Here is a 55,382-nt window from a genome sequence, read left to right as displayed (position 1 = left end):
CGTTCGAATCGTTCCGGGCGCACCATTTCTCCTTCAAAGGCCGTTGGCCGATGGGGGTACAGACATAGATACTGCAATATGCGCCCGTAGCTCAGCTGGATAGAGCATCAGACTACGAATCTGAGGGTCGGACGTTCGAATCGTTCCGGGCGCACCATTGCAGCACACACGAAAAACCCCGCAGGGCTTTGGCTCGGGCGGGGTTTTTCGCGTCTGCCGCTCTGAGATTCGCGCTTCATGCGCACCGGTCCCGAAGAATGCGCTCCGGGCGCGTCACGGCGAAAAAAAGCCGGGAACACTGGCGTGTCCCCGGCCCCTTATTTTGATCCGCGTCGAGGCGGAAGCGTTACTGGCCGGTGGGCGTCGCAGCCGCGCCTGCCGCACCCGAGGGTGCTGCCTGGGCATCGGCTCCGGGCTGACCGCCCGAGCTGGACTGAAGCTGCGAGTTGAAGGAGGCGGCCGTCATGCCCAGCGCCAGCGACTTGTCCGCGCCCAGACCGAAGTAGGACTTCTTGAGCTGGGCCACGGAGCCGTTGCTGAGGTTGACGAACACGTCGTCGCCTTCAGCCTTGCCGATGGTGCCAAGGACGACGCCGTCGCTGCTCTTTACCGGGGCATCGGCAACGAAGGCGCTGGCAAGCTCGGCGCTGCTTTCGGCCTTGGCGCCGCTGACGGCGGCTTCGAGCTGCGCCTTGTTCATCCCGATCGTCAGGCCCTTTTCGCGCATGGCGAAGGAAGCGACCGGGAGGCCGGCGCGCGCAGTGCCGGTGTTGACGGTCACAACACCGCTCTGCACCGCTTCAACGGAGCCAACTTCGGTGCCGTCGGGGCCATAGACCTTGGCGCCCACCGTCGGTGCGACAGCGGTTGCGGCCGCGCCCTGCGCCATCACGGCGACCGGAGACAGGGTCGCTGCGGCGATCGCGGCGGCGATGAGAGTTTTCTTCATGGCGTACTCCTTCTCGATGCGGGAACCGACCCAACGGTCCCGGCTCGGCTTCTGCACAGTCGCAGCGCAGAAGCGTGAATGGTGGTCCGGAAAACACGACCCGGACGGTTGGTTTCGGCTTGAAGCCGAAAGTCCGTTCCGCGTGCATTTGTCACGTGGGAAGGAACGGACGAGAACGATGCATGTTGCATCCGCGAAACGGAATGGCGGCTGAACTGTGCCGGATCAACCGCTCAGTTGACGTATTTTCGCGGCGAAATGGCGGAAATCCGCCATACGGAGATTCCCGGGGCGACAGGCTGTGCCATCTGTCGGACAAATGGGGCAGGGAACATCCTGTGGGCTGGACGCTTGATCGCGGATGGTGGGTGGTTCAGCAAGGCAAGCGATGGATCGGGATTCTGAGAACGGAGGCGAGGGCGATGGCCCTGCGTCGCCGACGGTCTGGCGTTATGCCATGGCGAAGCGCGCTTACGTCGTTATCGACGCGGCGGACTATTTCGAATTGATGCGCGGGGTGATGGAGGAGGCACGCCAGCGCATCTTCATGATCGGCTGGGACTTCGATTCGCGCATATTGCTCTCTTCGGGAAGGCGATGGTGGCAGCGAGGGCGGCACGAGAAGTTTCCGGCGCGGCTCGGGTCGTTCATCATCTGGCTGGTGAAGAGCAATCCTCGTCTGGAAATCCTGCTCCTGAAGTGGAATTTCTCGCTGGTGAAGTCGCTGTTTCGCGGCACCATGATCGTTGACCTGATCCGCTGGGCCTTGCGCGATCGAATCGATTTCAAGTTCGACGGCGCCCATCCCATCGGATGCAGCCATCACCAGAAGATCGTGGTGGTGGACGATGTTTTCGCGGCCTGCGGCGGGATCGACATGACGTCCGACCGCTGGGACACGCCCGAGCACTTGCCCAGGGACAAGCGGCGGCGGAAGCCGACCGGAAAGCTCTATGGTCCGTGGCACGACGTTACCATGGTGATGGAAGGCGAGGTGGCAGGCGCGTTGGGCGATCTGGGGCGGGAACGCTGGAAGGTGGCGGGCGGCGCCGAACTGGTGCCTTGCGCGCCGCAGGATTTCAGCCCGTGGCCCGAGGAACTGCGCGCCGAATTCGAGAACGTGGAGATAGGTATCGCCCGCACCCGCGCCGAATATGGCGATTGCCCGCAAGTGAGCGAGATCGAGGCGCTGTTCGTGGAGCAGATCCGCCGGGCGAAGCGCTTCGTTTATGCCGAGACCCAGTACTTCGCATCGCGCGCCATTGCCGAGGCCATCTGCGAGCGGCTTCTGGAGGACGATCCGCCCGAGTTTCTCATCATCAATCCCTGCACCGCCGACGGCTGGCTGGAGCAGATCGCGATGGATACCGCGCGCGTCGAACTCGTCCGCACGCTGCGCAATGCCGATCATGCCGGGCGGTTCCGCATATTCTATCCGGTCGCCTCCGACGGCACGCCCATCTACGTTCATGCCAAGCTGATGATCGTCGACGACGAGATACTGCGGGTGGGTTCCGCGAACATGAACAACCGCTCGATGGGCCTCGATTCGGAATGCGACGTGTTCATCGATGCCGCGCGGCCCGCCAATGCCCATGTGTCTTCCGCCATCACGGGCCTGCGCCATCGCCTGCTCTCCGAGCATTGCGGCGTGACCGAGGAGACCATCGCCGAGGCGCTCGATCGCCACGGTTCGATGGCGGCCATGATCGAAAGCCTTGTGCCCTTGGGCAAACATCTGGAACCCTTGCCCTTGAAACATCTCACCGAAGCTGAAAGAGCGCTCGGTGAAAGTGCTCTGCTCGACCCGGAACGTCCCGGGGAGATGTTCGAGCCGATCGAGCGGCGCGGTCTCTTCCGCCGCAAGGGGCAGCTCATGCGGCTGCACCTTATGGATAGATTGCGAAGGAGTAAGAAGGGATGAGCAGCCTCGACGGTCCCGACGAGGACAACCCGCTGGGCAAGCCCGCCGTCCCCGAGCACGTGCAGCAGGCGATCCGCACCCTCATCGAATGGGCGGGCGACGATCCCTCGCGCGAAGGCCTGCTGGACACGCCGAAGCGCGTGGCACGCGCCTGGCGGGAATATTGCCAGGGCTATGGAGAAGACCCGGCAGTTCACCTCAGCCGTGTGTTCGAGGAAGTGGGCGGCTATGACGAAGTCGTGCTGCTGAAGGATATTCCGTTCCAGTCGCACTGCGAACATCACATGGCGCCCATCATCGGCAAGGCGGCGATCGCCTATCTGCCCAAGGATCATGTCGTGGGCATCTCGAAGCTCGCCCGCGTGCTTCACGGATTCGCGCGGCGCCTCCAGATCCAGGAGCGCCTCACTGCCGAAGTGGCCCAGTGCATCTGGGAACACCTCAAGCCGCAGGGCGTCGCCGTTGTGATCGAGGCCAGCCATGCCTGCATGACCGCGCGGGGCGTGCGCACGCCGGGCGTGAGCATGATCACCAGCCGCATGATGGGGACATTCCTCGACGATGAGCGCAGCCGCAAGGAAGTGCTCAGCCTGATGGGCTACTGATCGCGGAAACCATCCCCAATCCGGGAAACCGGCGCGCTTATCCCCGCTTCCGCAGGCAAGGGGCTTGAAACCGTCCCCGGCCTGCGGCGAAGGAAGCGGCTTGCCATGCGGCGGGGGATAAGGTGAGCGGTCGGATCGAAAGCATCGAAGGGCGGAGCAAGGTTCGCCTGCAGCATGGGATGATCGCGCTCGTCCCGGCTGCCATGCTGCTCGTCCTGCTGCTGCGCAGCGTCTGGGATGTGGACATCTTCTGGCAGCTCAAGCTGGGCGAGATCATCCTCGATCATGGCGGCCCGATCGCGCGGGAACCCTTCGCCGCGCTCCATCTGGGCGAGCCGCTTCCGGCGGTCGGCTGGCTGGCGCAGGCGAGCATGGCCCTCATCAGGTCTCTGGGCGGCTGGGGCGCGCTTCGCGCCTTCGATGCGCTCTGTTGGCTTGGCGGGTTCTGGGCCGTTGCCGCCGCATGTCGGAGCCGAGGGGCAGCCGCTCATGCTGTTGCGCTGGCGCTTGTCCTTGCATTCCTGGCCGCATTGCCCACGGCCAGCATTCGCCCGCAAAGCTTCGCCGCGCTGGGCTTTGGGCTATTGCTCGCAATGCTGCGGCTTCGGCCGAAGCCGCTGGTGATGATCGGGCTGGGGCTGCCGTTGCTGGTGCTCTGGCAGAACTTTCACCCTTCGGTGAGCGTCGGCGTGCTGGCGCTTGGCGTTCACACCGCCGTTGACGCACTGGCCTGGCTGCGCGGCCGGACCCGGCGTATCCCGATTGCTTCGGCCATCCTCACCGTGGCGGCGATCGCCGCGATGTTCGCGACACCCGATGGTTTCTCGATTCTGGCGATATCGGCGACCAATGCCGAGATGAGCCTTGCCATCGGTGCGAGCGAATGGCGCCCGCTATGGATATCGGCGAACTGGGAGAATGCGATTCCGGTTCTCCTGACCTTGCTGGTGACCTGTTGGCTATTGCTGCGCCAGAAAGAACGCCGCTTCGACTGGAGCGAACTGCTGGTGGCGCTGGCGCTTCTCGTCATGACCGTGACGGCCTATCGTTTCGTGCTGTTCTGGGCGCTGGCGATGGTGCCGGTGATCGCCCGCGCGGCGACCGCGACAGGAACGGCATCGCCGGATGAGGTCCGAGCGGTTCCGCGCTGGCTGCCCGTTGCCGCCGTTCTGGCGGTGGTGCTGGTCGTCCCGTTTGCCGCTCCTACCCGATTCGGTCCCAACCTGCCGCTGCAGGCGATCGCGCATCTCAAGCAGCAGGACGTGCGCGGCACGATCTATGCCGATTTTCCTTATGGTGGGCCTGTCATCGATGCAGGCTGGCCGGCCTGGCGCGTTGCCTACGACGGCCGGTACTACCGCTACGGCCATGACGAGTGGCAATACAACGGCGGCATCGAGAACGGGTACGTTCCTCTGGTCGACGTCATTGCCAAATGGCATCCGGCCGCGTTTCTCATTCAGGAAGACCACAATGCGCCGCTCGCGCGTGAACTGGCCCGCTCGCCAAAATGGCGGCGGGTGTTCAGGGGGCAGGACGGAATGCAGGTCTATGTTCCGAAAAAGCGCTGACCGGGCCTGAAAGCGGCGCCGGGCAAGCCTGCGGGCTCACCCTCCCCGTGTGACGGGGATCAGGGCGCCGGTGATCGAGCGTCCTGCATCCGAGGCAAGGAATCCGATGACTTCGGCGATGGCCGAGGGCTGCACCCAGGTGGAGTAATCGGCGTCAGGCATGTCAGCACGATTGGCCGGGGTGTCGATGATGCTGGGCAGCACGGCATTCACGGTGACGCTGGTGCCCGTAAGCTCTTCCGCAAGCGCTTCCGTCAGGCGGTGGACGCCCGACTTGGAGGCGGCATAGGCGCCCATGCCCGCGCCGGCCTTGAGGGCGGCCCCGGCGCCGATGTTGACGATGCGGCCGGCCGCTGACTTTCGCAGTTCGGGCAGTGCGAGCTGGGAGATGGTGGCGGCGGTTGTCAGGTTCATGGCCTGCATCTTCGCCCAGGCAGCGATCGATCCGCCTTCCAGCGTTTCCCAGGTGAAGCCGCCAGCAACGTTGACCAGCACGTCTATCCCGCCGTGCGCCGCAACGATCTGGGCCAGCGCTTCGCCGGTGCGCCGGCGTCGGCCAGGTCCACGCCGCCAACATCCAGTGCGCCTGCGAGCGGCCCTCTGGCCGCAGGGGCGAAGTCGATGCGGGCGACCTTGTTGCCGGCTTGCGCGAATGCGGCGGCGACAGCGGCGCCGAGAATGCCGAAACCACCGGTGACGATAACCGAACGTGCCATGAAAACTCCTCGCTTTGTGGCGACGCTAAACGTCCCCCGGCAGCCGGGCAAGGCGATCAGGACAGGAGAGGGCAAGCCAACGCCCCGTCGATGGAATGGACATGAAAAAGGCGGCCTTCCCACAGGAAGGCGCCTTTCTTCCGGTTTTCGCAGGGCGCTTAGAGCTGGCCGAGCATATAGTCTGCCGAGCTGACCTCGAACGCACCCGGCGCCTCGACGTTGAGCTGTTCGACCACGCCGTCGTTGACGACCATCGAGAAGCGCTTGCCGCGATGGCCCATGCCGAAGCCGGTGCCATCCATGACGAGGTCGATCGCCTTCACGAAATCGCCGTTGCCGTCGGACAGCATGGTCACATCACTCGATCCCGAAGCCTTGCCCCACGCACCCATGACGAAAGCGTCGTTGACGGCGGTGCAGGCGATTTGTCGATGCCGCTGGCCTTCAGATCGGCCGCCTTGTCGACGAAGCCGGGCAGGTGCTTGGCGGAGCAGGTCGGCGTGAAGGCGCCGGGGACCGAAAACAGCGCCACTTTCCGGCCTGCGAAGAAGTCGGCGCTCTGTACCGGTTCAGGGCCGCTCTCGGTGGCCTTGATGAGCTTTACGTCGGGCAGCTTGTCACCAATGGCGATGGTCATGGTGTGAATCCTTCTCATGCAAATGAACCGTAAGGACCGCAGATATAGACGTCGAAAGTCTTCCGGCAATGAGGCTCGCGGGCGGGGGTGTCTGTTTAGGTGATGTTAACTACGTTATGGGAATTTTCCTAACGAGACGGGAGCCAATTCCCGCCAAGGAGGAGGAGCACCATCATGAGCACCTGCCTTGCGAAACGCCGGGTTCGAGCCGGATCGCTGATCGCCGCCGTCTGCGTTGCCACGTTGGGATTGGCACCGCCGGCCGCCGCCCTGCATGCTGACGCCAGCGCGGAACGCCTGCAACGCCTCGATGCGATGCTGAAAGTTACAGCCATGCGCTGTGAAAACACCGGCGACGATTTTCAGGCCGACTATCGGACATTCAGCCGCGTGCATCGTGGCGATCTCGATCTCGCCGCGCGCCGCGTTAGGGCTGATTACGTTCACCTTTATGGCGTGAAGAACGGTGTACGGGCGCTGGACCGGCTGTATGGTGTCATGGTCAATCAGTATGGCGCGGGCCATCCCTGGCTGAACTGCGCGCAGTTGCGACAGGTGACTCAGGGCCTTGCCATCGCCGTCGGGAGAGAGCCGCTGGTGGAAGCGGCAGGGCAACTTCTTCCCTACAGGCAGCCGGCATCCGCGTTCGCGGCGCACTGACGCCGTAAACAGCAATATCGAAAGCGGCGTGTTTCCAGGGCGATAGCTCTGGCGGCACGCCGCTTTTCTCATGTCCCGCAGATTGGGACGCTCGCCGCTTGACGGGGCGCGATTCGCGTCATAATTAGAATAGGTATTCCGGTTTTATAAAAGGTGCGCCGAATTGAAGGTAGCGCCGACATGGGAGAGTTTGATGAGACTGGCATTCGTGCTTCTTTCGACGTCCGCGCTGGCCGTTCCTGTCATGGCCCACGCGCAGACTGCCACTCAGGCAAGCGATGATACGGCCGCGCAGAGCCAGGGTCTGGGCGATATCATCGTTACGGCAAACCGCACCGCCTCCGACGCGCAGGACACCCCGATCGCGCTCAACGTCTACTCCGGCGATGCACTGCGCGATGCCGGCGTCGTGTCGGTCCGGGACCTCGCCCTGATCGACCCCAGCGTGAACATCTCGCCTTCGGCGGGCGCAGCATTCGTTGCAGTGCGCGGCGTTGCCTCCACCGACGTGACGGAGATCGGCGATCCTTCCGTGCCGATTGCACGCGACGGATTCTACACCAACCGACCGTTCTCGATAAACGCCTCGATGTACGATCTCGCGCGTATCGAGGTGCTCAAAGGGCCGCAGGGCACGCTCAACGGGCGCAACTCCACCGGCGGTCTCGTCAGCATCATTACCAACCGGCCGCAGTTCTCCAACGGGGGCTACAGTTCGGTCGAAGTGGGCAACTTCGGTACCTTCAACGGGGAGATGGGCGCCAATCTCGCGGTGAGCGACAACTTCGCGATCCGCGCTTCGGGCACTTTCATGACCCATGACGGCTACCGCAAGCTGGACGCGCCGACGAAGGATGCCGACGACGAGAATTTTGCATCGGGTCGGCTTCAGGCGCTTTATCAGTCGGGTGGCTTCTCGGCATGGGTTTCCTACCAGCACGACTCCCGCAAGGTCCATGGCGATGCCGTGCTGCGGGGGACGCTCGGCGGCCCTCAGCCTGACCTCGACGATATCGGAGACTTCGTGGGTACCACGCCGATTTCCACGCGGCTCGAAGGGGACCGCGTTCGCTGGGAACTGGCCTACAACACCAGCGGCAACCTGAACTTCATCTATTCGGGCGGCTACGACGAACAGCACTGGAAAAACGTGGTCGATGCCACCGGGCCATCCTACCCGGCGAACCGCCAGTTCCGTCAGAGCGAGACCCCCAAGACCTGGAACCACGAATTCCGCGTCAGCAATGACTCCGCTTCGCGTCTGTTCTTCCAGGCGGGCTATTTCCGGTTCCAGGAGAACAACACCGTCGATTCCGGGCTCTACAACCGTGACATGACCGGCGACTTTGCGATCGGCGGCCCGCTGGCGGCACTGGGGCAGCCCGATCAATACGGCATCAAGTTCGATTACAGGATCAAGACCCGCTCGCAGGCGGTCTTCGGGCAGGTCGATTTCGACCTCACCGATCAACTCGAACTGAGCGTGGGCGGCCGCTACACTTGGGACAAGAAGAGCCGCACAGGTCAGGCCGTGCTGGATCTTGCAGCTTTGGCCAGCCCGTTCATCTCTGCGGACCCGATCGTTACGCCGGGTGAAGGCAAGCTCAGCGAGAGCCAGCCGACCTGGCACGCAGGGCTGAACTACCATCCCACCCCCGATACGCTGATCTATGCGAAGTACGACCGCGGCTACAAGTCGGGCGGCTTCAATTCCAACGGCAGCGCGGCCTCGATACCCTACGGTCCGGAAAAGCTGGACGCCTTCGAACTGGGTACGAAGAATTCGTTCCTGGGCAACTCGCTCCAGATCAACGCTGACGTCTTCTACTCGAACTATCGCGGTTATCAGGCCTCGCAGACATCCAGCGTGATCGACGGCGGCAGCGGCATCTTCAATGTCGGCAATGCCAAGATCTTCGGTGCCGAGGCGGAAGTGAAGGCGCTGGTGGCGGAGCACACGCGGATCGGCGTCAACGGCACTTACCTGCACACCAAGTTCGGCAACGGTATCGAGGTCAACGATGGCGACAACAGCCCCGTGGATATCAGCGGCAACCGTCTGCCCAATGCCCCGACGTTCACCGTGACCGGCTCACTGGATCAGGACTTCCTCTTCGCCGGTGGAAAGGTCACGGCTCATCTCGACGGGAAGTATTCTTCGAAATATTACTTCTCCGTCTTCAATCTGGATGATGTCGCTACGGAAGACTTCTTCATGGCGAATGCGTCTCTGGCCTACCAGCCTGACGTTGGAGGCTGGAAGATCCAGGCTTTCGTACGCAACATCTTCGACAAGAATGTGCTGGCCTATGCGCAGCAGAACTTCGTGTCGTTCACCAACAATTACCAGTTCCAGCCGCCGCGCACTTACGGCGTCCGGGCGAGCGTGAATTTCTGATGTCTCGGTGATCCTCCGCGGGCGGGCGCGCTTCTCCTCCTGCAAGCGTCCGCGAAGGCACCATATCGCCGGGCAACGATCGGGGGCGCAGCTACTGGCTGCGCCCCTCTTTTCATTCCCGCGCTGGAGAAGGCAATGCGCCTAGAGGTCAGTCGTGAGGTAAGCCAGGCACATCCGGCCCAGTTCTATCTTCAGTTCCTTCCAGTCCTGAGGATGAACGGACTCCCCGGTCGAGCCGAGGCTCAACTGGCGGGCAAGGGTGGCGAAGATGATCTGATAGGCGGCATTCGCCTTGCGCTCCTGATCGGTGCCCCCGAACTGGTCGCGATATTCCAGCATGGCGCCGATGCCGAGCGCCGCGGCGCGATTGGCGCTCTGCCGGCCGGGTTCGGCGACCAGTGGATCGAAGGCGGCGCGGGCCATGCTCTGGCGGAGCAGGGGGGCCTCTTCCCGCAGCAGCTCGGCGTAGTTTTCGACGAAGGCGGGAACGACGGTCTTCAGCGAGCTGGATACTCCACGCACCCGCTCCATCATCTCATTCTCGCGCTCTTCCATGCGTTTGAGGTGATCGCCGATAACCGCGCGGACGAGGTTCTCCTTACTCTCGAACCGCAGGTAGATCGAGCCGATCGAGACATTGCCGGTCTGGCTGACTTCCTGAAGCGTGAATTCCTCGCTTCCGCGTTCCAGCATGAGCTTCTTGGCGGCACTGACCATCCTTTCGAGCGAAGCCTTGCTGCGCCCCTGCTGGGGCTTTCGGCTGACGGAATCGACGGCCAGTTTCTTTTCGGCCTTTTTTTCGCCGGGGCGGGGCTTTGCGCTTGTTGACATGACCGCAACAAACAGCCTATCGAAATAAGAACGTCAATTCTAATTCAGTTTTATTTCACACTGAACCGCACGCCATCGCGGCGGCGGCTATGGCCCCAAGGGAGGGGAAGATGCGCTTTTCCGTTTTTCTGAACGCCCGTTCGCTTGGTCCGGATCAGGACCGGAAGCTGATGAAGGACCTTGAGGGTCACGCAAAACTTGCCGCCGAGCTCGATTACGACGCGATCTTCCTGCCGGACCACCACTTCAACGGTTACATGCCGGTGGCGAGCGACAGCTTCATTTTCGCAGGCTACCTTGCCGCGCAGATGCCGAAGATGCATTTCGGCTTCTCCGTGGTCTCGGTGCCGTTGCACCACCCGGTGCGCCTTGCCGAGCGGATCAACATTCTCGACCAGTTGACTGACGGCAAGCTGCTGGTCGGCGTTGGTTCAGGCACGACGCCGGAAGAGATGATCGGCTTTGCGGTCGACTACAAGGACGCGGGCGCGATCGCGGAGAACAACCTTGCGCTGGCAGAACAGCTCTGGGCCAAGCAGATGGAAGATCCGGCGGTGGTGATCGACAACGGACCTTACAAGGGCCGCGTGCTACAGCGCATCACGCCTTCGCCCTATACGCCGGGCCATGCGCGGTTGATGCCTGTGGCGATGAAGGAGGCCAGTTCGCGCCGCGCGGCCGAGAACGGCTGGCCGGCCTTCATTCCCGCTTTCACCCCGCCCAAGATCGGCGGCACCGAGCCTTTCGCGCACGTCAAGAAGTGGTTCGATATCTACAAGGGTTTCCTGCTTGAAGCCGGGCATTCGGACGAAGTGGTGAAGGCCGCGCTCGACTGGACGACACATACCTATCAGGTGGTCCATGTTGCAGAGAGCGACGACCAGGCGCGCGAGGAACTGGAAGCGATCCTGCGCAGCTACCAGGACGCGATCGAGCGCGAGGCCGAGTTCAATGCGCGTGCCGAAAGCGACGATGCCAACAAGAAGACCGACCGCACGCCGGACGCTTTGTCCGACGACTGGATCGGCACCTGGTGCCTCTACGGCTCGCCGGAAACGGTGGCGGAGCATCTGGCGCCTTACGCCGAACTCGGCATCGGCAATGTGCTGTGCGGCACCACTACGGGACCGTTGACCGAGCAACGCCTTGCTTATGGCGACCAGACCCTGCGCCTGATGGCCGAAAAGGTGATGCCGGCGTTCAAGGCCGCCGTTCCGGCTTGATGGCAAATAGAATGGCGCGGCCCGCAAGAAGGCCGCGCCGCTTGAGGAGAATGCGATGACCGTGATTTCGTCCGTCGCGCCCCGGCGGGTCGTGGGGCTTGGCGGCACGTTCCGCCAGGCCTCGTCCAGTGAGCGGATCGTGCGTGCCGTGCTTGTCGAATGCGCGGCACTGGGCGCGGAAACCGTGATGTTCGATGGGGCGGCGCTTGCCGCCTTGCCGCATTTCAACCCTGAAGGCCCGGACCGCACGCCCGAAGAGCAGGCGCTCGTCGAGGCCGTCCGCAGCGCGGATGGGATCGTTATCGGCAGCCCCGGCTATCACGGGGGCTATTCCGGCCTCGTGAAGAACGCCATCGACCTGCTTGAAGACTTGCGCGGCGATCCAAGGGTCTATTTCGATGGGCGTCCGGTCGGCCTCGTGGTGACAGCGGCGGGTTGGCAGGCTTGCGGTACCACGCTTTCGGCGATGCGCGACGTGGTTCACGCGATGCGCGGCTGGCCGACACCGGTCGGCGTTGCGGTCAACTCGGTGGAGCAGAAGCCTTTCGCGCCCGACGGTACGCTGGCGGATGAAGGCATCGCCCGCGCCGTGCGTGCGCAGGCGGAGCAGATCATGGGTTTTCGGACGGAGGCAGTGGCATGAGCGACGTGACCCTTTCACAAGCATGCGCGCTCACCGCGGGCGGCGCGATGTGGGCCACTTTCGCGGTGCCCGATGCCGGCATTCCTGCCTTCACCATGTCCGATGGACCGCTCGGTATCGCCAGCGGCAAAGTGGATGAGCGCGACATCGCCTTGTTAAGCCCATGCTCGACCCTGCTCGGCGCGACCTGGGATCGCGACCTGACCCGCCGCGTCGGCGCACTGGTCGGCAGCGAGGCCGTCTTGCGCGGGGTGGATGCGGTGCTGGCGCCCAACCTCAACCTCGCACGCAGTCCGCTGGCAGGCCGGGCTTTCGAGTATTTCTCGGAAGACCCGGTGCTGACCGGTGTGCTCGGGGCGGAATGGGTGAAGGGCCTGCAATCGACCGGCACCGGCTCGGTCGCCAAGCATCTGGTCTGCAACGATAGCGAGACCTCGCGTGACGAAGTCGACGTGCGCGTGGACGAGAGGACCTTGCGGGAAGTCTATCTGCTGCCATTCCAATATGCTGCAGACGCGGGCTGCGTCGGGTTGATGGCCGCCTATAACCGCGTCAACGGGTCGTGGTGCTCGGAGCAGGCCCATGTTCTTACGCAAGTCGTCAAGCAGGACTGGGGCTTCGAAGGCCTCATCATGAGCGATTGGTTCGGCACGCATTCCAGCGAAGGCACGATCAATGCCGGCCTCGATCTGGAAATGCCCGGACCTTCGCGGTTCATGGGGGGCAAGCTGGAAGCGGCTGTCGCGGCAGGGGCGGTCGATCCGGCGCGGGTGGAGGATGCTGCATCACGCATTGCTGCGGTCGCGCGCCGGATCACCGGCGACAAGGCGCCGCCGATACCTGCTGCCGAAGCCGAGGCCCTGCTGGTAGAGGCTGCCGCGGCCGGATTTACCCTGCTGCGCAACGAAGGCGATATGCTGCCGCTCGTGCCCGGAACGGTGAAGACGCTGGCGGTGATCGGCCCCAATGCCTGGGCGCCATGCTTCCAGGGCGGCACTTTCGCCAAGATTTCGATTTCGCCCGATGCGCCGACGCCGGTGGAGACCTTGCGCGCAGCCTACGGCGCTTCGTGCGAAATCCTGTTCGAACCCGGCGTCGATCCGCAACCGCGTCTGCCGAACATGAGTGTGACACCCGCGCTCGATATCGGCGACGGCTGCACGAGCGGCATGACGCTTGAATACTTCGGTGCGCCGGATTGCGTGGGCGACGTGCTCACGCGCGAGACGCGTGATACCAACTCGCTTGTCTGGTTCGTCGGCGTCCACGATCAGGCGCGCTTTACCGAACCGGGCTCGGCGCGTGCCAGCGGGCGCTACACCGCGAAGCGCGCCGGCGCGCATATGCTGCACCTCGGCTCTACCGGCGCGGCGCGCATTCTCGTCGACGGTGAGGAAGTCATGCGTGCAGGCGGGGAGATCCCGGCGGGCGACGTGATGGGCGTGCTCAAGCGCGGCGATTCCGATCATGTGAGCTTCCATCTCGCGGAGGGACAGGAAGTGACGATCGCAGTCGAATTCTCGTGGACAGGGGGCCGTGTGCAGGGCTTGTGGTATGGCCTGCGCGGCCCCGGCAGTGCCGAGGAAATGCTGCAGGCCGCGGTCGATGCAGCGCGTGCGGCGGATGCGGTCTTCCTGATCGTGGGAGAGACTTCGGACTCCAGTGTCGAGAGCAAGGACCGCGCCGACACCCTGCTGCCTGCCGAGCAAATCCACCTGATCGAAGCGGTGACGGCTGCCAATCCGCGCACGGCGGTGGTCGTCAACGTCGGCCATGCTTTTGACAGCGCGTGGGAAGACAGGACGGCGGCGCTGCTGTCGGTCTGGTATCCGGGGGAAGGCTTTGCCCGCGCTCTGGCCGACGTGCTTTCCGGCACGCGCGAGCCGGGTGGCCGTCTTCCGGTGACCATGGCTGCGGATGAGGGCGACTACCCGGCGTTCGCGCTTCAGCCTGCAAGTGACGGCACGCTGACCTATTCGGAAGGCACACTGCTGGGCTATCGCGGTCTCGCAGCGAGCGGAAAGGCTGCGCGTCATCCGTTCGGCTCGGGCATGGGCTATGCGCGCTTCGCGTGGGCGAGCGCTGCGGTCGAGGGAGGCGTGCTGCACCTCACCGTTACCAACACCTCGGACCGCAGCGGCAGCGATGTCGTGCAGGTCTATCGCGATAATCCCGAGTGCGCGCTGGTGGGCTTCGCCCGCGTCGAACTGGCTGCGGGAGAGAGCCGCCGCATTGCCGTGCCGCTCGAACCGCGCGCGCTGCAGCGTTGGGGCGAGCAGGGCTGGGAACCCGTAGCCGACCATCTCGTGCTGCGTCTTGCGCGCCATTGCGAAGATGAGGGGCTGACCTTGGAAATGGAGATTGCTGCGCTCGCCTGAAGCGCAGCAATCCCAAAGAAAAGGCCCGCCGGGATCGCTCCCGGCGGGCCTTTCTTATGCGCGGCGTTGCCGGATCACGCCATCAGCGGCGTTCGCCTGCGTGTCATGCCCATGCCGAGCGCGGCGAGGGCGACTGCCAGCGAGAGTACGCCCGCGCTGAGGAACGCGCCCTGCATCGAGCCCGTCGCACCATTCGCCTGATGAACGAGCACAGGCGAGATGAACTGTCCGAAGAAGAACGATCCGGTCCAGATGCCCATGCCCCGGCCGCGATGCTCGAAGGGGAACTTGGTCTGGGCCCAGGCGATGAGAGAGGGCACCGCCATGCCCGCGCCGGTCTGCTGGATGGCGAGGCCGACGATCATCTCGCCCGGGTTGCGGGCAAGACCGATCACGGCAAGGCCGGTGCCGAGAATCGCAAGGAAGGCGCCGAGCTGTACGCCGTTGGATCGGCCCGAGAGGATACGGAACAGCAGCGCGCCGAGAATGACGAACAGGCTGGGAAGGAAGCTCATCTTGGCGACGGCGGCGGGATCGGTGACGCCCACTTCGCCGAAGGCAATGCTGCCGTTGACGATGAAGACGTAGTACTGTGCGGCCGAGAACAGCGTCAGCGCGGCGACGCCGAGGGCGGCGCCAACCGGGAAGCGAGCCTTCTCGCCGGTCGGCTCTGCCGGAGTTTCATCATGTGCCGCGCGCCCTTGGGTTCGTAGAGGAACGCCAGCATCGCGAAATAGATCGGGAAGGCGACCAGATAGACGAGGAAGCCGCCGTTCCACCGCATCGAGGCGACAAGCCCCGACATCAGGATCACGCCCGAAGCCAGGAACGGCCCGATCACCCCTTGCAGGAACAGCCAGTTTCGGCGGCTTTCGTTATCCCAGTAATCGCCGAGCAGGGTGTTGACGATGGTGAGGATGCCCGCCTCGCAAACGCCCAGCGCCAGGCGGCTGGCGAAAATGTGGTTCAGGTCGTCGAGGAAGAACGGCAGGGTGCCGAACAGGCCGTAGAAGAACGTGCAGATCAGCAGCAGCCGGCGGCGGCCGAACTTGTCCACGAACCAGCCCGCGAACGGTGCGAGGATCGCGATGGTGAGGCCCGGCGCGGTGACCATGAGCGGCACTTTGGCCGCGGCGTCCGGGTCGGTCTGGAAGTGGGCGATCATCGATGCCACGATCGGGAACATCGAGACGATCGCGAAGATCGGAAGGAAGGCCGCGATGACGATCGTCATGCCCTGCGGCTTCATGGTGAGCTTGCTGAAGAATCGGGAAACCGGGTTCATGCCTCTCCGCCCGCGCCGCTGTCCGGCGCTATATTAGAATTTCTATTCCTGTTTGATATCGGCGTTTCTGACCGCGGTCAATGCAATCGAAGGCCTTGACCTGACCCCTCATATAAAATTAGAACCATCATTATAAATCATACGAGAGGAAGCATGACGAAAGCGCGCCTGCGGATGGGCATGGTCGGCGGAGGGCCGGGGTCGTTCATTGGCCCGGTCCACCGAATCGCTGCCGAAATGGACCGCGAGATCGAACTGGTGGCGGGCGCTTTCAGCAGCGATGCCGTGCGCTCGCAGTTGGCGGGAGAAAGCTATCGCATCGATCCGGCGCGTGCCTATGCCGATCTCGAGACGATGCTGCGCGAAGAAGCCGCGCGTGAGGACGGGATCGATTTCGTGGCGGTGACGACGCCGAACTTCCACCATCTCCCCGCCTGATCGAAATGAGACGGATCATGAAGACGATAAAGGGCCTCTCTCGGATCGCAGGCCAGGAAGCCGACCATGCGGGCAATGCGCCGAAAAGGGATATCGACGCATGAGCGCTCACACTTCCGGCTGGAACCGCCGCGAATTCACCGCGGGTGCGGCGCTGCTGGCGCTGGCTCTGGGCATTCCTGCAGCGGGCGTGAAGCTTACCGCTCTCGACGAGCGCGAACTGCCGAGCGACCGCCAGCGCAATCTGATCGCGGAGGTTTCCGATCTCGTGATCCCGCGCACCGATACGCCTGGGGCGAAGGACGTGGGGGTCGGCGATTTCGTCGTGCTGGCGCTTGCCCATGGTCTTTCCGGCACGCGCACGCCGATGGCCGCAGGCATGGTGACGGCGGCGCTTGAACCGTTCTGTCGCCGCGACGGTTCGCTGCGCCATCTCCCATGGCTGGAACACACGCTCGACCGCGCGGCGGGCGGCGATTTTCTGCGACATGACCCGGCGGAACGTGTGCGGCTACTGACGGCGCTCGATACCCAGGCTTTCGCCCAAGGCGCGCCACCATCGCCGTGGACGGCGATCAAGGGGCTGATCCTGACCGGCTACTACACCAGCGAAGCCGGCGGATCGCAGGAACTTCGTTATGAACTGGTGCCCGGAAAATGGGAGTGGGACATCCCTCTCAAGCCCGGCGACCGCGCATTCTCCAGCGACTGGACCGCAGTGGATTTCGGCTGACATGACCAACAACACGCAATTCGACGCTATTGTCGTTGGCTCCGGCATTACCGGCGGCTGGGCGGCCAAGGAACTGACCGAGGCGGGCCTTACCGTCCTGATGGTCGAGCGCGGCCGCAATATCGAGCATCAGACGGGCTACGAGACCGAACTCAAGGCCCCGTGGGAAATGCCGTTTCGAGGGCAGGGCGACGTCGAGCTTTATGCCCGCGAATATCCGGTGCAGATGCTCAACCGGCATTTCAACGAGTTCACCGAAGGCCACTTCGTCAACGATGCCGAGCAGCCCTACCAGAAGGCGAAGGGCAAGGACTTCGACTGGTTCCGCTCCTACCAGCTCGGCGGGCGTTCGCTGACATGGGGGCGGCAGTGCTACCGCTGGTCGGACTATGATTTCGGCGCCAACAAGCGGGATGGTTTCGGCACCGACTGGCCGATCCGCTATGCCGACCTTGCTCCGTGGTACGACAAGGTAGAGGAATTCGTCGGCGTATCGGGCGCGGCGGAAGGGCTGGCCCAGCTTCCGGACGGCCGTTTTCTGCCGCCGATGGAATTGAACTGTGTCGAGGCGGCCGTCCGTGAGCGGATCCGGGCGAAGTATCCGGACCGGGTGATGACAATCGGCCGCACCGCGAACCTTACAGAGGCACGTCCCGAACAGGGCCGGGCGCACTGCCAGTATCGCAGCATCTGCGCGCGCGGCTGTTCCTACGGCGCCTACTTCTCGACGCAATCGGCAACACTGCCGGCGGCGAAGAAGACCGGGCGGCTCAAGGTCGTTACCGACGCGCAGGTCCACAAGGTGGATTACGATGCGAAGACCGGCCGGGTTACCGGGGTGCGCTGGATCGACACGAAGACCGGCGAGCACAAGGTTGCCTATGCCCGCGTCGTGTTTCTGAACGCGGGGGCGTTCAACTCGGTCCACCTCATGCTCAACTCGGCTAGCGAAGCGATGCCTCGCGGCCTTGCCAATTCGAGCGGGGTGCTCGGCACGCACATCATGGACCATGCCAATACGATGGCGGCCATGGCGGTGATGCCTGGATTCGAAGGCCGGACCAGCTTCGGCAACCGGCCCACCGGCATCGTCATCCCGCGTTTCCGCAATCTCGACACGCTGGACGGGGATGGCTTCACGCGCGGCTATTCGTTCCAGGGCGGCGCGCTGCAAGGCACCTGGACGCGCGGCAAGCGGATGGGCGGCATCGGCAAGGATTACAAGGAAGAGCTGCACCAGATCGGTCCGTGGACGATGGTTCTGGTGGTCTTCGCGGATTCGATGCCACGCGCCAGCAATCGACTGACGCTGAGCAACCGCACCGACCCGCGCGCGTCCGCCAGCTTGAGATCGCCTTCGAGCACGGCAAGGAGGAAATGGCGGCGCTTGCCGATGCACATCGCGAGGCGACCGCGATGCTGACCGACGCGGGCGGCCACGTCATCATGGGCTTCGACAAGCCGGGCCATGGCGGCACTTCCATTCACGAAATGGGCGGCGCGCGGATGGGTTGGGACCCAGGGACTTCGGTGCTCAATCGCCTTAGCCAGGCTCACGACATTCCAAACCTGTTCGTCACCGATGGCGCGCAGATGAGCTCGTCGGCATGCCAGAACCCTTCGCTTACTTACATGGCGCTCACTGCGCGGGCCTGCGCGACGGCAGTTTCGATGCTGAAGGAAGGCGTGATTTGACCGCCATGGCATCGCCGTTTCCGGCGCAGGTCATGGACCTGACCGAGCGACAGAAATCGCTGGCCTACCTGACATTGATGGTGGCGCTGGTTCTTGAGATCGTGGACGTCACCATCGTCAACACCGCGCTGCCGGTGATCGAACAGGACTTCGGCGCGGCGGCGGCACAGGCGCAATGGGTCGCGGCGGGCTACTCGCTGGCATTTGCCTTGCTGTTGATGCTGGGCGGCCGGCTGGGGGATGCTTTCGGCTACAATCGCCTGTTCATTGGCGGCGTGGCGGGCTTCACGTTTGCCTCGATGCTTTGCGGGCTCTCTCGCAGCCCTGAACAACTCATCGCCGCGCGCGTGCTTCAAGGCGGAGCGGGGGCGATGATGGCGCCGCAGGTCATGGCATTGATCCAGGTCCTGTTCCAGCCACTGGAGCGCGTGGCGAAGCTGGCGTGGGTCGGCGTCATCGGCGGCCTTTCAGCCATCTGCGGGCCGATCATCGGCGGCGTGCTGATCCATGCCAATCCCTTCGGCCTGGGGTGGCGCAGTGTGTTCCTCATCAACGTGCCGGTCGGCGTGTTGGCAGTGATCGTCGCGTGGAAGTTGCTGCCTTCTGCGCGTTCGTCCCTGACGCGCGGGATCGACGGTGGTGGAACCATGCTGTTCGCCGCGTCTATGGCTGCGATGCTCTATCCGCTTGTGCGGGGGCATGACCTTGGCTGGCAACCCTGGCATCTCGCCTTGCTCTTCGCGGCTCCGATCATGCTGGCGCTGGTCTGGCGGCGGACCGAGAGACGCGCAAAAGTCGGGGCCGCGACGCTTTATGCGCCTGAACTCTTCCATCAAAGGCAGTTCGCGCTTGGCCTTGCGATCGCGCTGGCATTCGGCGCGGCGACGGGCGGCTTCCTGTTCGTCTTCGCATTCGGGGCGCAGAAATTGCTCGGTTTCTCTCCACTGGAAACCGGCCTGCTGCACATCCCGTTCAGCGCCGGGGTCATGCTCGGTATTGCCTTTCTCGGCCGCAAGCTCGTGACGAGCCACGGCAAATGGGTGCTGGTAGGCGGGATCACGCTGATGGCATTGTTTGCCGGAGGCACTCTGGCGTGGATCGAGACGGACGTGTCGTTGTGGTGGGCACTGCCATGTCTTGCTCTTGCCGGGACCGGCATGGGCATGACCAGCGGCCCGCTGACGCCGGTGGTCCTCGCGCGCGTCGACCGGAGCCATGCGGGCACGGCAAGCGGTCTCATCAAGACGGTGCAGGAACTCGGCATGGCGCTGGGCATCGCCATAGTCGGTACGGCCTTCTTCGCCGGTGCGCCGACAGGAGAGGTCGGCGCGGTCCTGCCTGCGATCGCCGCCATCGAAGGTCTGATGCTGATATGCCTGGTTCTGGCGTTAGGGCTTCCGGCGCCGTTGTTCCCCGAACATGACGCGTGACTGGAATTGTATTCCATAGCGAGGGGGAGGGCGGCTAGGCCGGCCTCCCCCTCGTAGCCGATCAGGCCAGCGCCTTGTAACGATAGTCCCTGAAATGTGCTGAACCCTTGCCGCTGGCGAAGATCGCCGGGCGCAGGCTTGCCAGGTCGTCCATGGTATTGGCGTGGTAGCCGGAGACTTCGCTGCGAACGGCGTGGCGAACCCACTCACCACCTGGCGTGCGGTGATACATGGAGACGATTTGCCGATCGTTGACGATCCGCAAGTCGATCCTGCTGCCTTTCTCCACCGGCTCCTGCCAGTAACTCGCCTTGCCGCCACGATAGCTTACCATGCGCTCGCCATCGTAAGCCATGCCGAGGAACAGCCGGTCGTTGAAGAACAGGAGCAACCCTGCAGACGCACCGTCCGTCAGCTCTACAGAGACTGAGCACTCGTAGGCGTGATCGCCGACAAGGTGGGTCAGCGGAGAGCAGTCCTGCGGTCCGGTGCCTTTCGCTGCAAGTGTCAGCGCATTGCCGCCGACGGTTGCCCGTGCACCAGCGCCCGGGGCCTGGTTGTAGAAACGCCAGCGCGAGCCGAGAGACGGGCCTGAGAAATCGTCCGACCACGCCATGCCGTGCGGCCCCGCCTCGCCCCCGGAAGGCTTGGCGAGCGGGCGTGCAAGGTCGGCGCCCATCGCGTGAGGCCAGCCCTGCTTGTCCCACCGGATCGGTTCGAGCAGGGTCTGCCGACCGAGCGTGTAGAAGCCGTTCTCATATCCGTGATAGACGGCCCACCAATCTCCCGCAGGACCTTCCACGAAGGTGGCGTGACCGCGGGACAGCCATCTGTCCGCGGGGTTCCAGGTGCGGATTACGGGATTGTGAGGGCAGTCCTCCCAAGGCCCGTGAACCGAGCGCGAACGGGCCACCGTCACCATGTGGCCGTGGGCGGCCCGGCGGTGCCGCCCACCGCCGTCACGAGATAGAACCAGTCGCCGCGCCGGAACAACTTGGGGCCTTCCAGCGAGTAGGCTTCGGTCACCCAGTCGTCAGGATATTTCCACCCGTCATAGACTTTCTCCACCGGACCGTCCGTGGCGAGGCCGTCGTCGGTTAGGCGCACGCGGTTGACACCGGACAGAAAGAGATAGCGTTTGCCGTTTTCACCCACGACATGGCCGGGGTCGATCAGGCCGCCGATGCCGAGGTCGACCGGCTCGCTCCACGGTCCACGAATATCGTCCGCGTGGATGACACAGATGTTGGCGAAGCTTTTGAGCCCTTCCGACCACGGCGCCGCCATGAACGGAATGTAGATGTAATATCGCCCTTCATGCTTCACGAGATCGACCGCGAAGACCGTGCCCAGCGGTTTTTCCAACGCGGAAGCTATCGGCGTCCAGTTCACGAGATCGCGCGAATGCCAGATCAGCAGTCCGGGCGCGGCTTCGAAAGAGGAATGTGTGAGATAGTAGTCTTCGCCATCCTTGAGGACGGTCGGATCGGGATAGTCGCCGGCGAGTATCGGATTGAGGTAGGTGTCATCCCCGCGATCGGCCCGGCGCTGGCCCTCGATCCCGTTCCTTGCGGGAGGCTTCCCGGCGGCGGCGAGCGCCGGTGCGGGAAGGCCCGTCACCAGCCCTGCCACCGCGCCTAAATGCAGCGCGTTACGCCGGTTCATCATGCCTCGAGCGTGACGCGCTTGGCATCGGTGTTGATCGACGGGAAAGGCAGGTAGGAAACACGGAGTTGCTGGAGCAGAGCGAGTTCGTGCTCGCCATCGGGGAACCCGCCCGGATGATCGACAAGGATCGTCGCGGCTGTCCCGAAGGGCCATCGCCGGTCGTAAGCGGTTTCCATCTCGTCCAGCGTGATGCGCCTTCGCCTTCATCGATGCGAACCGCCGCGCGGGGGAGTGAGGCCCCGTCGATGGACACGTCCAGCTTCTCGATCATCGAGAGGCCAAGGCCGCGATAATAGCCGAGCTTGGCCTCGAAGGAGAACCCCGTGGGCGCATCGGCCGGGCCGGTGTTGCGCAGCGAAGCGGCGTCGATAAGATACTTGTCGAACATCAGGCGGTCTCCAGTTCCGCTTCGGCCTTGGCTATCAGGCGCTCGAACATCACATGCTGGCGGCGGACCTGCTCGCGGCTGTCGACCGGCGAGACGTCCTGGATCCAGCGATTGCCTTCGTATTCGCTCGAAAGCGTGCCTTCCCAGCCGCATTTCACCAGTTCGGGTATCACTTCGTCGTAGGCGATAGTGGGGTCCGTGCAGTCTTGTGCCATGCCGTAGAACTTGGCCTGGATATGGCGGAAGTACGGTGCATAATCGCCGATCCGTTTGGGGTTGGCGTAAGGCGCGTGACGCAGTGTCTCGGCCATGGCGATCTCGGCCTTGTTGCCGCCCATCTTCACCGCGACTTCGTAGATCGTGTATTCGCACATGATCTTATGTTCGTGCTGGTCGACGATGAACTGCGCCACTTCCGGCCGCGCACCCTGCCGTTCGAAGCGGGCGCGGAATTCCGGCGGGTAGTGTTTCATGAAGATGCCCATGTCGGGCAGGATGCCTAGATGCTTCGTGCCGATCCGGTCCGCCACGTCGATGGTGCGGAGGATCCATGCATGTTCGAGATGCCACGGTGCATGGACTTCCACGCCCATGTGGACATCCAGTTCCTCCGCATGGGGCACGCATTTTTCGAGGATGTCCGGGCGCACGAAGACAAGCACACGCATGTTGCGGATGCCGAGCCGGTTGCAGAGCACGAGGTCGCGCCGGATGCTTTCGACCTGCTCTTCGTCCGAGAGGGTCTCGCCCTTGCGCAGCTTGGTGTCGAGGAACATGTCGTAACAAGTGAAATGCGCGCCGTGGCGGGCCAGCATGTCCTGCCAGCGCGCCACTTCCGCATCGTCGATGTGGGGGAAACGCGGCATGTTCTGTTCGGGCAGGATCTCGATCCCTTTCGCGCCGATTGAGGCGCCAAAGGCAATGCAGTCCTCAACCGACATCTGCCCCAGGAACATTTCTTCCTGGAAGCTGTAAAGGCTCACGCCCCGTTCTATCTTCGCCATCAACCCCTTCTCCCGGGCGTGCCCGTGCAGCGCCTCATAGTATTAGAATTACTATTCCTGTTTGTGCGAAACGCAGGGGGCTGTCAATCTGGCGGGGTCGCAATTTTTGAAAGTCCGTCAGCCGCGCCGTTCGATGGCGATGACGCGGTCGGCAAGTCGGTCCACTTCGGCACGGTCATGGCTGACATAAAGGATCGGCAGCGCCAGTTCGTCGCGTATGCGCTCGATCACGGTCAGGATTTCCTCACGCCTTTCGGCGTCAACCGAGGCGAGAGGCTCGTCCATCAGAAGGAACCGCGGACCGGAAAGCAGGGCGCGGCCGATTGCCACGCGCTGGGCTTCCCCGCCCGAAAGCGTCGCGGGCATGCGCTCCAGCAGATGGCCGATTCCGAGAAAGCCCAGCGCGGTTTCCAGATCCATCCAGCGTTGGCCAGCAGGTGCAAGGCGCCACCCGTAGAGCAGGTTGTCGCGTACGGACCGATGGGAAAAGAGCCGCAGGTCCTGGAACACGTAGCCGCAGCGGCGCTGTTCGGGCCTGAGATCTATCCGCTTCGTGCTGTCGAACAGCACGGTGTCTTCGACATGGATGCGGCCCTGGACAGGCCGGGCAAGGCCGGAAATCGCATCGAGCAGGGATGTCTTGCCTGCGCCTGACGGCCCGAACAGTGCCGTCAGCCCGCCTTTTTCCGTGCGGAAGGCATAATCGAAACGTTCCGTTCCGCGGCGGAGCGAGATGTCGATATCAAAGGGCATGATGGGCACGCCCCTGACCGCTGCGCCGCGCCAGCCACTCGGACGCCACGAGGGCGATAACGGAGACGAGGATGGACAGCACGGCAAGCCGCGTGACCTGCCACTCCGCACCGGGCATCTGCAGCGCGCTATAGATCGCGAGCGGGAGGGTCTGCGTCTCGCCGGGAATGTTGGAGGCGAAAGTGATCGTTGCGCCGAATTCGCCGATGGAGCGGGCAAGGCCCAGCACCAGGCCGGCCAGAACGCCCGGCATTGCCAGCGGGAGGGTGATCGTTCGGAACGTATGCCAGCGCCCTGCACCGAGCGTCCGGGCTGCGTCTTCAAGGCGGCGATCCACGGCTTCGATAGAAAGCCGCATCGCACGAACCATCAGGGGGAGAGCCATGACGGCAGCGGCGAGCGCGGCGCCGGTCCAGCGGAAGATGAAGGTGAGGCCCAGCCATTCGGCGAAAAAGCGGCCCAGCGGTCCGTTGGTGCCGAACGCGATCAGCAGCAACCAGCCAGTGACGACAGGGGGCAAGACCAGGGGCAGGTGAACCAGTGCGTCGATCAGCACTTTGCCCGGAAAGCGCCAGCGTGCCAGTATCCATGCCAGGGCGAAGGCAACAGGTAGCGCGGCCACCATGGCAACTCCGCTCACCTTTAGCGACAGGATCAGGACTTGCCATTCGTCGGGAGTGAGCAGCGTCACGAGCGGAAAAGGTGCGTCAGCGCGTGCCGAAGCCGAAGCGGCGGAACACGGCCTTGCCTTCGGCGGAGATCAGGAACCGGCGAAATGCCTCGGCATCGCGGTGGCGGGATGAGGCGAGAACCGCGACCGGGTAGCTGATCGGATCGTGCGAGGATGGGGGGAACGTATCGGCGACCCGCACGCCGGGTTCGGCTTTCGCATCAGTGCTGTAGACTATGCCGAGCGGCGCGGCACCCCGGCTGACCAGCGCGAGGGCGGCGCGAACGTTTTCGGCCGGCGCGAGCCTGTTCTGGACCGAGGGCCAGACCTTGAGCCGGGTCAGTGCCTGTCGGGCGTAAAGTCCTGCGGGGACCGCATTCGGGTCCGCTACGGCCAGTCGGCCGGAGCCGAGCGCGGCGGCCAGCGGAAAGCCGGGACGGATCTTGATGCGCACAGGCTTTGCGGCGGGGGCGATCAGCACCAGGTTGTTGGTGAGAAACGATACGCGGGTCTTCGGGCGCAGAAGACCCTTGGACTGCACTTCGTCCATCCAGGGCTCGTCCGCGGAGATGAACAGGTCGGCAGGGGCGCCGGCCTCGATCTGGCGGGCAAGGGCGGAAGATCCCGCGAAGGAGATTTTCGGTCGGGAATGGCCTTTGGCGACCCAGGCATCCGCGGCGGCGTTCATCGATTCCTGGAGACTGGCCGCAGCAAGTACGAGCGGACCTGACTGCTGCGCCATGGCCGAAGGCGACAGTGCCGTGAAGGCCGCAAAAAGCGAGATCAGAATGGCGAGAAGCCGGCGCATCTTCGAATGATCTCCAGGTTTGGCTGTATTCGTTCGTATATGGCCTGAGGTCGTGTTTGCAAGGCAATGATGGCTTGGAAATTCATGCGGAGGGCTGGTCTGAATCGGAACATCTTTTCCAAGCGGTCTATGCGGGAGTACTCTGTGCAAGCTCAGGGGAAGGTGTTAGCATCGTCGATGCGCGAACAGTTCCAGGCCGTCACGCCAAAAGACGGACGGGCATGGAACCGGCGGGGAAACCGCCGCGTGCTGGTTGGGATGTCTTGTGGGGATGACTTGATGAAGGTCGCTGAAGAAGGAATTATCCGTTTCGAACGCCGTCCGGACCAGCTTGCTGGCATGCAGATGGGGATCAGTTCGGGATTGGTCTATGCCGGGCAGGACGCAGGATCGCGGGATCAGGTCCATGACGCTCGCGGGTTGTTGATCGCGGTGGGCCTTTGCGCCTGTTGCTGGCTCGGGCTCGGTTACTTCCTGCTTACCTGAGCGCGAAAGCGGCCCGGCTCCGGGTGCCGCGTCAGTTCTCGCTGCTGTCCGTCACCCAGCCTCCCGCCGTGGCGACGTAGAGCCGCGCCACGTTCCGGTATTGGCGGCTGCGCGTGTCGAGCAGGGTAAGCTGCGCACGTTGATAGGCACGGTTGGCGTCGAGAACCTGCAGCACGCCGCTGTTGCCCACCTCGAAGCTGCGGCGTGAGAGGTGGAGCGAACGATCGGCCAGATCGGCTGCGGACTGTCGTTCGGCGAATTCACGGTTGTCATTGCCGAGCGCCGAAAGCAGCCCGGAAACCTGCCCGAAAGCTTCCGTCACCACTTGCTGGTACTGCGCCGATGCGCCGCGTGCTTCGGCCTCGGCGCCGCGCTTTTCCGCTTTCAGCGTGCCGCCATGGAAGATCGGGGCCGAGAGGCCCGCGAAAATATCGAAGGCATTGAAGCGACTGCTGGTGATCTGTCCGGGTTGCGAGGTCTGCTGCGTCAGCGACGCGCCGATCGTCACGTCGGGATAGAGCTGGGCCGTCGCCACGCCGACTGCGGCAATGGCGGCATGAAGCCGTGCTTCGGCTTCAAGAATGTCAGGCCGCTTGTGAACCAGCGCCGAAGGCAGGGCGACGGGTACGCGTGCGGGCAGGGTGAACTGCTGCAGGGTGAAGTGAGTAGGGCCGAGTTCGGCGGGCGATATTCCGAGCAGCACGGCCAGCATGGCGCGCCCTTCGACAAGCTGCTGTTCGAACGAGGGCATGTTCGCGCGGTCTTCGGCGAGTTGGCCCTGCGCACTCAGCACTTCCACCAGAGTGCCGTCCCCTCCCTTGCGCCTGGCCTCGGTCAGCGTAACGTTTCGTTCGTCTTCCGAGAGAAGCTGGCGCACCGTGGCGATGCGGTCGTTGAGTGCGGCGATGGCGAGGACCTGTTCGACCACCCGCCCGGCGATGAGCAGGTGCGCGGCCTGCGTGGCGCGGCCCTCGGCCTCGGCTTGCGCCTTGGCCTGTTCCAGCGCACGAGAGTTGCGACCGAACAGGTCGAGGTCGTAACTGATCCCGGCCCCCAGGGTGTAGAGGTCGAATTCGGGATTGGGAATTTCGGCGCCGCCGAAACTGTCGGACAGGCCGAAGGCGGCGAGGTTGACGCGTTGATACTCGGCGCGTCCATTGGCGTCGACTTGCGGAAGGCGGCGACCGGCAGTGGCGGCGATGCGTTCCCGCGCCTTTTCCAGCGTCGCGCGGCTTGCGGCGAGCGAATGGTTTCCGGCCAGTGCGCGTTGGACCAGGCTATCCAGTTCGGGAGATGCAAAAGCGTTCCACCAGCCCGCTTGCGGGCCATCTCCCAGCACTGCGCCGGGGTACGCGCCTTGAGCATACCCCGCCGATGCAGAAGGCGGCGGGGGAGCCGCGAAATCCGGGCCAACCTTCATGCAGGCGGCGGTCAGCAGGAGCGGTAGCAGGACGGAGGCCTTGCGGAACACGTTATTCCCCGAGTGCAAGAGTGCTGGTGTCGACATCGTTCGCCTTCTTCACGCGCATCATCAGGACGAGCGGGATGAGGCAGAGCGTCAGCACGAACACCATGTGGAAGAGTGAAATGTCGCCGACCATCGTCGCCTGCCTGACGACCTCGCCGTAGATCCGGGTCAGGGACTGGCTCGAATCGAAGTCGAAACCTGGCCGTGCGTAGTCGAACACGGGATTGTCGGGCCTTATGCCCTGCACCAGTTCGCTGCGTGATGCGGCGATATAGTGGACGAACTGATACTGTATCACCGATATGCCCACGGCATTGCCGACATTGCGCGTGAGTGCGAACATCGAAGCGCCTTCGTTGCGCAGCGCCGGATCGAGCGTGGAGAACACGATCACCGAGAGCGGCACGAAGATCATCCCGCTGCCCAGTCCCTGCACCAGTCCTGCCAGAACGAGCGTGCTCTGGTCGACGTAGAGATCGACGTGAGAATACATCAACATCCCGCAGCCCATCAGTATGAGCCCGGTGACGATGATGATGCGGGTGTCGACGAATTTCACCAGCCGGGTGACCAGCAGCATCGAGATCAGCGTGCCGATCGCGCGGGGCAGGCTGATGACCCCGGCCTGGAGCGCGGAATAGCCAAGCAACGACTGGGTCATGACCACGATCATCGGGATCGTGGCGAAGGCGACTATACCGATCATCATGCTGAAGACCGAACCGATCGCGAAATTCCGGTCGCGGAACAGCTGCGGCCGGATGAACGTGTCCCGCGAAGTCGCCATGTGAACGGCCATGAGGTAGGCCGCGAGAGCGAGGACCACGGCGTAGATGCGGATTTCGGAGGAGTCGAACCAGTCGAGATGCTCTCCCCGGTCGAGCAGGAGCTGGAGCGACGTCAACGCGACCGAGACCATGACGAAGCCGAACAGGTCGAAGCGCGTCTTCACCCGGCTCTTCCGGCGCACGAGGAAGATCGACATGCCGATGAAGGCAAGGATGCCGAAAGGCACGTTGATGAAGAACACCCAGCGCCAGGACATCGCATCGGTGAGATAGCCGCCGAGCGTGGGCCCGACGATCGGTCCCGCCATCGAACCGAGCGCGAAGATCGCCATGGCTTTGGCATGATCCTCGGGCGGGTTGATATCGAGCAGGATCGCCTGACTGAGCGGAACCAGCCCGGCTCCGCAGGCTCCCTGCAAAAACCGGGCAAGAATGATGGTCTGCAGATCCGTGGCGAGCCCGCAGAGCGCTGACGCGGCAGTGAAGCCGGCTACCGAGAACAGCATGACGTTCTTGCGGCCTACCCGCCCGGCCAGCCAGCCGCTGAGCGGCGTGGCGATGGCCCCGGCAACGAGGTAGCTCGTCAATACCCAGAGCACCTGTTCCTGCGAGGCGGAAAGGCTTGCCTGCATGTGCGGCAGCGCGACATTGGCGATGGTGATGTCCACCGCAACCATGGTCGATGCGATCATCGAAGGGATGGTTATAAGCAGACGCCGCATCGGCGTGGGATAGGGGGATGCGGGCATGGCTGGCACCGCGGAACCGCCGTTGCGGCTCAAGGTCGGCGTGCCGGCGCGGCCGGTGTATCGGCGGCGAACAAGCGACGTTCATGGCGGGTATCGACTTCGACATGGACGCTCAGGCCCGCGCCGAGCGGAAGGTCGCCTGCGGATTCGTCTATCGCGATCTGGACCGGCAGTCGCTGGACGACCTTGACCCAGTTGCCGGTTGCATTGTCCGCCGGAAGCACCGCGAAGCTCGATCCGGTCCCGGGGCTGAAACTTTCGACATGGCCCTTGAAGGCGCGGTCGGGGAAGGCGTCGAGCCTGACCGTGGCGTGCTGGCCCGCGCGCATGTAGCGCAGTTGATCTTCCTTGAAGTTCGCCTGCACCCAGAAACGTTCGCCGGTCAGCATGAAAACGGCGCGGCCCGGGGTGACGTAGTTACCGGGCTGAAGCTGGTTCACGCGCGTCACCACGCCGTCCTGCGGGGCCCGGACGACGGTGTCGGAAAGGTCTATCCGCGCCTGGTCCAGTTTTGCCGCCGCCTTGCGCACTTCGGGCAGGGTTGAGGTGTCACCCTCGATCAGGCCGGCAAGGCTGGCGCGCAGGCTTTCGGCTCGGGCCTCGGCAGCGGCGACGCCTTCGCGGGCGGTGCGCGCTTCGGTTGCAGCCTGTTCGTACTGCGCGCGAGAGGAAATTCCCTCTGCCATGAGCGATTTCTGGCGAGCGGCTTCGCTTGCCGCATAATCCTGTTTCGCCCTTGCCGCGCCGACCTGCGACAGTGCCTCGCGATAGTCTGCCCGCTGCGAACTCGCGTCTGTCCGGGACTTGGCCAGTTCGGCTTCCGCCTCCGACACCGCTGCTGCAAAACTGCCGGACTTGATGCGGAACAGCACGTCACCCTTACGGACGTGCTGATTCTCCCGCACTTCGACGGAAACGACCGTGCCGGCGATGCTGGGGCTGATCGCGACCATGCCGGTCTGAAGCGCCGCATTGTCGGTTTCTTCGTAGCGACCTCCGGCGAGGTAGAACCAGATCACACCCGTCAAGGCGACCAGCGGCCCAGCCAGCATCAGAACCCTTCGCAGACGACGCCTGGCCGGGCGGACGGGCAGGGAAATCTCGTTCTCTGCCGCGATCGTTGTTTCGGCGTTCATGCTTTTTCCAGTGCCTTTCAGGCGAGACTCGTCGTGTCGCGCAGGTACTAAGCATGGTTATTATAAGCAAGAGGAAGGTTGCAAGGGTGTCTATCTGGAATCGCGCTTGCGATGGGTTGGCGGGGCCGTGCGAACAGGGTGGGGTTCAGGGCGCGAGAAATGCTTTCACGTCAGTCATGAACCGTTCGAACTGGTCATGATGGAGCCAATGGCCTGCGTCTTCGTATTCGACCAGCCGAGCCGTTGGGAACCAGTCTATCCGCCCGTCGTCGGCCGGGCTCTGCGAGAAGCTGTTCTTGCCCCACAGCATGAGCACGGGGCAGGTGATGGCTTGCCACAAGGCAACCACATCCGAAGTCGGCAGATCCGATACGGACCAGACATTGACGTAGTTGTCGAACTTCCAGCTCCAGGTGCCGTCCTCGTTGCGGCTGGCGCCATGGATCGTCAGATGGCGTGCCTGCTCCTCGGTAAGGAAGGAGTTCTCCTCTTTCATCCGCTGGTATGCGTCCTTGCGGGTCGCGTACTTGCGCGGCATCCGTCCGGAGGCCCGGCGCTTGTCCTCGATCCATTGTTTCAGCCGGTCGCCGATCCCGCGCTCTTCCATCTGGCGGCGGATGTGCGGTGGCGGGCCAAGCCCCTCGATATTGACGAATTTCTCGACTTTTTCGGGAAACAGACCGGTGAAGCGCGTGGCGACGTTTCCGCCGAGCGAATGGGCGATGATGGTCACTTTCTCGTGCCCCAACGTATGCACGAGCTGGGCGAAATCGTAGACGAGGGCGTCCATTCCGTAGTGGCCCTCGGGAGACCATTCGGAATCGCCGTGGCCGCGCAGATCCGGACAGATCACGTGCCAGTCCTGTCGCAGTTCCTCGGCCACCCAATCCCAGCTGCGGCAATGGTCGCGCCCGCCGTGCTGGAGAATCAGCGGCGGCGCGTCCGGGTTGCCCCAGTCGACATAGTTGAGCCGCAGGCGCTGCGAGATGAAACGGTTGGAGGTCGGTCCGAGCTGGCTTTTCATGCCGAAATCGTGATCCCCGGCGGAGCGCAGGTCAATGGGGGCACCGGTATTCCGCGCCGCCGCGAGGCGGAAACCCGATCCGCCAAGTGCGGATTTGCGGGGATCAAGATATTCCTTATGCGGCCTGCCGCTTGGCAAACCGGGGTACTTGGCCCTATCTCGCGCCCCAACGATATTCGACACATTCACGCCGGAGACTTTCACATGGCGACGACGCACAAGACCCGCATGCTCATCATCGGTTCCGGCCCGGCCGGTCTCTCGGCCGCGATCTATGGCGCGCGCGCCGGGATGGAGCCGATCGTTGTGCAGGGTCTGCAGCCCGGCGGCCAGCTTACCATCACCACCGACGTCGAGAATTATCCCGGTTTCCGCGAAGTCATTCAGGGCCCCTGGCTGATGCAGGAAATGGAGGCGCAGGCTGTCCATGTCGGCACCCGCATGATGTACGACATCATCACCTCGGTTGACCTCAACGGCCCGATCTTCACGGCTGTCGGCGATTCGGGCGATATCTATGAGGGCGATACCCTCGTCATCGCCACCGGCGCACAGGCGCAGTGGCTCGGCGTCCCCGGCGAGCAGGAACTTTCGGGCAAGGGCGTCTCGGCCTGCGCCACGTGCGATGGTTTCTTCTATCGCGGCAAGAAGGTCGTGGTGATCGGCGGCGGCAATACCGCGGTCGAGGAAGCGCTCTACCTCACCAACCATTCCGACGAAGTGACCCTGATCCACCGCCGAGACAGCTTGCGCGCCGAGAAGATCCTGCAGGACCGCCTTTTCGCGAACCCGAAGATCAACGTCGTTTGGGACAAGCGCGTCGAACGCTTCATGGAAGGCGAAAATGGCGAACTGCGCGCCCTTGCGCTGATCGACACCAAGACCGGCGAGCAGAGCGAAATCCTTACGGACGGTGCTTTCGTCGCCATCGGACACGCACCGGCGACGGAACTGTTCAAGGGCAAGCTGGCCATGGACGAGACCGGCTATCTCCTCGTCCAGCCGGGCACGCCCAAGACCGATATCGCCGGCGTTTTCGCTTGCGGCGACGTGATGGATCACGTCTATCGCCAGGCCATTACCGCTGCCGGTACCGGCTGCATGGCGGCGCTCGATGCCGAGCGTTATCTTGCGGCGCGGGATTTCGCCGAAGCGGCGAAGGTCGAAGCCTGACGTTGTAGATAGGAGAGGTCCGGGGCTCAGCCCCCGGGCCTCTCTCGATAGGAACGCCTTGCGCAACTAGGCGTGCCGCAAGGCGTCCAGCACTTGCCCGATCAACCAGTCCTGCGCTTCCGGCTCGACATAGCTGTGCGTGGCCCCGGAACAGCGTTGGACGCGGGTGTCCGATTTGTCCCAATTGGCCAGAAATGCGAGACCCGTGCGGTCCCTTTCGGCGACAAGCAACCGCACCCTACCTGAAAATACGGCGAGGCCGCGCGCCATTTCCTGCGCCAGACCGGCAGGTTCCGCCACGCCCGGACGCGACGCGGCAACGAGGCTGCGGATCAGTTGGGCTATCGCAACTTTTCCCGTGAGGAGGCGCCTGATGGCGGCCGGATCGGTCATCCTGCGGCGATAGTGGCTGCGCACGACTTCGGCCGGAGCGTCCCCGGCCTCGTCCTCGATCGTCCATGGGTTGGACAGTACCAGCGCGTCGAGCCCGGCGCCTTCTGCCAGCATCAGTGCGCTGGCAGCGTCGCAGTTTCCCAGCCCGACGACACGGCGCACTTGCGGGCAAGCCGCGCGAAAGGCGCCGAGCGCTGCGCGGATATCCGGCGCGCTCGATCGGAAGCCGCGGTTCTCGCCCTCACTGTCTCCCACGCCGCGCCGGTCGAAACGGAGCACTGGAAACCCTTCGGCAGCAATTCGCGCGGCGAACCGGGCCTGCCCGTTCCATGCGCCGGCGCGCACTTCGTTGCCGCCGGACACGAGCAGCAGGCCGGTGTTTGCCGATGCCTCGTCAAGGCTCGCGGTGAGCTGCGAGCCTTCGCAGGGGAAAGTGAAGTGCCGCCGCGTCATGCTCGCAGAGCCTCGCTCAGCAATGCGGCGAGCGCATCGGCCTGCGACGCATCCTCATCCGGTTCCGCTCGCAGCCACAAGCCGCTACCTCCGATCCGCTCCTGCTCGATGATGGGTACGGAGGGATCGGGCTCCAGTGTTTCGATCTCCCGGAAAAGCGCGGCGTTCAATGGATATCCGGCGAGCGTAATGCCTTCGGTACGGGCCATGTCCGTCAAGGCTTCCCGTGTCTGTTCGCGTCCTGCCTCGCGGTCTGCAAACATGCGGGCGCGTAACATGGAGCGCAGGATCTGGGCGCCTTTTACCGGTGCGTAGTGCCATTTCGGCAGGCTCGGTGTAAACAGGCAGCCTCCGCGAATGCCGAGGACGTGCGTTGCGCCGAAATGCGCGGCAGCCGCGGCCATCGCGGTTCGCCATTGGGCCGGGCCTATCGATTCGAGAGCGAGCACGCTCTCGTTCGTTCCCGGCAGGTCCGGGGCAAGGCTGTCGATCCCGGCGCGGTCAAGGCGTCGCATGACCTCCACCGTGAGGCGGCGCATGCGATTGCCCTCGTCGAACAGGGCAGGAACGATCAGGACCCGCTGCGCCGCCCGCGATCGAACGCGAGGGCATATTCCTTTTCCATGCCGCCATCGGGCAGGGGGCAGGGCCATGTCGTGGGGGTCATCCTGCGATTCTCCCCGCGCGAATCACGCCGTGGCGCGCTTGGCTTTCGCGAATTCGAGCAGGGCGCCGAAGGTCTCCAGCATCTCGCCGTCGATCTCGTCGTCCTCGATGATGATGTCGAGCCGGTCTTCCAGCTCGGTCAGGAGGCCGGCAACCGCCATCGAGTCCAGTTCGGGCAAATGCCCGAACAGCCCGGTATCGGCATCGAACGTCTCGGCTTGTCCCTGCTTGAGGCCCAGCACATCCGTCAGGATGCGGCGCAGCAACAGGTCGGTTTCGTCTTGCATGGCCCCTCTCTTCGGGCATTTGTCGTTAACCCCGCGCCTCTAGCCGCGCTTCGCGGTTGCGGCAAGGCGCTCAAGCCCTGCCCGCAAGATATCACGCCCCAGACGAGGCCAATTCAGCGGAGACCCGGGGCGGAACATGTCGAGCCGGTATCGCGGACGCACAAATTCCATCCAGTCCCGCTTGTACGGATCGTCGCCTGTACCGAAATCCACGAGTTCGACATCGTCCGTGTCGATCACATGGCGGAAAAGCGCCGCGCTCAGGACCGAGCCGGGGGAGAGGTGCTTCGCCGCTTCCCGGTGAGCGAGTTTGTGTATCCATGCCGTGCCATGTTCGACCGTCCACATCTGCGCGGCGATGGCCTGTCCGCCGCAGCGCGCAATGCCCATCCGCAGTCGTCCCGCAGAACCTTCGGCTTGCGCGAAGGCGCGCAGGAATGCGGGGCTGCCTTCCTCGGGCTTCCAGCTTTCGGCATAGATCGCTTCGTAGGCTGCCCAGGCTGCGGCATCGAAACGGGTGAGAACTTCGACATCGAGCTTGCCCGCCTTGCGTTTCAGCGTCGTGCGCAAGTTGCCGGGGCGCGAGGCGAGATAGTGCGCGTAGCTGCGACCGGCTAACGGCAGGACATGATTGCTGTCGCAAATCTCGCGGCGGACGAGCCAGCCTGCCTTGCGGAAGGCGCGTTCGAGCAGGGCGGCGCTGCCGTCCTCGTCCGGTACGCCGCTCAGCGTGATGCGGCGGGCCTTTCCGGCAAGGTCGCCCGCCAGTACCGCCAATGGCCGTTCTGCGCCTGAACAGAGCGGGCGGAAGCGGAAGGTATACCAGTTCGACAGTGCGTGAAGGTGCCCGGATGCTCCCCGCAGGGGCAGTACCGCAAAATCCTCGCCGTCACACGCCGCGGCGATAAAGGCGTCTGGAACGCAATGCTCCGCCAGCGCCCGAAACCATTCGATACGGTCGAAAGGGGCGTGCTGGTTGCCCCCGGAAAGCCACAGCGCTAGCTGGCCGTCCGATTGCACTTGCTTAAGATCGCGGTGATAATCGACCTTTGCCACGTCCCGTTCGAACCCTTTCGGAGCCTTTCCCCGTCATGCCCGGCAGTACCGAAAAGCCGATCCTGCCGCTCGACCATCTCGCCCTTCGGGGAGAGGATTCGGCCGAGGCCCTGGTGCTGCGCGGAGAAGTGCTGGACTACAAGGCCTTAAGATCGCGTGTCTCCAGACTTGCGGCGTGGCTCGCAGTGGAAGTTCCGGCAAAAGGCGCGCGTATCGCTTCATGGGCGGCAAAGGGGGAACTGACCTGCCTGCTCCCGTTGGCGGCCGCGCGCGCGGGACTGGTGCATGTGCCGGTCAATCCGTTGCTCAAGCATGGGCAGGTCGCGCATATCCTGGCAGATAGCGGCGCGGTCATGCTGATCGGCACGCCTTCTCGGCTGGCCTCGCTTGCCGAAGCGGACGTGCCCGCCGATTGCCGTCTGGTCGATGAAGCCGCGGCGCTGGCCGATGCTGCAATGCTGGATGGAGAACTGGCGCCTTCGCAGGCCGATCCCGATGATCTGGCGGCGATCCTCTACACCAGCGGCTCCACGGGGCGGCCCAAGGGCGTGATGCTCAGCCATGCCAATATGTGGCTGGGCGCGGAAAGCGTGGCCGACTACCTTGGTCTCGCTCCCGATGACCGGACCCTGGCGGTATTGCCGCTATCGTTCGATTACGGGCAGAACCAGCTTCTTTCGACATGGTACGCCGGTGGCTGCGTGGTTCCGCTGGACTATCTGGTGCCGCGCGATGTCATGAAGGCGGTGGACCGACACGGGATCACCACGCTCGCGGCCGTGCCGCCGCTATGGGTGCAGGTCTGCGAGCTGGATTGGCCGGGTGAAACGGCCGGAAAACTGCGCCGATTGACCAACAGCGGCGGTGCGCTCACTGTCGATCTCGTCCGCAGGATGCGCAGGCTGTTCCCCGGTGCCCGCCTTTTCGCGATGTACGGCCTTACGGAGGCGTTCCGTTCCACTTACCTCGACCCTTCGTTGATCGACAGTCATCCCACTTCGATGGGGAAGGCGATCCCGCACGCGGAAGTGCTGGTCGTCAACGATGCGGGCTTTATCGCTGCCGATGACGAGGAAGGCGAACTGGTCCACTGCGGCCCATTGGTGGCGCAAGGCTACTGGCGCGATCAGGAGCGCACAGCTGAGCGCTACAAGCCGGCGCCCCTCGGCTCCCACTATGGCGGCATGGCGGTGTGGTCCGGTGACAGGGTGCGGCGCAGTGCGGATGGGCTGCTCTATTTCGTCGGTCGCCGCGACGCCATGATCAAGAGCGCCGGTAACCGCATCAGCCCGCAGGAGGTTGAGGAAGCCGCGCTTGCGACAGGTCTCGTGGTTGAAGCCGTTGCCCTGGGCATGCCGGACGCGCGCCTTGGGCAGGCGGTGCATCTGGTTGTCCGCGCTTCACCGGGCTTCGAAACAACCTCGGAATTGCCGCGTAAACTCATGCAGGAACTACCGAATTTCATGCAACCCAAAGTGATCCACTGGCGCGATTCAATGCCTGTCGGGCCGAATGGCAAGATCGACAGGAACGGTCTTGCCGCCGAACTCGCGGGGGCAGGCGCATGAAGCCGCTCGGTCCGATTCCGGCGGGCTTCGAAGCTGCGCGCGGTGTTCTGGTGGTGGGCGGCAGGCCGGTTACGGATTGGGTGGAGCAGGCAGGGGATACGCCCCTGTTTCTCTACAGCGCAAATCTCGTGCGCAGGCGCGTTGCCGATATCCGGGTGGCCATGCCGGAGCGGCTGGCGCTGCATTATGCCGTGAAGGCCAATCCTTTCCCGCCCCTGTTGTCGCTGATGGACGGGCTGGTCGACGGTTTCGACATTGCCTCCGGCGGCGAGTTGGCGATCGTGCGGGCGGCAGGCATCGATCCTGCGCAAGTCAGCTTTGCTGGCCCGGGCAAGCGTGACCGTGAACTGGACGCCGCAATCCGCGCCGGCGTGACGCTCAACCTCGAATCGGAGGCCGAGGCCCGCCGCGCCATCGGAATCGCTGAAACGCTTGGCGTTACTCCGCGCCTCGCCATTCGCGTGAACCCCGATTTCGATCTCAAGGGATCGGGCATGAAGATGGGTGGCGGCGCAAAGCCGTTCGGAATCGATGCCGCGCGAGTGCCTGAGCTCGTGCGCGAAGTGGTGTCCAGCGGGGCGGAGTGGCGCGGATTTCACATATTCGCGGGCAGCCAGGCGCTGGACGCATCAGCCATTGCGGAAACGCAGGGGCAGGCGCTCGATCTGGCCGCAAGGCTCGCGGAAGAGAGCGGCGCGGCCTTGCCGCACTGCAATCTCGGCGGGGGGCTCGGCATTCCCTACTTCCCGGGAGATACTCCGGTCGATCTGGCCCTTGTCGGCGAGCGTCTGGCCGAGCGTTTCGAGCGCTTGCCCGATGTTCTGCACGAGACCGCGTTCTGCATCGAACTTGGGCGCTATCTCGTTGGCGAATCAGGTGTTTATATTGCTCGCGTGATTGACCGGAAGGAAAGCCACGGCGAAGTTTTCCTCGTTACCGATGGCGGCCTTCACCATCAGTTGGCCGCGTCCGGAAACTTCGGAACGGTGGTGCGGCGCAACTACCCTTCGGCCATCGCCACGCGCTTCGATGCGCCGGTCGAGGAGGAAGCGTCAATTGTCGGCTGCCTCTGCACTCCGCTGGACAAGCTGGCGGACAAGGGAGGCTTTCCGCGGGCCGAAGTCGGCGATCTGGTCGCGGTGTTCTGTGCCGGCGCTTACGGCGCCTCGGCGAGCCCGGCGCAGTTCCTCGGGCAGGGGGCGGCACTGGAAATGCTGGTCTGAAGCACGGTTAGCATTCGACAGGCATGTTGTCCCAATGCGGGACCGGGTGCCAATCGGTTGGTGAAGGCTAACGCAATGTTCACCCTTTTAGGCGATAGCGCAGGCTGGATTTTGCCACGTTTGCCGCATCGTAACAGCGATCGGCAGGCCGGCGCCTGAAGGGAAGAGCTTATGCCGCACCGCCGTCCGACCCGACTCCTGGCTGCCTCTGCGCTTGCCAGCGTCGTCCTGACAGGCTGTGCGGGGCCTGCGTCCGGCCCCCAGCTTCCACCCGCGCAGTTCGTTGCGATGCAGGAGGGGCCGAGCGAGGAGTACATCATCGGTCCGCTGGACCAGCTCACCGTGTTCGTCTGGCGCAACCCCGAACTCGGCGCGAAGGTTCAGGTTCGGCCCGATGGCCGCATCACCACGCCGCTGATCGCGGACATGCCTGCGGTGGGCAAGACCCCGGCCATGCTGGCGGAGGATATCCGCCTGCAGCTCTCCCAATATATCGAGGACCCTCTGGTTTCGGTCATCGTGGACGGGTTTGCCGGCACGTACAGCCAGCAGGTCCGCGTCGTCGGCGCGACCGAGAAACCGGCTTCCATTCCCTATCGTGCAAACATGACCGTGCTGGATGCGATGATCGCGGTGGGCGGTCTGTCGGAATATGCTGCCGGCAATCGCGCACGCTTGATCCGCTTCGACAAGACGGCAGGCAAGCAGACGGAATATGCCCTGCGTCTGGGCGATCTGCTCAAGAAGGGCGACAGCAAGGCAAACGTCATGCTGAACCCCGGCGATGTTATTATCATCCCTGAAAGCATGTTCTGAGGATCGGGCGCGAGATGGGATTGGCGCGATGAACGGCCTTTACGAAGAACTGCTCGCCGCCCTCCACAGCGTCTGGCACCGGCGCTGGATCGCGCTTGCGGCGGCCTGGGCGATCTGCCTGCTGGGCTGGCTGGTCGTGGCCCTGATCCCCAATTCTTACGAATCCAAAGCCCGCATCTTCATCCAGCTCGATGACGCCCTGGCTGAGCAGGTGGGTATCGGCGTGGCCGACAAGAAGCGCGATATCGAGCGCATCCGGCAAACCCTGACCAGCGCCGTGAACCTCGAGAAGGTCGTGCGCGGCACGCGGCTGGGCGATACGATCCAGTCTCCCAAGCAGATGGAATCCACGGTTCTCGGCCTTGGCAAGAACGTGTCCGTGGTCAGCCAGCAGGACAACCTGTTCGAGATCACTGCGACCGCGAACTATTCCTCTTTCTCCGATGCCGAGAATGCCCAGCTTGCCCGTGAAGTGGCGCAGAAGCTGATCGACATTTTTCGCGAGGAAAACCTGTCGGGCGATCGCGGTGACATGGTGGAGACGCTGGAGTTCGTGAACCAGCAGCTGCGCCAGCGCGAAAAGGAACTTGAATCGGCGGAACAGCGCCGCACCACTTTCGAGGCCCAGCACCCCGAAATGGCGCTGGGCGGGGCAGCAGTGGCGCAGCGGCTGGAAAGCTCGCGCACGCAGCTTCGCGATCTCGACGCGGATCTTTCCGCTGCCCAGAGCGCGCTTGCCGCGATCGACGGCCAGCTTGCCGGTACGCCCCGCACGATCGCCGGAGGAACTGCCGGCGGGGCTTCGGGCGCATTGGCGCAGGCCCAGTCGGAACTGGCCGGAATGCGCGCGCGCGGCCTGACCGACAGCCATCCAGACGTGATCGCGGCGCGAAACCAGATTGCAGCGCTTCGCGGTCCTGCAGCGCAGGAAGCGGCCAGCGGCACGGGTACGCCGAACCCCGCCTATAGCTCACTCCAGTCGATCCGTGCCGAGCGGCAGGCCAACGTCCAGGCGCTGACGTCGCGAAAGGCGGCGCTGCAATCGGACGTAGCCTCGCTCACGGCCTCCGCGATCCAGGACCCCGAACTTGCGACCGAGGCCCAGCGCATCAATCGGGACTACGACGTCCTGCGCCAGCAATACGACAAGCTTCTCCAGGACCGGGAGGAACTGCGCCTGCGCGGCGAAGTGAAGACCGGCCGCGAGGCGGTGAAGTTTCAGGTGGTCGATCCGCCGACGACGCCGCGCAAGCCGGTGGCCCCCAATCGGCCCTTGCTGCTGTTCGGCGTGCTGATCGCCGGCGTCGTGGGCGGCTGCGCAGGTGCTTTTGCGCTCAGCAAGGTCCGTTCGGTCTTCGCGACGACGGCGAGTCTCGAACGGGCGACGGGGCTGCCGGTGCTCGGCGCAATCTCGCAAAATCTCACGGACGGCGTGCGCCAGCTTCGCAAGCGCCGCCTCAAGTACTTCATCGGCGGCGGCGCGGCTTTGTGCGGCCTGTTCGTGGTGTTGCTTGCGGTTGAGTTTATCCAGCGCGGCATGGTGGCCTGAGGAACGGTAATGACCGAACACAGCAAAATTCCCGCGCCCGGACAGACCAGAAAGCGCGGCCCCGGCGAATCGCTGATCGAACGCGCTGCCGGACATTTCGATTTCAACAGCATGATCGCTCGGCCGGTTCCGCTTCCGGCCGAGCCTGTTGTCTCCGCAAGGCCCGCTGACGATGCAGCGTCCGCTGCCGAAACACCCGCTGTGTCTTCGCCTGCTTCACCGCCGTTCGCCGCGCCAACGCCCCCTCCAGCGCCAGCGCGCGATGTAGCCGAGCCGGTTGCAGCCGCTTACCTGGCCCCCACGGCCTTCGCCGGTGAGCATCACCCGATCGATCGCGAACTGCTGCGCGAGCAAGGGCTGATCGTGCCGGAGGGCACCGTGACCGCGCTTCTGGAAGAATTCCGCATCGTCAAACGGCAGTTGCTGGTGCAGGCGGCCGATTTGCGGCGTCAGAAAGCAGGCGCCGCCGCACAGCGCGTACTGATCAGTTCGCCGCATCCGGGCGAGGGCAAGACGTACTGCGCGCTCAATCTCGCGCTGTCGATTGCGGCTGAGAAGGAAAGCGAGGTTCTCCTCGTCGATGCCGATTTCGCCAAGCCTTCGATCCTTTCCGCGCTGGGGCTTCCCGGCGGTCCGGGGTTGATGGACGCATTGATGGACGAGACGATCGATCCCGCCGAATGTGTGCTCGGCACCGATATTCCCGGGCTCTGGGTCATGCCGGCGGGCGATGCGACCATCAATGACAGCGAATATATCGCCTCATCCCGAACCGCGCGGATACTCGACAGGCTGACCGAGAACGCGCCGCATCGCATCGTGATTTTCGATTCGCCGCCCGCCCTTGCGGCATCGCCCGCGGCCGAACTGGCGAAATACGTCGGGCAGACCGTGGTCATCGTGCGCGCGGACCGGACCGGGCAGGGCGCGCTGGAAGATGCGATCTCTTTGCTGGGGGCCTGTCCCAACGTCCAGCTGCTGCTCAATGGTACGCATTTCAGCCCGAGCGGCCGCCGCTTCGGCTCCTATTACGGATACAAGGGATGAAGTCGGTGTTTTCGCCCCCGCTGGGCCTGGGCGCTCTGGCTGCTGCGCTGGCAGCGGCAGTGCCGGTGGAGGCCCAGACGATCGGCTATGACCAGGTCGGCTCCGGTTCCGATGATGTCGCCGCCTCCGCTCCGTCGTCGGGGCGGCAGGATCGTTCCGGAAAGCGCGGAGGCAAGGGCTCCCCCCGGATCGAGGTGACGCCCTATATCGAGATCGATCAGGTCGTCGATGCGCAGCTTTCTCCGGGCAACGACGTGCTCACCTATACTCAGCTGGCAGCGGGCGTCGATGCGGGGATATCCGGGCGCAACAATGCGTTGTCGGCGTCCGTCCGCTATGAACGCTACATCGGCTGGAGCAAGCGCGCAGCCGATGGCGATGCCATCAGCGGCATCGTGCGCGGCTATACCACGATCACGCCGGGCCTGACGCTGGAAGCAGGCGCGCTTGCAACCCAGGCGCGGGTTCAGAACGGCGGCTCTGCGCTTTCGCCCGGTCTGGCGAACGACGGGGGGGCAACCAACGTCTACTCGGTATACGGTGGACCTTCGTTCAGGACGCGCGCGGGCGATGTCGATTTCGCGGCCAATTACCGGGCCGGTTTCACCAAGGTCGAACAGTCGGACGCCTTCGTCGCGACACCCGGCGGCGCGGCGGCCGACGTCTTCGACAAGAGCGTGACGCAGATCGCCGACATCGAGGCGGGCGTGGCGCCTTACGTCATCGCACCGGTGGGGCTGGGCGCTGCGGGCAGCTTCTATCAGGAAGATATCTCCAACCTCGACCAGCGCGTGCGGGACATGCAGGCGCGGGCCCTGGTAACGGTGCCGGTAAGCCGCACGGTTCAGGTGGTGGGCGCCATCGGTTACGAGGACGTGGAAGTGTCCAGCCGCGATGCCCTGCGCGATGCCGATGGCAACCCTGTGATCGGCAGCGACGGTCGCTACAAGACCGACAAGAGCGTCCCGCGCGAACTTGCTTACGACGTCAGCGGCCTGACCTGGGACGTGGCCGTGATGTGGCGGCCGAGCCGCCGCACCTCGCTTTCGGCGCACTTCGGCCGGCGTTATGGATCGACCAGCTTCGGCGGCAACCTCGCCTATGCGCCGGATGATCGCAGCCAGCTCAGCGTCACGGTCTATGACAATGTCAGCGGGTTCGGCGGCCAGCTCAACCGCGCGCTCGATCAGTTGCCGGATGACTTCGTGGCCGTGCGCGATCCCGTGACAGGCGAACTGCGCGGCTGCGTCAGTTCGCTTGACGGCAGCAACTGCTTTTCGGGCGCGCTGGGCTCTGTGCGATCGGCGTGTTCCGCGGGCGCGGCGTGGCGGCGAGCTATTCGCGCAGGGTCGGCCGCCTCGATGCGGGGATCGGTGGCGGGTACGACCGCCGCGATTTCATCGCTCCGCAGAACACCGTGTTGGCTGCGGCTGACGGGGTGATCGACCAGAACTGGTGGCTCTCGGCCTATCTCAGCGGCCAACTCGGCAGAGAAGCCGGATGGTCGGCGAGCGTCTATGCGAACTGGCTTTCCAGCAACGATCCGCTGGTCGGCAATGTTAACGGTTATGGTGCCACACTCGGCTATTACCGTATGCTGGCCCGCCGCCTCAGGGCGACGGTGGCACTCGGGCTCGACGGCGTGAGCCGTGACGATGCCTTGTATGAAGAATACTGGACCGCGTCCGCCCTCGCCGGCGTGCGCTACAGCTTCTGATTTCGAAGGAGAGCAGGGATGTTCGACCAATTCTACGGGTTCGAGGGCCGGCCCTTCCAGCTTACGCCCGATCCGGCCTTCTATTTCGAGAGCGTGACGCACCGAAAGGCGCTGTCCTATCTCGGCTATGGGCTGGCCCAGGGTGAAGGGTTCGTGGTCATCACCGGTGAAGTCGGTGCAGGCAAATCGACGCTGGTCTCGCACCTCATGGCGACGATAGACCCGGCGCGCCTCACGGCTGCCTGCGTCGTCACCAGCGCGCTTGACGGTGAGGAGATCGTTCACGTCGTCGCTCAGGCGTTCGGCCTTCCGGTCGCCGGGCACGACAAGGCTTCGGCGCTGGGGGCGATCGAGGGCTTTCTCCATGCCGAGGCGCGCGCCGGTCGCCGCTGCCTGCTGATCGTGGATGAGGCCCAGAACCTCTCGGTTGACGCGATCGAGGAACTGCGCATGCTGTCGAACTTCCAGCTTGGCTCGCATCCGTTGCTGCAGACGCTCCTGCTGGGCCAGCCGGAGTTCCGCACGACCCTGCTTGAAAGCGATCAGCTCGAACAGCTTCGCCAGCGTGTGATCGCCACCCACCACCTTACCGCGATGCAGGTGCGCGAAGTGCAGCCCTATATCGAGCATCGCCTGAACTGCGTCGGCTGGAAGGGCAATCCGGGCTTCGATCATCGCGTCTTCGCGGAAATCCACGAGGCGACCGGCGGTATCCCGCGCCGGATCAACCAGATCGTCAACCGCCTGCTGCTGCTTGGTGCGGTTGAGCAGCGTTCGTTGATCGATCTCCAGATGCTGGCCGAAGTGCTGGCCGAACTCGATGAGGATGGCGCCCGCGCGCTCGTCAGCCCGCGAGAGACGGCGGCGGAAGCGGCGCCTGGCGTGCCGGCGGCGCAAGTGGCGGCAGCGCCGGTGCACCATTCCGAAGCCCTCGATGCCAAGGCGGCCATCGCCCTTATCGAGACAGCCTTGGCGGAACGCGATTCGCAGATCGACGAGCTTCAGCATGCCGTGCTGGAACTTGCCGCCCGCGCCGAGCGGGAGAAGGAGGTTCCGGCAGGTTCGGGTAATGATCCCCTCATCGCCGCGCTTCAGGAACAGCTTGAGCAGTCGGCCGCGCATGCGGCCCGTCTGGAAGCCCGTCTCGACGAGCAGGAGCGTACCTTGCGGCACACGCTTACTATGTTGATCGAATGGTTCGAGGGCGGCGAAGGCCAGCGCCAGGCGGCCTGACTGGTCCCCCGCCTTCACGAGGATGGATCCCATGAATGACACAAGACCGGTCAACGGGCTGTCCGTCGATGTGGAGGACTGGTTCCAGGTCGGCGCTTTCGAGACGGTGATCGACCGGGCGGACTGGCCCGCGATACGAACGCGTGTCGAGCGCAACTGCGACGAAATTCTCGCACTGTTCGACGCTGCGGGCGTGAAGGGTACTTTCTTCACGCTGGGCTGGGTCGCGGTGCGTCATCCTGCATTGCTGCGCCGTATCGCCGAGGCGGGGCACGAGCTGGCCAGCCACGGCTGGGACCACGAGCGGGTGTTTCGCATGAATGCCGAGACATTCGGCCGCGATCTCGACATGAGCCGCAACGCCATCGAGGACGCCGCCGGGGTCAAGGTGACCGGATACCGCGCGCCCAGCTTCTCGATAGACGCACGCACGCCCTGGGCCTTCGAAGTGCTCGCCGAGCGGGGCTACGCCTATAGCTCCAGCGTCGCGCCTATCGCTCATGACCATTACGGCTGGCGCGAGGCGCCTCGTTTCGCATTCCATCCTCTGGCGGGTAGCGATTTCGTCGAAATCCCGGTGACGACCGCAACGTTTGCCGGACGCAGGCTCGCGGCCGGTGGCGGCGGCTTCTTCCGCGTTTTGCCATACGGTTTTTCGCGCTGGGCGATCCGGCAGGTGAATGCGCAGGGGCGCCCGGCAGTGTTCTATTTCCACCCGTGGGAAATAGATCCTGGCCAGCCGCGCGTCGGCAACGCGCCGCTGCGATCGCGGCTGCGGCATTACACCAACCTGGGTGCCATGGCGGGCAAGTTGCGGCACCTGATCGAGGACTTCCGCTGGGGACGGATGGACGAACTTGCCGCGCGCGAGGCGCAGCACGCGGCGGCACTGGCGGCATGAACGCCCCGTTCGCCCCGGAACAGGGGACGATCAGGCTGGTCGATCTTGCCGATCCGGGCGAAGTGGCGCGGCTGGAGCTGTTCGCCGCCCGTCATCCGCAGGCGACCCCGTTTCACCGTCCGGCCTGGTTCCTCTCTGTCGCCCGCGCAACCGGAAATCGCGCGCTCGCGCTGGTCGAGGAGCGTTGCGGGGAGATCTCGGCCTTTCTGCCGCTCGACGCGATACACTCACCTGTTTTCGGCCGGCTGCTGGCCTCCACCGGTTTTGCGGTCGGCGGGGGGCTTCTCACGGGTGCGCGGACCGATACGGCGGCACTGTTCGCGGCGCTGGAGGAGCTTGCGCTGCGCCACTCCTGCCCGTCGATCGAACTGCGAGGGGGCGAGCTGCCCGATCCGCATGGCGGTTGGGCTATCAAGACCGAAAGCCACTGCAACTTTGCCCGCGCCCTGGCCACGGACGACGAGGCACAATTGCTCGACGTACCGCGCAAGCAGCGCGCCGAAGTCCGCAAGGCGCTGGCGAACGACCTGGAAGTGGAGATCGGCAGCAGCGAGCGCGATCGCGCCGCGCATTACAGCGTCTTTGCCGAGAGTTACCGCAATCTCGGTACACCGGTTTTCCCGCGCAAGTTGCTCGATGCCGTGCTTGATGCCTTCGGGGACGATGCGGACATCCTCACCGTGCGGCGTCGGGGGCAGGCTGTGGCGAGCGTTATCACGCTTTACCATCGAGGCGCGGCAATGCCTTATTGGGGGGGCGGCACCCGGGAAGCACGCCAGCTGCGCGCCAATGACCGGATGTATTTCGAACTGATGCTCCATGCCCGGCGGCGGGGCTGCACGACGTTCGATTTCGGCCGCTCCAAGACGGACAGCGGCGCTTATCACTTCAAGCGTAACTGGGGTTTCGAACCGGAACCGCTGACATATGCCATCTGGACCGCGCCGGGTGCGCGAAGCGGGAAGCCGATCCGACGAGCAGCAAGCTCTCGCTTCAGATCAGGCTCTGGCAACGGCTGCCGCTTGCCGTGGCCAATAGGCTGGGCCCGCTGATCGCGCGCGGTATCGGCTGATGGGCGAAATCCTGTTCCTGGCTCACCGCATCCCGTTTCCGCCGGATCGCGGAGACAAGATTCGTTCGCACAACGTGCTCAAGGCGCTGGCCCGGCTGGCTCCCGTGCACGTCGGCTGCTTTGCCGACGATGCGGCCGATCATGGCTGCGAGGCAGAGCTTGCAGCGTTATCCGCCAGTCACTTGCTGCTTGCCCGCACGAAATCGCTGCCGGTTGCAGGGCTGGAATCTCTGGCAACCGGACGTCCGCTCAGCCTGACCGCGTTTCACGACCGGCGCATGGCGAACTGGGTGGAGCAGGTGCTCCGTGCCCGCCCGATCGACACCATCTTCGTCTTTTCCGGCCAAGTGGCGCAGTATGTTCCGCAGAGCTTCCGTGGCCGCCTGATCGTCGATCTGGTTGATGTAGATTCCGCCAAGTTCGAGGCTTATGGCGCGGCGGGGCGCGGTTTTCGAAGCTGGATGGAACGGCGCGAAGGGCGGTTGCTGAGGGCGGAGGAAGCCCGGATCGCGCGCCGGGCCGACGTGACCCTGCTGGTGAGCAAGGCCGAAGCGGCGTTGTTCGCCGCACGGCTGGGCGATTCCGCCTGCGCGGTGGAGCCGATGGGCAACGGATTGGATAGCGCGCTTTTCGATCCGGCGAAGGCGGTGCCTGAGCCACGCATGGCGGCTATCGACGGCCCGCGCCTGATCTTCACCGGTCAGATGGACTATGCGCCGAATGTGGCGGCAGTCGAACGCGCGATCGCGCGAATCCTGCCGCTGGTGCGCCGCCGCCTGCCGGCTGCCAGTCTGCATGTCGTCGGGCGCAATCCGCCAGCCTCGCTCATGGCGCACCACGGGCACGGCGGCGTGCACATATGGGGACGGGTGGAGGATATCCGCCCCTGGATCGCGGCTGCCGACATGGCGTTGGTGCCGCTCGAAATCGCGCGCGGGGTGCAGAACAAGGTGCTTGAAGCCATGGCGATGGGCCTGCCCACGGTGCTGTCTCCGGGCGCGGCCACGGGGATCGAGGCTGAAGATGGCCGCGATTTTCTCGTGGCGGAAAGCGACGCGGCCCTGGCGGAGGCTGTCATCGCACTCGCCGGGGATAGCGCGCGGGCGCAGGCCATGGGCCACAACGCGCGGGAATGGATCGGCGCTCACGCAAGTTGGGGGGCAGCGCTGGCAGACCTTCCACGCCTGATTGCCCTGAAGTCGGAGAGCATGAGCGATGCCGCCTGAAACCGCCACTCTGGAGACTGCCGGCGTGCCTGCGAGACGTTGGCACTCGCTGCCAGCCCATTGGCGTGCGGCGCTGATCCGCGCCGGTGCGGTTATGCTGGCGTTGATTGCGGTGTTCCATGACGATTGGGCCGCGATGGGGCGCCAGTGGTGGGACATTTCCACGTACAATCACATCATCCTGATCCCGCCGATTCTGGGCTGGCTTGTCTGGCAGCGCCGCGCGGAACTGGTCCGGCTCATGCCGGAGGCCTGGTGGCCCGGGCTGATCCCGATGAGCGGTGCCGCGTTCCTCTGGGTGCTCGGCGCATTTTCAGGGCTCGACCTTGCGCGTCAGGCGGGGGCGGTGGCCATGCTCGGATCTGCCGTGCCGCTGTTGCTCGGCCCGCGCGTAACGGCAGGCCTGTTCTTTCCGCTCTGTTACATGGCCTTTCTCGTACCCTTCGGGGAGGAACTGGTCGAGGCGCTCCAGACGATCACGGCCGAGATCACCATCGCTCTCACGCACCTGAGCGGCATTCCCGCGACGGTGGACGGCGTCTTTATAGATACGCCTGCCGGTCTGTTCGAAGTGGCCGAGGCCTGTTCCGGGGTGAAGTTCCTGATCGCGATGATCGCGTTCGGTACGCTTGCGGCCAACGTCTGCTTCGTCAGCTGGAAGCGGCGGTCAGCGATGATGGCGGCATGCCTCGTCGTGCCCATCCTGGCCAATGGCGTGCGTGCCTGGGGCACGATCTACGCCGCGCAGATCGTCGGCGTGGAGAAGGCTGCGGGCTTCGATCATATCGTCTACGGCTGGTTCTTCTTCGCCATCGTGCTCGCGCTCGTGATCGCGGGGGCATGGCGCTTCTTCGACCGCCCGCTCGACGGACCGATGATCGATACCGATGCGATCGCCCGGTCGCGCGTGCTGGCATGGCTGGATAAGGGGCGCATCAGCGGCATCGCCGCGATCGTGGGCTTCGCTGTCGTGGTCGTCGCGGCGCAAAGCTGGGCCTTCGCGGCCGAGACTTTGGATGCGCCGCTGCCGCAGGCCATCGAAATGCCGCAGGTGGCAGGCTGGCACCGGGTCGATTACGCTCCGGCGATCTGGTGGGGGCCGCGCGCCGAAGGTGCCGATCACCGGCTGCTTGGCCGCTATGCCGACGGCGAAGGCCATAGCGTGGACGTGTTCATCGCGCTTTACGCGGGGCAGGGCGAGGGGCGCGAGGCCGGCGGTTTCGGGCAGGGGGCGCTGACCCCGTCGAGCCCGTGGTCCTGGCAGGCTCCCGGCCCCGCTTTCCGCGACGCCCGCAGTGAGCGCTTGCTTGGACACGGCAAGGTAGAGCGTCTGGCGGTAACCTGGTTCCATACAGGGGACCTGCTAACCGGCAGCAATGCCCGGCTGAAGCTGGCGATCATCGGCGATCACCTCGTATTGCGCGCAAGGCCTACGACGATGCTGATCCTTTCATCCGAGGACTATCCCGGCCACCGCGCAGCGCAATCCATTGCGCGTTTCATCGCGGCGACGGGCCCGGTGGACTCGTGGATGGACCGCATCACCGCGCTCCGCTAGGCCAGCAGATATGTGTGGCATCGCCGGTATTTACCATCTCGAGACGCCGAAGCCCGTCGATCCCCAGCGGGTGGCGGCCATGTGCGATGCCATGATCCATCGCGGGCCGGACGGGCAGGGTGTCTGGACCGCGCCCGGCGTGGCGCTGGGGCACCGGCGGCTTTCGATCATCGACCTTGCCGGATCGCCGCAGCCGATGCCCTCGCCCGACGGCCGCGCGATGCTGGTGTTCAACGGCGAAATCTACAACTACCGCGAACTGCGGCGCGAACTGCGCGAGAGCGGGGCGAATTCCGCACCGACGGCGACAGCGAGGTGATCCTTGCCGCATGGCAGCGCTGGGGCCCCGATTGCGTCTCGCGGCTACACGGCATGTTCGCTTTCGCGATCTACGATCTCGAAGCCCGCACCCTGTTCCTCGCACGGGACCGCCTGGGCGTGAAGCCGCTGTTCCTTGCGCCGCTGAGCGACGGGAGCCTCGCTTTCGGGTCCGAACTCAAGGCATTGCTCGCTCACCCGCTGCTGCGCCGCGATATCGATCCGCTCGCGATCGAGGACTATCTGGCGTGGGGTTATGTCCCCGACACCCGTTCCATTCTCAAGGGCGTGACGAAGCTTCCGGCGGGTCATTCGCTGCTGCTGCGGCACGGCGCGCCGATGCCCCGGCCCGCGCAGTGGTGGAACGTGTCTTTCGCCGAAAGGCGCAAGGGCAAGGTCGACGATCTCGAAGCGGAACTGCTCCACCTCATGCGCGAGGCCGTATCCTCTCGCATGGTGGCGGACGTGCCGCTCGGCGCGTTCCTGTCGGGCGGGGTGGATAGTTCCAGTGTCGTCGCGCTGATGGCGGAAAAGAGCACGCAGCCGGTGAAGACCTGCTCGATCGGCTTCGACGTCGCCGCACTAGACGAGACCGGTTACGCCACGCAGATCGCGCGGCAGTTCGCGACCGACCACCGGGCGCGGCAGGTGTCTCCCGACGATTTCGAAGCGATCGACCAGCTAGCGGCGATGTTCGACGAGCCCTTTGCCGATGCTTCCGCCCTGCCGACCTTGCGGGTTTGCCAACTCGCCCGCGAATCGGTGACGGTGGCCTTGTCCGGCGATGGTGCGGACGAGGCGTTCGCGGGCTATCGGCGTCACGTGTTCCAGCATGGCGAGGACCGCGTTCGCAGCCTCTTGCCGCAGGCGATCCGGGGGCCGGTGTTCGGTGCACTGGGGGCGATTTATCCCAAGGCGGATTGGGCGCCGCGTCCGTTGCGCGCCAGGTCCACGCTGCTCTCCCTCGAGGGGGACAGCGCAGAGGGATACGCCCGTTCCATCGGCTTCACCCCGCCCGAACTGAGGGATGGGCTCTACTCCGGCGATTTTCGAAAACTGCGCGGCGATTACCGTGCGGAACATGGCCTGCTGGAACTGATGCGCGGTGCACCCGCCCGTTCGGGGCTGGACCGTGCGCAGTACGCCGATCTGAAGCACTGGCTACCGGGCGACATCCTCACCAAGGTGGACCGCACCAGCATGGCGGTCAGCCTTGAAGCGCGAGAGCCGCTGCTCGATCACCGCCTGATCGAATTCGCGGCAAGCCTGCCCGAATCGATGCGCGTGCGCGGGGGGCAGGGCAAGTGGCTGATGAAGCGCACGATGCGGCGGTTCCTGCCCGACCAGATTCTCTACCGCCCCAAGCAGGGTTTCGTCACGCCGATCGCCCAGTGGTTCCGGGGACCGCTTGCGCAATCCGCGCGGGAGATCGCCTCGGGTGCGGCGCTGGCCCGCACCGGGTGGCTGGATGGAGCGCGGCTGACGGGCGTGGTGGAGGAACATATCGCCGGGAGGGCGGATCATTCTCGCCTCCTTTGGCAATTGCTCATGCTCGACAAGTCGCTCACCCGTCTGGGTATCGCCTGATTTCGCCGCTGCGCCCGGCTTGAATGCGGGCTAGCAGGTTTACGCGAATTCGATCGTGAAGCCTTGTTAACCTAACCTATTCTTAGGACCTTTGCTCTAACCCGGCATCGAAACGTCATTCGCAGGACGTGCATGAACATAGCAGGTCGCCAGTACATGATTGAAATGCGGACGCTTTCCGTGGAGGGAGGCCGTATCCTGCGAAGGGACGAAGAGGGGATGAGTTTGCGAGGCCATCATGTCTGACCTCGGCGCGCGGGCCGCTAAAGTCTGGAAAAGCGCCAGATTCAGGATCGTCTTCTGGGCGGTGCTGACCGGCGTGTTTCTGGGCGTTACCGGCGCAGGCCTCCCTCTGGAGGACATTCTGGTCAATGGCCGGACCTGGCTTCGCATGCACCCCTCCAAGGGCGAGATCGTCATGGTCCTGCAGGACGGAAAGACGCTTGAGGAACTCGAGGTCCTCGACGTTTCGCGTGCGAACGACGCCCAGGTAATCCGCAATCTGATGGATGCCGGCGCGAAGCGGGTCTTCTTCGACCGCTTCCTGAACGATCACGAGAAAACCGTCGGCCGCGACGAACTCCTTGCGACTTTCGCCAAATATCGCGGACGGGTTTTCCTGGGCGCGATGCCCAGCAAGGACGGCGCGATGGGCAATTACGCCTCGGTCATTCCTTCGCGGGGATTGAGGAAGGATGCCGGCGCGGTTTCGCTGCTGGCGCTGGACCATCCGTTCAATCTCAGCACGAGCTTCCCGTTCGCGTCCGACAGTCCGATCGGTGTCATCCCGAGCCTTTCGGCGAAGATCGCCGACGTGCAGGAAGGCACGTCCTCGGTCTACAAGCCGGACTATTCGATCGATTACAAGACGATCCCGACAGCAAGCTATGTCGATGTGCTGATGGGCCGCTTCGATCCGAAATCGGTGCGCGGCAGGGACATCATCATCGCGCCGAGCGCCGAGGTGTTCCACGACGTCCATACGCTGCCGATGCAGGGTTATGTTCCCGGCGGCTACTTCCACGCCATCGCGGCAGAGACCCTGAAGGACGGGGTGCCGTTCGTCCTGGGATGGATTCCCCCGTTCCTGCTGGCGCTGGTCGTCATCGTGACGGGTGTGGGGCGCGGGCGCGTGCTGGATATCTATCGCTTCAGCGGCCTCGTTGTCGTGCTTATCCTGTTCCCGCTGATGCTGGACCATTTCCGCGTCCAGGTGGATGTATTCCCGGCCATCGCGATGGCCACCGTAGCTGTGTTCCGCATGCGCAACCTCGACCGTGTCGAAGTCGCCGGAGAGACAAACTCGGGCTCGGGCCTTCCCAGCGTGCAGGTGCTGCGCAAGTACGACGCGGTTTCGAGCCGATCCTCGTGGCACTTCAGATCCGCAATTACGGCGCGATCATCGGCAGCTTCGCCGAACACGTGGAGGCGCAAGTCGCGAACGAGATCGTTCGTCGCATCCGCATCAGCGACAGCGAAGTCGTGGTTTACCACGAGGGCGGGATGTTCATGTGGCTCTCCACGATCCGCAGCACTTTCGATCTGTTCGAAAACCTCGAAGGCCTCCACCGGATCGTGCAGAACGGCATCCAGGTCGGCGGGCTCGACATCGATCTCTCGTTCAACTGCGGTATCGATTCGGAATTCGATCGCCCGGTATCCAGCCGCGTCGCCAGTGCGATGCAGTCAGCCGAGGAGGCCGTGCGCAACGACGAACTGGTCTACAAGTTCGACAGCCGCAAGCATGAGGCGCAGTGGGAAATCTCGCTGCTGACCCAGCTCGATCGCGCCATCGACAACGGCGAGGTCTGGGTGGCCTATCAGCCCAAGCTCGACGTGGCGAGCAACCGCGTGACCGGGGCCGAGGCGCTGGTGCGCTGGACTCACCCGGAGCGCGGTCCGATCAGTCCGGACAAGTTCATCCGCATCGCCGAGGAGTTCCACCGGATCGAGCGCATCACGCGCTTTGTCATCGACGATGCCGTGCGTTCCGCCGTCGAACTGCGGCGCAACGTTTCGACATGACCATGTCGGTCAACATTTCGGCTCAGTTGCTGCGTAATCCCGGCTTGCCCGGCCTGATCGCCGAAATCCTGGAAACTTACGGCCTGCCTGCAGACAAGCTGATCCTGGAGATCACTGAGACGGATCGTCTCGACCGCAGCTCGCGCACGTTCCAGATGCTCCAGAAGCTTGTCCAGTCCGGCGTCCAGCTGTCGATTGACGATTTCGGCACCGGGAACGCGACGATCGACTACCTGCGTTATCTGCCTGCCACCGAGGTCAAGATCGACAAGGTGTTCATCCAGGCGATGGAAGGAAACAAGGAAGACCTCCTGCTCGTCCAGTCGATCATCGAGATGGCGCATTCACAGGACCGGGTCGTCGTGGCCGAGGGTGTGGAGACTCAGGCCGCACTCGACATCCTGCGGACCATGCGGTGCGACGCCATTCAGGGGTACTATGTCAGCCGGCCCGTACCATTCCGGGATTGCTCACGCAAATCGTGGGGAGGGAGCCCAGACGAACTGGTTAAAAAAGTCTTGATGACTTCTTAACCTGTTGTTATCCATGTCGGCAGCCGCAAAATAGCGGCGGTTCACATGGGGTAATGATATGTACAGCTGGTACTGGGGCAGCTACGGCCGCTAATCACCAAATCGTATGCGCGTTTCGTGGAACTCTTCTTCGAAACGCCGCATATACTCCTTCCGAATTCTAGAAAAATTGGCGGAAATCCGCTAAAAATTGATAGATAAGGCCACTGATACGGCCGCCAGCCACGCCCTTTCCACTATTGGAAATCGGGCGTTTTTTATTGCCTTGCGAGGGCTGGGTCTGGGGCTGGGTGCTGAAGCGCAGGCGTGCAAATCCGTTAACGGAAGAGCGCCCTCAAGCACATTTCCATTAACGACTGATTCGCAAATCGTTAACTTTTCAGTCTTCGCCGTGGCCCATGGCGAGGTAATCGGCGCTCTGCATCTCGTTGAGACGGCTTACCGTGCGCTCGAATTCGAAGTGGCCATCGCCCGCTGCGTAAAGTTCCTCAGGCGAGGCATCCGCCGCCGCGATCAGCTTCACCTTGTTCTCGTAAAGCGCATCGATCAGCGTCACGAAGCGCGCGGCCTCGTTCCGGCGATCCGGCCCCATCCGGGGTATGCCCACCAGAATGACGGTGTGATAGGCGCGTGCGATTGCAAGATAGTCCGCCGCGCCGCGCGCTTCGCCGCACAGGCGCTTGAAGCTGAACACGCCAACGCCCTTGAGGCTCTTGGGTACGTGCAGCATGCGCCCGCCGCCGACGTCTAGCTCAGCCGAGGGAACGTGGTCGCTGTCCTCTGGAGGATAGTCGGTCAGGCGGTAGAATGCCTCTCGAACCTGCTCCGTCGCCGGCTCTCCCAGCGGGTAGTGCCAGGTCGCCATGCCGCCGAGGCGGTGCAGGCGGTAGTCGGTCGGGCCATTGAGTGTCAGAACGTCCAGTTCCTTCTCGATCAGCGCGATGAAGGGCAGGAAGTGCTCGCGGTTGAGGCCGTTCTTGTAGAGGTCCTTGGGGGCGCGGTTCGACGTGGTGACGATCGTCACGCCCTCGTCGAGGATGAGAAGGGTGAACAGCCGGCTCATGATCATGGCGTCGGCGGAATTGTTCACGACCATTTCGTCGAAGGCCAGGACCTTGACGTTGCGCGCGATAGTGGCGGCCACCGGCGGGATCGGATCGCCGCTTTCCTTGCGGCGTTCCTCGCGCAGCAGCGCATGGACTTCCAGCATGAAGGCATGGAAGTGGATTCTGCGCTTTTCCTCGATGTCGAGGGTCTGGTGGAACAGGTCCATCAGCATCGACTTGCCGCGCCCCACACCGCCCCACATGTAGAGACCGCGCGGGGGAGGGGCTTTCTTGCCGAGCAGCTTGCCGAGGAAGCCGGTGGATGTCTGCGCCTTGTAGACTTCGCGCTGAAGCTGGTTGAGCCGTTCCGCCGCGGCCGCCTGCTCGGGGTCGGAGCGCAGTTCGCCGGTGGCTACCAGAGCCTCGTAGCGTTCGAGCATCGCGGTCATCGCAGGCTCGGCTTGCGCAGGGTGCCGACGAAGCTCGACACGAGGTTGTCACCCTGTTCGGCGGTTCCGCGAAGGAACACGAGGCGGCCGGTTTCGCGCATGACTTCGCATACCACGTCCAGCGGCGCGCCGATGCGGCCGGCACCGATAAACTGGTTGTGGAGGTCGAGCGTAACGGAGCCCGTGACTTCGGCGCCCAGGACGCAGAACATCGTCGCGAACATGGCAACGTCGATGAAGGCAAGGGTGACGCCGCCATGCACGTTGCCGTGCATGTTGCTGTGGCGCGTTTCGAGATCGATCAGGCGGACGCGGGCACTACGCTCGCCTTCGCGCCTGATGATCATCGGGCCGAGGCCCACCGCATTGAAGCGGGTGTCGTCTTCAAGGTTCCAGGTAAGCCAGCCCGGGTTCCCCGGAGCCGGCCC

General features: G+C 64.2%; 46 protein-coding genes, 1 tRNA gene and 7 pseudogenes (1 of these 54 running past the window's edge). 30 read left to right on the top strand and 24 right to left on the bottom strand.

Features of this window, described 5'->3' with window-relative positions; genetic code table 11:
• Nucleotides 1-80 precede the first annotated feature (80 nt).
• Nucleotides 81-157: transfer RNA gene (locus ADT71_RS17410), tRNA-Arg, on the top strand.
• Nucleotides 158-346: 189 nt separating this feature from the next.
• Here ADT71_RS17410 and ADT71_RS17405 read toward each other — a convergent pair.
• Nucleotides 347-949 (bottom strand): hypothetical protein, encoded by a 603-nt coding sequence (locus tag ADT71_RS17405; RefSeq protein ID WP_054438829.1) that lies wholly within the window; start codon nt 947-949, stop codon nt 347-349.
• Between the two features lie 388 nt (nt 950-1,337).
• Here ADT71_RS17405 and ADT71_RS17400 point away from each other — a divergent pair, with 388 nt between their 5' ends.
• The 3 genes from ADT71_RS17400 to ADT71_RS17390 all read left to right on the top strand — a co-directional run bounded on the left by ADT71_RS17400 (nt 1,338) and on the right by ADT71_RS17390 (nt 5,049).
• On the top strand, nt 1,338-2,873 hold the full coding sequence (locus tag ADT71_RS17400) for a phospholipase D-like domain-containing protein (RefSeq protein ID WP_054438813.1): 1,536 nt from the start codon (nt 1,338-1,340) through the stop codon (nt 2,871-2,873).
• The gene (folE, locus tag ADT71_RS17395) at nt 2,870-3,478 is read left to right on the top strand and encodes a GTP cyclohydrolase I FolE (protein ID WP_054438811.1); all 609 of its coding nucleotides are present in this window, start codon (nt 2,870-2,872) and stop codon (nt 3,476-3,478) included. The genes ADT71_RS17400 and folE overlap by 4 nt, the downstream gene beginning before the upstream one ends.
• A 122-nt stretch (nt 3,479-3,600) precedes the next feature.
• The gene (locus tag ADT71_RS17390) at nt 3,601-5,049 is read left to right on the top strand and encodes a hypothetical protein (RefSeq protein WP_054438809.1); all 1,449 of its coding nucleotides are present in this window, start codon (nt 3,601-3,603) and stop codon (nt 5,047-5,049) included.
• 36 nt (nt 5,050-5,085) lie between these two features.
• Here the strand turns inward: ADT71_RS17390 and ADT71_RS17385 are convergent.
• Nucleotides 5,086-5,765, bottom strand: a pseudogene (locus ADT71_RS17385) (SDR family NAD(P)-dependent oxidoreductase).
• A 158-nt stretch (nt 5,766-5,923) separates the two neighbouring features.
• A pseudogene (locus tag ADT71_RS17380) lies at nt 5,924-6,402 on the bottom strand (peroxiredoxin).
• Nucleotides 6,403-6,576: 174 nt separating this feature from the next.
• Here ADT71_RS17380 and ADT71_RS17375 point away from each other — a divergent pair.
• The gene (locus tag ADT71_RS17375; RefSeq protein WP_054438807.1) at nt 6,577-7,062 is read left to right on the top strand and encodes a hypothetical protein; all 486 of its coding nucleotides are present in this window, start codon (nt 6,577-6,579) and stop codon (nt 7,060-7,062) included.
• Between the two features lie 193 nt (nt 7,063-7,255).
• A complete protein-coding gene (locus ADT71_RS17370; protein WP_054438805.1) occupies nt 7,256-9,460 on the top strand; it encodes a TonB-dependent receptor in 2,205 nt (734 codons plus the stop codon).
• A 141-nt stretch (nt 9,461-9,601) separates the two neighbouring features.
• Here ADT71_RS17370 and ADT71_RS17365 read toward each other — a convergent pair whose 3' ends face one another.
• Nucleotides 9,602-10,291, bottom strand: a complete 690-nt coding sequence (locus ADT71_RS17365; RefSeq protein WP_054438803.1) for a TetR/AcrR family transcriptional regulator — start codon at nt 10,289-10,291, stop codon at nt 9,602-9,604.
• Between the two features lie 110 nt (nt 10,292-10,401).
• Between ADT71_RS17365 and ADT71_RS17360 the strand changes: the two genes are divergently transcribed.
• From ADT71_RS17360 to ADT71_RS17350, 3 genes are read left to right on the top strand one after another with little or no spacing between them, the layout of a single operon-like run.
• Nucleotides 10,402-11,514 (top strand): LLM class flavin-dependent oxidoreductase, encoded by a 1,113-nt coding sequence (locus tag ADT71_RS17360; protein ID WP_054438801.1) that lies wholly within the window; start codon nt 10,402-10,404, stop codon nt 11,512-11,514.
• A gap of 55 nt (nt 11,515-11,569) precedes the next feature.
• Nucleotides 11,570-12,157 carry an NADPH-dependent FMN reductase gene (locus ADT71_RS17355; RefSeq protein ID WP_054438799.1) on the top strand — a complete coding sequence of 196 codons (588 nt, stop codon included), beginning with the start codon at nt 11,570-11,572 and terminating at the stop codon, nt 12,155-12,157.
• Nucleotides 12,154-14,535, top strand: coding sequence for a glycoside hydrolase family 3 protein (locus tag ADT71_RS17350; RefSeq protein WP_054438797.1), 2,382 nt, complete (start codon nt 12,154-12,156; stop codon nt 14,533-14,535). Before ADT71_RS17355 ends, ADT71_RS17350 begins: the two co-directional genes overlap by 4 nt.
• Nucleotides 14,536-14,609: 74 nt before the next feature.
• Here ADT71_RS17350 and ADT71_RS33935 read toward each other — a convergent pair whose 3' ends face one another.
• Together ADT71_RS33935 and ADT71_RS33930 are read right to left on the bottom strand one after the other, a co-directional pair.
• Complete coding sequence (locus ADT71_RS33935) at nt 14,610-15,098, bottom strand: MFS transporter (RefSeq protein WP_231635979.1); 489 nt, start codon at nt 15,096-15,098, stop codon at nt 14,610-14,612.
• Between the two features lie 47 nt (nt 15,099-15,145).
• Nucleotides 15,146-15,820 carry an MFS transporter gene (locus tag ADT71_RS33930; RefSeq protein WP_231635976.1) on the bottom strand — a complete coding sequence of 225 codons (675 nt, stop codon included), beginning with the start codon at nt 15,818-15,820 and terminating at the stop codon, nt 15,146-15,148.
• Between the two features lie 153 nt (nt 15,821-15,973).
• Here ADT71_RS33930 and ADT71_RS17340 point away from each other — a divergent pair, with 153 nt between their 5' ends.
• The 4 genes and pseudogenes from ADT71_RS17340 (at nt 15,974) to ADT71_RS17325 (ending at nt 20,116) form a co-directional block, all read left to right on the top strand.
• Nucleotides 15,974-16,258 carry a Gfo/Idh/MocA family oxidoreductase gene (locus tag ADT71_RS17340; RefSeq protein ID WP_054438795.1) on the top strand — a complete coding sequence of 95 codons (285 nt, stop codon included), beginning with the start codon at nt 15,974-15,976 and terminating at the stop codon, nt 16,256-16,258.
• Between the two features lie 100 nt (nt 16,259-16,358).
• A complete protein-coding gene (locus ADT71_RS17335; protein ID WP_054438793.1) occupies nt 16,359-16,991 on the top strand; it encodes a gluconate 2-dehydrogenase subunit 3 family protein in 633 nt (210 codons plus the stop codon).
• 1 nt (nt 16,992) lies between these two features.
• A pseudogene (locus tag ADT71_RS17330) lies at nt 16,993-18,686 on the top strand (GMC oxidoreductase).
• A gap of 5 nt (nt 18,687-18,691) precedes the next feature.
• Nucleotides 18,692-20,116, top strand: a complete 1,425-nt coding sequence (locus tag ADT71_RS17325) for an MFS transporter (protein ID WP_231635978.1) — start codon at nt 18,692-18,694, stop codon at nt 20,114-20,116.
• Between the two features lie 61 nt (nt 20,117-20,177).
• Here the strand turns inward: ADT71_RS17325 and ADT71_RS35830 are convergent, their stop codons facing one another.
• The 8 genes and pseudogenes from ADT71_RS35830 to modA form a co-directional block, all read right to left on the bottom strand.
• A complete protein-coding gene (locus ADT71_RS35830; RefSeq protein ID WP_369818295.1) occupies nt 20,178-21,038 on the bottom strand; it encodes a family 43 glycosylhydrolase in 861 nt (286 codons plus the stop codon).
• A complete protein-coding gene (locus ADT71_RS35825; protein WP_369818294.1) occupies nt 21,032-21,781 on the bottom strand; it encodes a family 43 glycosylhydrolase in 750 nt (249 codons plus the stop codon). Before ADT71_RS35825 ends, ADT71_RS35830 begins: the two co-directional genes overlap by 7 nt.
• Nucleotides 21,781-21,960, bottom strand: coding sequence for a DUF6379 domain-containing protein (locus tag ADT71_RS35080; protein ID WP_255351664.1), 180 nt, complete (start codon nt 21,958-21,960; stop codon nt 21,781-21,783). The genes ADT71_RS35825 and ADT71_RS35080 overlap by 1 nt, the downstream gene beginning before the upstream one ends.
• Nucleotides 21,961-22,046: 86 nt before the next feature.
• Nucleotides 22,047-22,172: pseudogene (locus tag ADT71_RS35075) on the bottom strand (DUF6379 domain-containing protein); the annotation flags it as partial.
• Nucleotides 22,172-23,176, bottom strand: coding sequence for a sugar phosphate isomerase/epimerase (locus ADT71_RS17310; protein WP_054438792.1), 1,005 nt, complete (start codon nt 23,174-23,176; stop codon nt 22,172-22,174). The pseudogene ADT71_RS35075 and the gene ADT71_RS17310, both read right to left, overlap by 1 nt.
• A gap of 117 nt (nt 23,177-23,293) precedes the next feature.
• Nucleotides 23,294-23,929, bottom strand: a complete 636-nt coding sequence (locus ADT71_RS17305; protein ID WP_054438790.1) for a molybdenum ABC transporter ATP-binding protein — start codon at nt 23,927-23,929, stop codon at nt 23,294-23,296.
• Nucleotides 23,919-24,620: a molybdate ABC transporter permease subunit gene (gene modB / locus ADT71_RS17300; RefSeq protein WP_054438788.1), complete on the bottom strand. Its 702-nt coding sequence runs from the start codon at nt 24,618-24,620 to the stop codon at nt 23,919-23,921. The genes ADT71_RS17305 and modB overlap by 11 nt, the downstream gene beginning before the upstream one ends.
• A gap of 16 nt (nt 24,621-24,636) precedes the next feature.
• Nucleotides 24,637-25,407, bottom strand: a complete 771-nt coding sequence (gene modA, locus ADT71_RS17295) for a molybdate ABC transporter substrate-binding protein (protein ID WP_054438787.1) — start codon at nt 25,405-25,407, stop codon at nt 24,637-24,639.
• Between the two features lie 279 nt (nt 25,408-25,686).
• Here modA and ADT71_RS17290 point away from each other — a divergent pair, with 279 nt between their 5' ends.
• Entirely contained in the window at nt 25,687-25,893 is a 207-nt protein-coding gene (locus ADT71_RS17290; protein WP_054438825.1) for a hypothetical protein, read from the top strand.
• A gap of 31 nt (nt 25,894-25,924) precedes the next feature.
• On the opposite strand, the gene ADT71_RS17285 is transcribed toward ADT71_RS17290, so the two are convergent.
• The 4 genes from ADT71_RS17285 to ADT71_RS17270 form a co-directional block, all read right to left on the bottom strand.
• Nucleotides 25,925-27,364 carry an efflux transporter outer membrane subunit gene (locus ADT71_RS17285; protein ID WP_347812934.1) on the bottom strand — a complete coding sequence of 480 codons (1,440 nt, stop codon included), beginning with the start codon at nt 27,362-27,364 and terminating at the stop codon, nt 25,925-25,927.
• Nucleotide 27,365: 1 nt separating this feature from the next.
• Entirely contained in the window at nt 27,366-28,871 is a 1,506-nt protein-coding gene (locus ADT71_RS17280; protein WP_369818296.1) for a DHA2 family efflux MFS transporter permease subunit, read from the bottom strand.
• A 56-nt stretch (nt 28,872-28,927) separates the two neighbouring features.
• Nucleotides 28,928-30,034 (bottom strand): HlyD family secretion protein, encoded by a 1,107-nt coding sequence (locus ADT71_RS17275; RefSeq protein ID WP_054438781.1) that lies wholly within the window; start codon nt 30,032-30,034, stop codon nt 28,928-28,930.
• 145 nt (nt 30,035-30,179) lie between these two features.
• Nucleotides 30,180-31,058: an alpha/beta fold hydrolase gene (locus ADT71_RS17270; RefSeq protein ID WP_054438823.1), complete on the bottom strand. Its 879-nt coding sequence runs from the start codon at nt 31,056-31,058 to the stop codon at nt 30,180-30,182.
• Nucleotides 31,059-31,262: 204 nt separating this feature from the next.
• Here ADT71_RS17270 and trxB point away from each other — a divergent pair, with 204 nt between their 5' ends.
• Nucleotides 31,263-32,231, top strand: coding sequence for a thioredoxin-disulfide reductase (trxB, locus tag ADT71_RS17265; protein WP_054438779.1), 969 nt, complete (start codon nt 31,263-31,265; stop codon nt 32,229-32,231).
• Between the two features lie 66 nt (nt 32,232-32,297).
• On the opposite strand, the gene ADT71_RS17260 is transcribed toward trxB, so the two are convergent.
• From ADT71_RS17260 to ADT71_RS17245, 4 genes are all read right to left on the bottom strand, one after another.
• Nucleotides 32,298-33,077 carry a hydrolase 1, exosortase A system-associated gene (locus tag ADT71_RS17260; protein ID WP_054438778.1) on the bottom strand — a complete coding sequence of 260 codons (780 nt, stop codon included), beginning with the start codon at nt 33,075-33,077 and terminating at the stop codon, nt 32,298-32,300.
• On the bottom strand, nt 33,074-33,616 hold the full coding sequence (locus ADT71_RS17255; protein ID WP_369818293.1) for a hypothetical protein: 543 nt from the start codon (nt 33,614-33,616) through the stop codon (nt 33,074-33,076). Before ADT71_RS17255 ends, ADT71_RS17260 begins: the two co-directional genes overlap by 4 nt.
• Nucleotides 33,617-33,766: 150 nt before the next feature.
• Nucleotides 33,767-34,030, bottom strand: a complete 264-nt coding sequence (locus tag ADT71_RS17250; RefSeq protein ID WP_054438776.1) for a phosphopantetheine-binding protein — start codon at nt 34,028-34,030, stop codon at nt 33,767-33,769.
• Between the two features lie 39 nt (nt 34,031-34,069).
• A complete protein-coding gene (locus tag ADT71_RS17245; protein ID WP_054438774.1) occupies nt 34,070-35,086 on the bottom strand; it encodes a GNAT family N-acetyltransferase in 1,017 nt (338 codons plus the stop codon).
• Between the two features lie 35 nt (nt 35,087-35,121).
• On the opposite strand from ADT71_RS17245, the gene ADT71_RS17240 reads away from it, so the two are divergent.
• The 15 genes and pseudogenes from ADT71_RS17240 to ADT71_RS35820 all read left to right on the top strand — a co-directional run bounded on the left by ADT71_RS17240 (nt 35,122) and on the right by ADT71_RS35820 (nt 53,459).
• Nucleotides 35,122-36,654 carry an acyl-CoA ligase (AMP-forming), exosortase A system-associated gene (locus tag ADT71_RS17240; RefSeq protein WP_054438772.1) on the top strand — a complete coding sequence of 511 codons (1,533 nt, stop codon included), beginning with the start codon at nt 35,122-35,124 and terminating at the stop codon, nt 36,652-36,654.
• Nucleotides 36,651-37,877, top strand: a complete 1,227-nt coding sequence (locus tag ADT71_RS17235) for a pyridoxal-dependent decarboxylase, exosortase A system-associated (protein ID WP_054438770.1) — start codon at nt 36,651-36,653, stop codon at nt 37,875-37,877. The genes ADT71_RS17240 and ADT71_RS17235 overlap by 4 nt, the downstream gene beginning before the upstream one ends.
• A gap of 171 nt (nt 37,878-38,048) precedes the next feature.
• Nucleotides 38,049-38,693: an XrtA/PEP-CTERM system exopolysaccharide export protein gene (locus ADT71_RS17230; protein WP_054438768.1), complete on the top strand. Its 645-nt coding sequence runs from the start codon at nt 38,049-38,051 to the stop codon at nt 38,691-38,693.
• Between the two features lie 28 nt (nt 38,694-38,721).
• The gene (locus ADT71_RS17225) at nt 38,722-40,242 is read left to right on the top strand and encodes an XrtA system polysaccharide chain length determinant (RefSeq protein WP_054438767.1); all 1,521 of its coding nucleotides are present in this window, start codon (nt 38,722-38,724) and stop codon (nt 40,240-40,242) included.
• 9 nt (nt 40,243-40,251) lie between these two features.
• Complete coding sequence (locus ADT71_RS17220; protein WP_054438766.1) at nt 40,252-41,289, top strand: capsular biosynthesis protein; 1,038 nt, start codon at nt 40,252-40,254, stop codon at nt 41,287-41,289.
• A complete protein-coding gene (locus ADT71_RS17215; protein WP_231635974.1) occupies nt 41,286-42,731 on the top strand; it encodes a preprotein translocase subunit YajC in 1,446 nt (481 codons plus the stop codon). The genes ADT71_RS17220 and ADT71_RS17215 overlap by 4 nt, the downstream gene beginning before the upstream one ends.
• On the top strand, nt 42,710-43,006 hold the full coding sequence (locus ADT71_RS33925; protein WP_231635973.1) for a hypothetical protein: 297 nt from the start codon (nt 42,710-42,712) through the stop codon (nt 43,004-43,006). The genes ADT71_RS17215 and ADT71_RS33925 overlap by 22 nt, the downstream gene beginning before the upstream one ends.
• 18 nt (nt 43,007-43,024) lie before the next feature.
• A complete protein-coding gene (locus tag ADT71_RS17210; protein ID WP_054438765.1) occupies nt 43,025-44,239 on the top strand; it encodes an XrtA/PEP-CTERM system-associated ATPase in 1,215 nt (404 codons plus the stop codon).
• Nucleotides 44,240-44,270: 31 nt separating this feature from the next.
• A complete protein-coding gene (locus ADT71_RS17205; protein WP_054438822.1) occupies nt 44,271-45,140 on the top strand; it encodes an XrtA system polysaccharide deacetylase in 870 nt (289 codons plus the stop codon).
• Nucleotides 45,137-46,212 (top strand): annotated as a pseudogene (locus ADT71_RS17200) (FemAB family XrtA/PEP-CTERM system-associated protein). Before ADT71_RS17205 ends, ADT71_RS17200 begins: the two are co-directional and overlap by 4 nt.
• The gene (locus tag ADT71_RS17195) at nt 46,212-47,438 is read left to right on the top strand and encodes a TIGR03087 family PEP-CTERM/XrtA system glycosyltransferase (protein WP_054438764.1); all 1,227 of its coding nucleotides are present in this window, start codon (nt 46,212-46,214) and stop codon (nt 47,436-47,438) included. The pseudogene ADT71_RS17200 and the gene ADT71_RS17195 overlap by 1 nt, the downstream one beginning before the upstream one ends.
• Nucleotides 47,428-48,996 (top strand): exosortase A, encoded by a 1,569-nt coding sequence (xrtA, locus tag ADT71_RS17190; protein WP_054438762.1) that lies wholly within the window; start codon nt 47,428-47,430, stop codon nt 48,994-48,996. The genes ADT71_RS17195 and xrtA overlap by 11 nt, the downstream gene beginning before the upstream one ends.
• Nucleotides 48,997-49,006: 10 nt before the next feature.
• A pseudogene (locus ADT71_RS17185) lies at nt 49,007-50,901 on the top strand (XrtA/PEP-CTERM system amidotransferase).
• 238 nt (nt 50,902-51,139) lie between these two features.
• Nucleotides 51,140-52,675, top strand: coding sequence for a CHASE2 domain-containing protein (locus ADT71_RS17180; RefSeq protein WP_231635972.1), 1,536 nt, complete (start codon nt 51,140-51,142; stop codon nt 52,673-52,675).
• Nucleotides 52,582-53,459, top strand: a pseudogene (locus ADT71_RS35820) (EAL domain-containing protein). The gene ADT71_RS17180 and the pseudogene ADT71_RS35820 overlap by 94 nt, the downstream one beginning before the upstream one ends.
• 379 nt (nt 53,460-53,838) lie before the next feature.
• On the opposite strand, the gene zapE reads toward ADT71_RS35820, so the two are convergent.
• Nucleotides 53,839-54,954, bottom strand: a complete 1,116-nt coding sequence (zapE, locus tag ADT71_RS17175; protein WP_054438760.1) for a cell division protein ZapE — start codon at nt 54,952-54,954, stop codon at nt 53,839-53,841.
• Nucleotides 54,951-55,382 carry the 3' portion of a PaaI family thioesterase gene (locus tag ADT71_RS17170; protein WP_054438758.1) on the bottom strand. Its footprint extends 27 nt past the window's final position, so the window shows 432 of its 459 coding nt (coding positions 28-459); its start codon lies off the right edge, out of view; it ends in the stop codon at nt 54,951-54,953. The genes zapE and ADT71_RS17170 overlap by 4 nt, the downstream gene beginning before the upstream one ends.

This window comes from Novosphingobium sp. ST904 (genome assembly GCF_001298105.1).
In the GTDB taxonomy this organism is placed as follows: Bacteria; Pseudomonadota; Alphaproteobacteria; order Sphingomonadales; family Sphingomonadaceae; genus Novosphingobium.
Note: the sequence above shows the minus strand (reverse complement) of the source record. Positions and strands in the feature narration are given on the sequence as shown.

Excerpts from the sequence above, each read along its gene's own strand:
- ADT71_RS17405 (WP_054438829.1), bottom strand. The coding sequence starts at position 949 with ATGAAGAAAACTCTCATCGCCGCCGCGATCGCCGCAGCGACCCTGTCT.
- ADT71_RS17400 (WP_054438813.1), top strand. The coding sequence starts at position 1,338 with ATGGATCGGGATTCTGAGAACGGAGGCGAGGGCGATGGCCCTGCGTCG.
- folE (WP_054438811.1), top strand. The coding sequence starts at position 2,870 with ATGAGCAGCCTCGACGGTCCCGACGAGGACAACCCGCTGGGCAAGCCC.
- ADT71_RS17375 (WP_054438807.1), top strand. The coding sequence starts at position 6,577 with ATGAGCACCTGCCTTGCGAAACGCCGGGTTCGAGCCGGATCGCTGATC.
- ADT71_RS17370 (WP_054438805.1), top strand. The coding sequence starts at position 7,256 with ATGAGACTGGCATTCGTGCTTCTTTCGACGTCCGCGCTGGCCGTTCCT.
- ADT71_RS17365 (WP_054438803.1), bottom strand. The coding sequence starts at position 10,291 with ATGTCAACAAGCGCAAAGCCCCGCCCCGGCGAAAAAAAGGCCGAAAAG.
- ADT71_RS17360 (WP_054438801.1), top strand. The coding sequence starts at position 10,402 with ATGCGCTTTTCCGTTTTTCTGAACGCCCGTTCGCTTGGTCCGGATCAG.
- ADT71_RS17355 (WP_054438799.1), top strand. The coding sequence starts at position 11,570 with ATGACCGTGATTTCGTCCGTCGCGCCCCGGCGGGTCGTGGGGCTTGGC.
- ADT71_RS17350 (WP_054438797.1), top strand. The coding sequence starts at position 12,154 with ATGAGCGACGTGACCCTTTCACAAGCATGCGCGCTCACCGCGGGCGGC.
- ADT71_RS33930 (WP_231635976.1), bottom strand. The coding sequence starts at position 15,820 with ATGAACCCGGTTTCCCGATTCTTCAGCAAGCTCACCATGAAGCCGCAG.
- ADT71_RS17340 (WP_054438795.1), top strand. The coding sequence starts at position 15,974 with ATGACGAAAGCGCGCCTGCGGATGGGCATGGTCGGCGGAGGGCCGGGG.
- ADT71_RS17335 (WP_054438793.1), top strand. The coding sequence starts at position 16,359 with ATGAGCGCTCACACTTCCGGCTGGAACCGCCGCGAATTCACCGCGGGT.
- ADT71_RS17325 (WP_231635978.1), top strand. The coding sequence starts at position 18,692 with ATGGCATCGCCGTTTCCGGCGCAGGTCATGGACCTGACCGAGCGACAG.
- ADT71_RS35830 (WP_369818295.1), bottom strand. The coding sequence starts at position 21,038 with ATGGTGACGGTGGCCCGTTCGCGCTCGGTTCACGGGCCTTGGGAGGAC.
- ADT71_RS35825 (WP_369818294.1), bottom strand. The coding sequence starts at position 21,781 with ATGAACCGGCGTAACGCGCTGCATTTAGGCGCGGTGGCAGGGCTGGTG.
- ADT71_RS35080 (WP_255351664.1), bottom strand. The coding sequence starts at position 21,960 with ATGGAAACCGCTTACGACCGGCGATGGCCCTTCGGGACAGCCGCGACG.
- ADT71_RS17310 (WP_054438792.1), bottom strand. The coding sequence starts at position 23,176 with ATGGCGAAGATAGAACGGGGCGTGAGCCTTTACAGCTTCCAGGAAGAA.
- ADT71_RS17305 (WP_054438790.1), bottom strand. The coding sequence starts at position 23,929 with ATGCCCTTTGATATCGACATCTCGCTCCGCCGCGGAACGGAACGTTTC.
- modA (WP_054438787.1), bottom strand. The coding sequence starts at position 25,407 with ATGCGCCGGCTTCTCGCCATTCTGATCTCGCTTTTTGCGGCCTTCACG.
- ADT71_RS17290 (WP_054438825.1), top strand. The coding sequence starts at position 25,687 with ATGAAGGTCGCTGAAGAAGGAATTATCCGTTTCGAACGCCGTCCGGAC.
- ADT71_RS17280 (WP_369818296.1), bottom strand. The coding sequence starts at position 28,871 with ATGCGGCGTCTGCTTATAACCATCCCTTCGATGATCGCATCGACCATG.
- ADT71_RS17275 (WP_054438781.1), bottom strand. The coding sequence starts at position 30,034 with ATGAACGCCGAAACAACGATCGCGGCAGAGAACGAGATTTCCCTGCCC.
- ADT71_RS17270 (WP_054438823.1), bottom strand. The coding sequence starts at position 31,058 with ATGAAAAGCCAGCTCGGACCGACCTCCAACCGTTTCATCTCGCAGCGC.
- trxB (WP_054438779.1), top strand. The coding sequence starts at position 31,263 with ATGGCGACGACGCACAAGACCCGCATGCTCATCATCGGTTCCGGCCCG.
- ADT71_RS17260 (WP_054438778.1), bottom strand. The coding sequence starts at position 33,077 with ATGACGCGGCGGCACTTCACTTTCCCCTGCGAAGGCTCGCAGCTCACC.
- ADT71_RS17255 (WP_369818293.1), bottom strand. The coding sequence starts at position 33,616 with ATGCGCCGCCTCACGGTGGAGGTCATGCGACGCCTTGACCGCGCCGGG.
- ADT71_RS17250 (WP_054438776.1), bottom strand. The coding sequence starts at position 34,030 with ATGCAAGACGAAACCGACCTGTTGCTGCGCCGCATCCTGACGGATGTG.
- ADT71_RS17240 (WP_054438772.1), top strand. The coding sequence starts at position 35,122 with ATGCCCGGCAGTACCGAAAAGCCGATCCTGCCGCTCGACCATCTCGCC.
- ADT71_RS17235 (WP_054438770.1), top strand. The coding sequence starts at position 36,651 with ATGAAGCCGCTCGGTCCGATTCCGGCGGGCTTCGAAGCTGCGCGCGGT.
- ADT71_RS17230 (WP_054438768.1), top strand. The coding sequence starts at position 38,049 with ATGCCGCACCGCCGTCCGACCCGACTCCTGGCTGCCTCTGCGCTTGCC.
- ADT71_RS17225 (WP_054438767.1), top strand. The coding sequence starts at position 38,722 with ATGAACGGCCTTTACGAAGAACTGCTCGCCGCCCTCCACAGCGTCTGG.
- ADT71_RS17220 (WP_054438766.1), top strand. The coding sequence starts at position 40,252 with ATGACCGAACACAGCAAAATTCCCGCGCCCGGACAGACCAGAAAGCGC.
- ADT71_RS17215 (WP_231635974.1), top strand. The coding sequence starts at position 41,286 with ATGAAGTCGGTGTTTTCGCCCCCGCTGGGCCTGGGCGCTCTGGCTGCT.
- ADT71_RS17210 (WP_054438765.1), top strand. The coding sequence starts at position 43,025 with ATGTTCGACCAATTCTACGGGTTCGAGGGCCGGCCCTTCCAGCTTACG.
- ADT71_RS17205 (WP_054438822.1), top strand. The coding sequence starts at position 44,271 with ATGAATGACACAAGACCGGTCAACGGGCTGTCCGTCGATGTGGAGGAC.
- ADT71_RS17195 (WP_054438764.1), top strand. The coding sequence starts at position 46,212 with ATGGGCGAAATCCTGTTCCTGGCTCACCGCATCCCGTTTCCGCCGGAT.
- xrtA (WP_054438762.1), top strand. The coding sequence starts at position 47,428 with ATGCCGCCTGAAACCGCCACTCTGGAGACTGCCGGCGTGCCTGCGAGA.
- ADT71_RS17180 (WP_231635972.1), top strand. The coding sequence starts at position 51,140 with ATGTCTGACCTCGGCGCGCGGGCCGCTAAAGTCTGGAAAAGCGCCAGA.
- zapE (WP_054438760.1), bottom strand. The coding sequence starts at position 54,954 with ATGACCGCGATGCTCGAACGCTACGAGGCTCTGGTAGCCACCGGCGAA.